Source organism: Heliomarina baculiformis, assembly GCF_019966545.1.
GTDB lineage: Bacteria > Pseudomonadota > Alphaproteobacteria > Rhodobacterales > Rhodobacteraceae > Heliomarina > Heliomarina baculiformis.
Genome location: NZ_JAIMIC010000007.1, coordinates 111,771 through 167,654, shown reverse-complemented (window position 1 = coordinate 167,654; position 55,884 = coordinate 111,771). Strand labels below are relative to the sequence as shown.

The 55,884-nt window shown below is 59.8% G+C and carries 58 protein-coding genes (2 of these 58 running past the window's edge); 24 read left to right on the top strand and 34 right to left on the bottom strand.

Translation table 11 applies throughout. The annotated features are described in order from the left end of the window. Positions 1-19, bottom strand: the 5' end (the start) of a protein-coding gene (locus tag MF268_RS17130) for a ribonuclease D (RefSeq protein WP_238372088.1). 596 nt of this gene lie to the left of the window's left edge; 19 of the gene's 615 nt are visible here — the first part of the coding sequence; it begins with the start codon at positions 17-19; the stop codon falls past the left edge of the window. A gap of 191 nt (positions 20-210) precedes the next feature. On the opposite strand from MF268_RS17130, the gene MF268_RS17125 reads away from it, so the two are divergent. Beyond that, on the top strand, positions 211-627 hold the full coding sequence (locus MF268_RS17125) for a cupin domain-containing protein (protein WP_238372087.1): 417 nt from the start codon (positions 211-213) through the stop codon (positions 625-627). Between the two features lie 51 nt (positions 628-678). Here MF268_RS17125 and MF268_RS17120 read toward each other — a convergent pair whose 3' ends face one another. From MF268_RS17120 to MF268_RS17095, 6 genes are all read right to left on the bottom strand, one after another. Next, on the bottom strand, positions 679-1,719 hold the full coding sequence (locus MF268_RS17120; RefSeq protein WP_238372086.1) for a TRAP transporter substrate-binding protein: 1,041 nt from the start codon (positions 1,717-1,719) through the stop codon (positions 679-681). Positions 1,720-1,784: 65 nt separating this feature from the next. Further along, the gene (locus MF268_RS17115) at positions 1,785-2,975 is read right to left on the bottom strand and encodes a cytochrome P450 (RefSeq protein WP_238372085.1); all 1,191 of its coding nucleotides are present in this window, start codon (positions 2,973-2,975) and stop codon (positions 1,785-1,787) included. Positions 2,976-3,054: 79 nt separating this feature from the next. Next, positions 3,055-3,873: a carbohydrate ABC transporter permease gene (locus MF268_RS17110; protein WP_238372084.1), complete on the bottom strand. Its 819-nt coding sequence runs from the start codon at positions 3,871-3,873 to the stop codon at positions 3,055-3,057. Next, complete coding sequence (locus MF268_RS17105; RefSeq protein WP_238372083.1) at positions 3,870-4,745, bottom strand: carbohydrate ABC transporter permease; 876 nt, start codon at positions 4,743-4,745, stop codon at positions 3,870-3,872. The genes MF268_RS17110 and MF268_RS17105 overlap by 4 nt, the downstream gene beginning before the upstream one ends. Positions 4,746-4,852: 107 nt before the next feature. Beyond that, positions 4,853-6,115, bottom strand: a complete 1,263-nt coding sequence (locus tag MF268_RS17100) for an ABC transporter substrate-binding protein (RefSeq protein WP_238372082.1) — start codon at positions 6,113-6,115, stop codon at positions 4,853-4,855. Between the two features lie 34 nt (positions 6,116-6,149). Further along, positions 6,150-7,220 (bottom strand): ABC transporter ATP-binding protein, encoded by a 1,071-nt coding sequence (locus MF268_RS17095; protein ID WP_238372081.1) that lies wholly within the window; start codon positions 7,218-7,220, stop codon positions 6,150-6,152. Between the two features lie 274 nt (positions 7,221-7,494). Here MF268_RS17095 and MF268_RS17090 point away from each other — a divergent pair, with 274 nt between their 5' ends. The 3 genes from MF268_RS17090 to metH all read left to right on the top strand — a co-directional run bounded on the left by MF268_RS17090 (position 7,495) and on the right by metH (position 12,231). After that, positions 7,495-8,295, top strand: coding sequence for a DeoR/GlpR family DNA-binding transcription regulator (locus tag MF268_RS17090; RefSeq protein ID WP_238372080.1), 801 nt, complete (start codon positions 7,495-7,497; stop codon positions 8,293-8,295). 164 nt (positions 8,296-8,459) lie between these two features. Further along, positions 8,460-9,509 carry a homocysteine S-methyltransferase family protein gene (locus MF268_RS17085; RefSeq protein WP_238372079.1) on the top strand — a complete coding sequence of 350 codons (1,050 nt, stop codon included), beginning with the start codon at positions 8,460-8,462 and terminating at the stop codon, positions 9,507-9,509. Beyond that, positions 9,502-12,231: a methionine synthase gene (gene metH, locus MF268_RS17080; RefSeq protein ID WP_238372078.1), complete on the top strand. Its 2,730-nt coding sequence runs from the start codon at positions 9,502-9,504 to the stop codon at positions 12,229-12,231. The genes MF268_RS17085 and metH overlap by 8 nt, the downstream gene beginning before the upstream one ends. A gap of 61 nt (positions 12,232-12,292) precedes the next feature. Here the strand turns inward: metH and MF268_RS17075 are convergent, their stop codons facing one another. Beyond that, positions 12,293-12,967: a DUF1028 domain-containing protein gene (locus MF268_RS17075; protein ID WP_238372077.1), complete on the bottom strand. Its 675-nt coding sequence runs from the start codon at positions 12,965-12,967 to the stop codon at positions 12,293-12,295. Then, a complete protein-coding gene (locus tag MF268_RS17070) occupies positions 12,964-13,899 on the bottom strand; it encodes an N-carbamoyl-D-amino-acid hydrolase (protein ID WP_238372076.1) in 936 nt (311 codons plus the stop codon). The genes MF268_RS17075 and MF268_RS17070 overlap by 4 nt, the downstream gene beginning before the upstream one ends. Positions 13,900-13,995: 96 nt before the next feature. Here MF268_RS17070 and MF268_RS17065 point away from each other — a divergent pair, with 96 nt between their 5' ends. The 10 genes from MF268_RS17065 (at position 13,996) to MF268_RS17020 (ending at position 24,585) form a co-directional block, all read left to right on the top strand. Continuing rightward, positions 13,996-14,916, top strand: a complete 921-nt coding sequence (locus tag MF268_RS17065) for a LysR substrate-binding domain-containing protein (RefSeq protein WP_238372075.1) — start codon at positions 13,996-13,998, stop codon at positions 14,914-14,916. Positions 14,917-15,039: 123 nt separating this feature from the next. Beyond that, entirely contained in the window at positions 15,040-16,110 is a 1,071-nt protein-coding gene (locus MF268_RS17060) for an ABC transporter ATP-binding protein (RefSeq protein WP_238372074.1), read from the top strand. Positions 16,111-16,183: 73 nt separating this feature from the next. Then, positions 16,184-17,317 carry an ABC transporter substrate-binding protein gene (locus MF268_RS17055; protein ID WP_238372073.1) on the top strand — a complete coding sequence of 378 codons (1,134 nt, stop codon included), beginning with the start codon at positions 16,184-16,186 and terminating at the stop codon, positions 17,315-17,317. 72 nt (positions 17,318-17,389) lie between these two features. After that, the gene (locus tag MF268_RS17050) at positions 17,390-18,232 is read left to right on the top strand and encodes an ABC transporter permease (protein WP_238372072.1); all 843 of its coding nucleotides are present in this window, start codon (positions 17,390-17,392) and stop codon (positions 18,230-18,232) included. Continuing rightward, positions 18,229-19,008, top strand: a complete 780-nt coding sequence (locus MF268_RS17045) for an ABC transporter permease (protein WP_238372071.1) — start codon at positions 18,229-18,231, stop codon at positions 19,006-19,008. The genes MF268_RS17050 and MF268_RS17045 overlap by 4 nt, the downstream gene beginning before the upstream one ends. After that, positions 19,005-20,372 (top strand): amidohydrolase family protein, encoded by a 1,368-nt coding sequence (locus MF268_RS17040; RefSeq protein WP_238372070.1) that lies wholly within the window; start codon positions 19,005-19,007, stop codon positions 20,370-20,372. The genes MF268_RS17045 and MF268_RS17040 overlap by 4 nt, the downstream gene beginning before the upstream one ends. A 26-nt stretch (positions 20,373-20,398) precedes the next feature. Next, on the top strand, positions 20,399-21,160 hold the full coding sequence (locus MF268_RS17035) for a DUF1028 domain-containing protein (RefSeq protein ID WP_238372069.1): 762 nt from the start codon (positions 20,399-20,401) through the stop codon (positions 21,158-21,160). Between the two features lie 2 nt (positions 21,161-21,162). Continuing rightward, positions 21,163-22,461 carry an NAD(P)/FAD-dependent oxidoreductase gene (locus tag MF268_RS17030; protein ID WP_238372068.1) on the top strand — a complete coding sequence of 433 codons (1,299 nt, stop codon included), beginning with the start codon at positions 21,163-21,165 and terminating at the stop codon, positions 22,459-22,461. 16 nt (positions 22,462-22,477) lie between these two features. Further along, positions 22,478-23,935 carry a dihydropyrimidinase gene (gene hydA, locus MF268_RS17025; RefSeq protein WP_238372067.1) on the top strand — a complete coding sequence of 486 codons (1,458 nt, stop codon included), beginning with the start codon at positions 22,478-22,480 and terminating at the stop codon, positions 23,933-23,935. After that, complete coding sequence (locus MF268_RS17020; protein ID WP_238372066.1) at positions 23,932-24,585, top strand: aspartate/glutamate racemase family protein; 654 nt, start codon at positions 23,932-23,934, stop codon at positions 24,583-24,585. The genes hydA and MF268_RS17020 overlap by 4 nt, the downstream gene beginning before the upstream one ends. Here MF268_RS17020 and rnr read toward each other — a convergent pair. Genes rnr through dapE form a run of 3 tightly spaced genes read right to left on the bottom strand, consistent with a single transcriptional unit; the run spans position 24,582 to position 28,636 of the window. Continuing rightward, complete coding sequence (rnr, locus tag MF268_RS17015; RefSeq protein ID WP_238372065.1) at positions 24,582-26,846, bottom strand: ribonuclease R; 2,265 nt, start codon at positions 26,844-26,846, stop codon at positions 24,582-24,584. The genes MF268_RS17020 and rnr overlap by 4 nt on opposite strands. A gap of 38 nt (positions 26,847-26,884) precedes the next feature. After that, the gene (locus MF268_RS17010) at positions 26,885-27,487 is read right to left on the bottom strand and encodes a TIGR04282 family arsenosugar biosynthesis glycosyltransferase (RefSeq protein WP_238372064.1); all 603 of its coding nucleotides are present in this window, start codon (positions 27,485-27,487) and stop codon (positions 26,885-26,887) included. Between the two features lie 3 nt (positions 27,488-27,490). After that, the gene (dapE, locus tag MF268_RS17005) at positions 27,491-28,636 is read right to left on the bottom strand and encodes a succinyl-diaminopimelate desuccinylase (protein ID WP_238372063.1); all 1,146 of its coding nucleotides are present in this window, start codon (positions 28,634-28,636) and stop codon (positions 27,491-27,493) included. A gap of 341 nt (positions 28,637-28,977) precedes the next feature. Between dapE and MF268_RS17000 the strand changes: the two genes are divergently transcribed. After that, positions 28,978-30,039: a Hint domain-containing protein gene (locus MF268_RS17000; RefSeq protein ID WP_238372062.1), complete on the top strand. Its 1,062-nt coding sequence runs from the start codon at positions 28,978-28,980 to the stop codon at positions 30,037-30,039. Positions 30,040-30,151: 112 nt separating this feature from the next. On the opposite strand, the gene MF268_RS16995 is transcribed toward MF268_RS17000, so the two are convergent. Both MF268_RS16995 and MF268_RS16990 read right to left on the bottom strand, forming a co-directional pair. Continuing rightward, positions 30,152-30,403 carry a GlsB/YeaQ/YmgE family stress response membrane protein gene (locus MF268_RS16995; RefSeq protein WP_238372061.1) on the bottom strand — a complete coding sequence of 84 codons (252 nt, stop codon included), beginning with the start codon at positions 30,401-30,403 and terminating at the stop codon, positions 30,152-30,154. A gap of 109 nt (positions 30,404-30,512) precedes the next feature. After that, positions 30,513-30,863 (bottom strand): hypothetical protein, encoded by a 351-nt coding sequence (locus tag MF268_RS16990; protein WP_238372060.1) that lies wholly within the window; start codon positions 30,861-30,863, stop codon positions 30,513-30,515. 174 nt (positions 30,864-31,037) lie between these two features. On the opposite strand from MF268_RS16990, the gene MF268_RS16985 reads away from it, so the two are divergent. Continuing rightward, positions 31,038-32,606 (top strand): choice-of-anchor L domain-containing protein, encoded by a 1,569-nt coding sequence (locus MF268_RS16985; RefSeq protein ID WP_238372059.1) that lies wholly within the window; start codon positions 31,038-31,040, stop codon positions 32,604-32,606. A gap of 57 nt (positions 32,607-32,663) precedes the next feature. Here the strand turns inward: MF268_RS16985 and dapD are convergent, their stop codons facing one another. Both dapD and MF268_RS16975 read right to left on the bottom strand, forming a co-directional pair. Next, positions 32,664-33,491, bottom strand: a complete 828-nt coding sequence (gene dapD / locus MF268_RS16980; RefSeq protein ID WP_238372058.1) for a 2,3,4,5-tetrahydropyridine-2,6-dicarboxylate N-succinyltransferase — start codon at positions 33,489-33,491, stop codon at positions 32,664-32,666. 71 nt (positions 33,492-33,562) lie between these two features. Next, positions 33,563-34,489 carry a threonine/serine dehydratase gene (locus tag MF268_RS16975; protein ID WP_238372057.1) on the bottom strand — a complete coding sequence of 309 codons (927 nt, stop codon included), beginning with the start codon at positions 34,487-34,489 and terminating at the stop codon, positions 33,563-33,565. A 76-nt stretch (positions 34,490-34,565) separates the two neighbouring features. Here MF268_RS16975 and MF268_RS16970 point away from each other — a divergent pair, with 76 nt between their 5' ends. Continuing rightward, positions 34,566-35,408: an LOG family protein gene (locus MF268_RS16970; RefSeq protein WP_238372056.1), complete on the top strand. Its 843-nt coding sequence runs from the start codon at positions 34,566-34,568 to the stop codon at positions 35,406-35,408. 65 nt (positions 35,409-35,473) lie between these two features. Here the strand turns inward: MF268_RS16970 and MF268_RS16965 are convergent, their stop codons facing one another. The 4 genes from MF268_RS16965 to MF268_RS16950 form a co-directional block, all read right to left on the bottom strand. After that, complete coding sequence (locus MF268_RS16965; RefSeq protein ID WP_238372055.1) at positions 35,474-35,671, bottom strand: hypothetical protein; 198 nt, start codon at positions 35,669-35,671, stop codon at positions 35,474-35,476. A gap of 144 nt (positions 35,672-35,815) precedes the next feature. Next, positions 35,816-36,580, bottom strand: a complete 765-nt coding sequence (locus MF268_RS16960) for a DsbA family protein (RefSeq protein ID WP_238372054.1) — start codon at positions 36,578-36,580, stop codon at positions 35,816-35,818. Between the two features lie 3 nt (positions 36,581-36,583). Next, on the bottom strand, positions 36,584-37,759 hold the full coding sequence (gene rlmN / locus MF268_RS16955) for a dual-specificity RNA methyltransferase RlmN (protein ID WP_238372053.1): 1,176 nt from the start codon (positions 37,757-37,759) through the stop codon (positions 36,584-36,586). A gap of 90 nt (positions 37,760-37,849) precedes the next feature. Continuing rightward, on the bottom strand, positions 37,850-38,383 hold the full coding sequence (locus MF268_RS16950; protein ID WP_238372052.1) for an invasion associated locus B family protein: 534 nt from the start codon (positions 38,381-38,383) through the stop codon (positions 37,850-37,852). A 173-nt stretch (positions 38,384-38,556) separates the two neighbouring features. Here MF268_RS16950 and MF268_RS16945 point away from each other — a divergent pair, with 173 nt between their 5' ends. Beyond that, entirely contained in the window at positions 38,557-39,561 is a 1,005-nt protein-coding gene (locus MF268_RS16945; RefSeq protein WP_238372051.1) for an asparaginase, read from the top strand. 13 nt (positions 39,562-39,574) lie between these two features. Here the strand turns inward: MF268_RS16945 and MF268_RS16940 are convergent, their stop codons facing one another. The 4 genes from MF268_RS16940 to serB are packed head-to-tail and all read right to left on the bottom strand — an operon-like array spanning position 39,575 to position 41,650. Beyond that, positions 39,575-39,889, bottom strand: coding sequence for a YciI family protein (locus tag MF268_RS16940; RefSeq protein ID WP_238372050.1), 315 nt, complete (start codon positions 39,887-39,889; stop codon positions 39,575-39,577). 35 nt (positions 39,890-39,924) lie between these two features. Further along, on the bottom strand, positions 39,925-40,395 hold the full coding sequence (locus MF268_RS16935) for an SRPBCC family protein (protein WP_238372049.1): 471 nt from the start codon (positions 40,393-40,395) through the stop codon (positions 39,925-39,927). 2 nt (positions 40,396-40,397) lie between these two features. Beyond that, entirely contained in the window at positions 40,398-40,727 is a 330-nt protein-coding gene (locus MF268_RS16930) for an ArsR/SmtB family transcription factor (RefSeq protein ID WP_238372048.1), read from the bottom strand. 38 nt (positions 40,728-40,765) lie between these two features. Then, positions 40,766-41,650 (bottom strand): phosphoserine phosphatase SerB, encoded by an 885-nt coding sequence (gene serB, locus MF268_RS16925; protein ID WP_238372047.1) that lies wholly within the window; start codon positions 41,648-41,650, stop codon positions 40,766-40,768. Between the two features lie 158 nt (positions 41,651-41,808). Here serB and MF268_RS16920 point away from each other — a divergent pair, with 158 nt between their 5' ends. Both MF268_RS16920 and serA read left to right on the top strand, forming a co-directional pair. Next, on the top strand, positions 41,809-42,963 hold the full coding sequence (locus MF268_RS16920) for a phosphoserine transaminase (RefSeq protein WP_238372046.1): 1,155 nt from the start codon (positions 41,809-41,811) through the stop codon (positions 42,961-42,963). Between the two features lie 69 nt (positions 42,964-43,032). Continuing rightward, entirely contained in the window at positions 43,033-44,628 is a 1,596-nt protein-coding gene (gene serA / locus MF268_RS16915) for a phosphoglycerate dehydrogenase (protein ID WP_238372045.1), read from the top strand. Between the two features lie 53 nt (positions 44,629-44,681). On the opposite strand, the gene MF268_RS16910 is transcribed toward serA, so the two are convergent. After that, entirely contained in the window at positions 44,682-45,065 is a 384-nt protein-coding gene (locus MF268_RS16910) for a cbb3-type cytochrome c oxidase subunit I (RefSeq protein ID WP_238372044.1), read from the bottom strand. Positions 45,066-45,211: 146 nt separating this feature from the next. On the opposite strand from MF268_RS16910, the gene MF268_RS16905 reads away from it, so the two are divergent. After that, the gene (locus MF268_RS16905) at positions 45,212-46,186 is read left to right on the top strand and encodes a LysR family transcriptional regulator (protein WP_238372043.1); all 975 of its coding nucleotides are present in this window, start codon (positions 45,212-45,214) and stop codon (positions 46,184-46,186) included. 76 nt (positions 46,187-46,262) lie between these two features. After that, positions 46,263-46,991, top strand: a complete 729-nt coding sequence (locus tag MF268_RS16900) for a metallophosphoesterase family protein (protein ID WP_238372042.1) — start codon at positions 46,263-46,265, stop codon at positions 46,989-46,991. Between the two features lie 81 nt (positions 46,992-47,072). On the opposite strand, the gene MF268_RS16895 is transcribed toward MF268_RS16900, so the two are convergent. The 5 genes from MF268_RS16895 to MF268_RS16875 all read right to left on the bottom strand — a co-directional run bounded on the left by MF268_RS16895 (position 47,073) and on the right by MF268_RS16875 (position 51,521). Continuing rightward, a complete protein-coding gene (locus tag MF268_RS16895) occupies positions 47,073-48,029 on the bottom strand; it encodes a PLP-dependent cysteine synthase family protein (RefSeq protein WP_238372041.1) in 957 nt (318 codons plus the stop codon). Continuing rightward, entirely contained in the window at positions 48,026-49,063 is a 1,038-nt protein-coding gene (gene tdh / locus MF268_RS16890) for an L-threonine 3-dehydrogenase (protein ID WP_238372040.1), read from the bottom strand. Before tdh ends, MF268_RS16895 begins: the two co-directional genes overlap by 4 nt. After that, entirely contained in the window at positions 49,060-49,674 is a 615-nt protein-coding gene (locus MF268_RS16885; protein ID WP_238372039.1) for a class I SAM-dependent methyltransferase, read from the bottom strand. The genes tdh and MF268_RS16885 overlap by 4 nt, the downstream gene beginning before the upstream one ends. Beyond that, positions 49,674-50,858 carry a glycine C-acetyltransferase gene (locus MF268_RS16880; RefSeq protein WP_238372038.1) on the bottom strand — a complete coding sequence of 395 codons (1,185 nt, stop codon included), beginning with the start codon at positions 50,856-50,858 and terminating at the stop codon, positions 49,674-49,676. The genes MF268_RS16885 and MF268_RS16880 overlap by 1 nt, the downstream gene beginning before the upstream one ends. A gap of 96 nt (positions 50,859-50,954) precedes the next feature. After that, complete coding sequence (locus MF268_RS16875) at positions 50,955-51,521, bottom strand: helix-turn-helix domain-containing protein (RefSeq protein WP_238372037.1); 567 nt, start codon at positions 51,519-51,521, stop codon at positions 50,955-50,957. Positions 51,522-51,639: 118 nt separating this feature from the next. Here MF268_RS16875 and MF268_RS16870 point away from each other — a divergent pair, with 118 nt between their 5' ends. Beyond that, entirely contained in the window at positions 51,640-52,815 is a 1,176-nt protein-coding gene (locus tag MF268_RS16870) for an acetyl-CoA C-acyltransferase family protein (protein WP_238372036.1), read from the top strand. A 30-nt stretch (positions 52,816-52,845) separates the two neighbouring features. Here the strand turns inward: MF268_RS16870 and MF268_RS16865 are convergent, their stop codons facing one another. The 4 genes from MF268_RS16865 to MF268_RS16850 are packed head-to-tail and all read right to left on the bottom strand — an operon-like array spanning position 52,846 to position 55,787. Beyond that, positions 52,846-53,766 (bottom strand): OmpA family protein, encoded by a 921-nt coding sequence (locus tag MF268_RS16865; RefSeq protein WP_238372035.1) that lies wholly within the window; start codon positions 53,764-53,766, stop codon positions 52,846-52,848. Further along, entirely contained in the window at positions 53,763-54,335 is a 573-nt protein-coding gene (locus MF268_RS16860; RefSeq protein ID WP_233145532.1) for a peroxidase-related enzyme, read from the bottom strand. The genes MF268_RS16865 and MF268_RS16860 overlap by 4 nt, the downstream gene beginning before the upstream one ends. Then, entirely contained in the window at positions 54,328-55,062 is a 735-nt protein-coding gene (locus MF268_RS16855; RefSeq protein ID WP_238372034.1) for a GNAT family N-acetyltransferase, read from the bottom strand. The genes MF268_RS16860 and MF268_RS16855 overlap by 8 nt, the downstream gene beginning before the upstream one ends. Beyond that, on the bottom strand, positions 55,059-55,787 hold the full coding sequence (locus tag MF268_RS16850) for a competence/damage-inducible protein A (protein ID WP_238372033.1): 729 nt from the start codon (positions 55,785-55,787) through the stop codon (positions 55,059-55,061). The genes MF268_RS16855 and MF268_RS16850 overlap by 4 nt, the downstream gene beginning before the upstream one ends. Before the next feature lie 48 nt (positions 55,788-55,835). On the opposite strand from MF268_RS16850, the gene sfsA reads away from it, so the two are divergent. Beyond that, positions 55,836-55,884, top strand: partial view of a DNA/RNA nuclease SfsA gene (sfsA, locus tag MF268_RS16845; RefSeq protein WP_238372032.1) — the 5' portion only. The gene runs 656 nt beyond the window's last position; the window shows 49 of its 705 coding nt (coding positions 1-49); its start codon is at positions 55,836-55,838; the stop codon falls past the right edge of the window.

Sequence of the window (55,884 nt, the reverse complement as noted above, 5' to 3'; positions counted from 1 at the left end):
GATAGAGGTGATTTGCCACGCGGGTCGTTCCTTGCAAGTGCCGCTTGAGCGGCTGTCTCCGCCGAGATAGGTCTTTTTCGGCGCAAACTCAACGGGCGCGCGCGGCGAGGGCCGTTCGCTCCGGCGGGAAGACGCGACAGGTGGCATAAATCTGTTTGCGGGTCAGGAAGCTTGTCGTAGCGTTGAACGGCAGCAAAACAGGGGCGTGTGATGGATGATGCTTCGGAAAAGACGGCGCGCAAAGCGGTGATCGCGCTTGGGCGCGATGAAGGGCGGCGCTATGAGATGGGTAAGCTGACGGCGCTGTTCAAAGAGGATGAAGCCGAGACCGGCGCTGGCTATTCAGTCTCGGAGTGGCGGATGGCGCCGGGGCAGGAGGGCGTAGGTGCACATCACCACGACGCCAATGACGAGATATTCTATGTGCTGGAAGGCACGCCCGAGTTGCTGACCGGCGAGGAGTGGCGCAGCTACGACGAGGGGAGCTTTATCCGGATCCCGGCCGGTGTAACCCATGATTTCCGAAATCCTGGCAATGTACCGGCGCGGCTGTTCAACGTTTTCATCCCGGGAGGGTTCGAGCGCAATATGCCCGAGATCGTCGCATGGTTTGCCGAAAACCCCTGATCAGAGGCTGCTACAGGGGCGCGCTTTTGTTTCGCGCCCCTGTAGAGGTTTCTAGCCGCCGTGCTTTTCGATCAGCTCGCGGGCCTTTTCGATCAGCGCTTCGCCGTCGATGTCTTTCGCCGCCATTTCCTCTTTCCAGCGTTCGATCACCGGTTGGGCCTTTTCCTTCCAGCGCGCGATTTCAGTCTCGTCGAGCTGGATGATCTCGGATCCGTTCGACAGCGCGAGTTCACGGCCCGGGTTGTCGCGTTCATACATGACCTGCGCGGCGAATTCGGACAGTTTCTGGCCGGATTCCGCATCGAGGATCGCTTTGAGATCGTCGGGCAATGCGTCGTACTTGGCCTTGTTCATCGCAAGCACGATAGTCGCGGTATAAAGTGCCTCTTTCGAGTTAGTGAATTCAGTGCCGTGACCGATCAGTTCCGACAGCTTGATCGCGGGGGTGACTTCCCACGGGATCACCGTGCCGTCGATGACGCCCTTGGACAGTGCCTCGGGGATGGCGGGGAGCGGCATGCCAACCGGGGTTGCGCCCAGTTCCCGCAGCATGTCGGTGATCACGCGGGTCGGACCGCGCATCTTGAGCCCTTCCATGTCCTCGAGCTTCGTGACGCCGTTGCGCGAATGCACGACGCCGGGACCATGCACCCATGCGCCGAGAATCTTGACGTCTTTGTATTCTTCTCCCTGCAAATCAGTCTCTACAAGGTCCATGAAAGCCTTGGAGGTTGCAATCGGGTCGGTCATCATGAAGGGCAGTTCAAAGACCTCGGTCTTGGGGAAACGGCCCGGCGTATAGCCCACGACGGTCATGATGAGATCGGCTGACCCGTCGATGGCCTGATCCATCAGGCTGGGAGGTGTGCCGCCAAGCGCCATCGCGTCGAAATGGTCGATCTTAATGCGCCCGTCTGAGGCCTCTTCGACCCGTTCGGCCCAAGGTTTCAGGATCAGCTTTGGCACTGTCGCCGGTGCCGGCAGGAACTGATGCAGCTTCAGTGTCACCTCTTGGGCGGTCGTTGCGGCCGGCCAAAGCGTCGACGCCAGAACAGCTGAAAATGCTGCCCCGAGCAGAGTGCGTTTCTTCATGGTTTTCCTCCCGAGAAAAATGCGCGGGTTTGTCCCGGCGCTGTTGGTATTCATTTTATTAGGGTCTAATTCAGGGTCACGGGTAACGACAGCGGCCCGCGGAAACCGAACCCGTAGAACTGGACCGCACCGGGATCGGGCAGGGTCATATCCGGGAAGCGGTCAAACAGCATCGGCAGCATGATATTGGCCAGCATGCGCCGTGCAATATGGGTGCCCTGACAGAAATGCGGCCCGTTGCCAAAGGCCTGATGCGGGACTTTGGAACGGAAAATGTTGTATTCCTCGGGCTTGTCATAGAGCGCCTCGTCATGGCAGGCCGAGGCCTGCGAGGTCATCACCACATCGCCCTTGGGGATATGGTACCCCCGGATCACCGTGTCCTCCATCACAAGACGCGAACTGGCCTGGATCGGGGCGACCCAGCGCACGCCTTCCTCGAATGCCTGCCCCCAGAGGGCGTCTTTCTTGCAGGCTTCCATCTGGTCCGGGTTGGTCATCAGCCCGTAGAGAATAGTCAGCAGGGCATCGCGCGGTTCATTGATGCCCCCGCCGATGGCGATCTTGATATTCGCGAATATCTGGCTGAGCGGAATCGGATCTTCGGCGTTTACCATGACAGACAGGGCCGAAGCGTTCGGTTCGGCCTTGTGACGCGGGATCGTGGCGTGAAACAGCGCGTCCATTTCATCATTCGCGGTATCGCAAAGATCGAAGAGATCCTGCCGGTAGCCAAAGTTGCCCGCCCCGTCGATCAGGGTCTGGCTCCATCGCTCCATGTCGGCATCGCTCGCTTCTTCGATGCCAAGGAGATGTTTCAGGCAGCGGGCGGCATAGGGCGCGGCTAGATGTTTGAAAAGGTCCACAGTTTCGCCGCGCGGCAGGGAGGCGACGAAATCCTCGGCGATCCTGGTATAGATCGGTTCCCAGCAGCCCTTGATGTTCTTGCCCGCAAAGGTCGGCGCCATTGCGTTACGCTCGGTCAGATGTTCCTCGGCATCCTTGCGCATGAGCGTATGGGCGCGAAAGGCACGCTCCATCGGGGTGCTTGGGTCGTCCGAACTGAACAGCGCCGGGTTTTCCTTGACGTATTTGGTGTCTTCGGCGCGCGTCAGCAGGGTGCGGTTGATCGATTTGATCTTGAGCACCGGGTTTTCGGCCCGCAGGCGTTTGAAAATCGAATAGGGATCGAGCGTGAGCTGCTCGATTGTAATCTCGGTATCGACGGGTGCGACAGGCGCGAGAGTCGTTGTCACGGCAGGCTCCTCCCCAGAACTGCGTGATTACAGCCTAGCGAGGGGGGGTTGATCCAGCAACCCTTTCGGTGCGCGTCAGTTACTTGATGCCCGAGGTTATGAAGGCTTGCAGGAATTGGCGCTGAAATATCAGGAAAGCGAGTAATAGTGGGGCAATGGTCATCAAGGTCGCGGCGCTGATCATGGAAATGTCCACGCCGCTTTCCGGCGCCCCAAAGAGCGACAGCCCAATCGTCAGCGGGCGGGTGTCGGTCGAATTGGTGATGATGAGCGGCCAGAGGAAGTTGTTCCAGTGGGTCGCGACAGACACCAGCGCATAGGCAAGGTAGGTGGGCCGTGCGACGGGTACATAGACCTTGAGCAGCACGCCCATCCATGTCGCGCCTTCCACTCGTGCGGCGTCCTCAAGTTCGCGCGGTACGGCTTTGAAAGCCTGACGCAGGAGGAAAATACCGAAGGCGCTGGCCATGTACGGCATGGCCATGCCCAAAGTGGTGTCGAAAAGTCCAATGTTAGAGACGATTGCATAGTTTTCGACGATCAGCACCTCGGGCAGGATAAAGAGTTGCAGGAGCACCATGAGGAAGAGCACCTCGCGCCCGCGAAATTCGAACCGGGCAAAGGCAAAACCGGCGAGGGTGCAGAGGAGGAATTGCCCGGCGAGGACAAGCGTCACGAGAAAGATCGTATTCGCCAGGTAGGTCAGCCACGGCGCCTGCGACCAGACCGCCCGGATATTGTCGAGCGTCCAGGGCGCGGCAAGGTCGAAATCAATCGCATGTGTCGGTTCGTGAAATGCGGCCCAGATCGCGAAAAGCAGCGGAGAGATCCAGGCGAGCGCAAGGAACAGGGCACCAATAGAATCGAGACTAATAAGGGGACTATTGCCAAGTTTCATCTGTAATGCGCCCTTTTGTCGATAAGCCGGAACTGGATCGTGGCGACGATCCCCAGCGCGATCAGCACCAGTACTGTCATCGCGGCAGCGTGCGGCGCGTCGAGATAGGAAAAGGCGAGCTCCCAGATGTAGTAGAGGATCAGCTTGGTCGCGTTGTCAGGCCCTCCCTTGGTCAGGATGAACAGGTGATCGATCAGCCGGACAGAATTGATCAGCGCATTGACCAGTACGAACAGGGTTGTGGGCATCAGCAGCGGCAGGACAACGCGGCGCAGGTAGGTCCAGCGCGAGGTACCCTCGATAATCGCGGCCTCTTTCAACTCGGGCGGGATGGTTTGCAGCGCGGCGAGGTAGAAGATCATGAAGAACCCGGATTCTTTCCAGATCGTCACAAGGATGATCGACCAGAGCGCGGTTTCCGGCTGCCCCAGCCAGTTGACCGAATCGAATCCGAACACACCGATGATGCGGTCGAACAGGCCAATCCCGGGTGTGTAGAAGAACAGCCAGAGGTTCGCGGCGGCGATCATCGGCAGCATGGTCGGCGTGAAATAGGCCGTGCGTACAAAGCTTTTCGCGGGCATCCGAGAATCGGCCCACAGCGCCATCAGCAGGGCGATGGCGATTGATACGGGAATGGTCACGCCAGCATAGATCAGGTTGTTGCCGATGACCTTCCATGTAACCGGATCAGCGAATAGATCGGCGTAATTTCCAAGCTCGTTGAATTTGGCTGGACGGCGGGCGGAGCCGCGAGTGAACAGGCTTGACCAGAGCGTGGCGATGCTGGGGTAGAAGGCAAATGTACTGAGCAGGACAAGCGCCGGAAACAAGAGCATCCACGCGTATAGAGACTGGCTTCTGGGCTTCATCGCGGCTTTCCGTAAATGAGGTCGGACGGCCCGTGAAAGGACCGTCCGCTGTGCAGCAGGTGGCGATGGGGGCGCCACGCGGGGCCGGTTTGGCCCGGCTGCGATCGTTACTGATAGGGCTTCAGCAGACGTTCGGCGGTGGATTGTGCCTCATCAAGCGCGTCCTGCGGCGACTTGGTACCGGTCAGGACAGCCTGGATCGCGTTGTTCAGCGCCTCACGCACCCGGGCGGTTTCAAAAGTGGAGAGCTCTGGAACTGCCACTTCGAGTTGATCGCGGGCGACGAGGGCTGCGGGGAAATCGGCGCTATAGTCCTGCAGCGCCTCGGTCTCATAGGCGGCCGGGCTGATGCCGACGTAACCTGTGGCCATCGACCATTTCGCGGCGCGTTCGGGCGCGGTCATGTACTGTATCAGCTTGAGTGAGGCGGCCTGCTCTTCGGGGGTGGAGTCCTTGAAGAGGTAGAAGTTGCCGCCGCCGGTGGGCGAACCGGCACGCTTGTGTGCGGGCAGCATCGCCACGCCAAAGTCGAAATCGGCCCCGTCGCGCACTGCGGTCAGGTTGCCGGTGGAGTGCCACATCATCGCGGTCTGACCCTGAAGGAAGGCCTGACGCAGCGTGCCCCATTCAATCACACCCTCGGGCATGACGCCTTCTTCCTGGGTGAGCGAGCGCCAGAAATCCAGAGCTTCGACCACGGCGGGATCGTTGAAATACGTCTCTGTACCAGCGGAATTCATCAGCTCCTTGTCGTTCTGAATCGCAAAGCACTGGAACATCCAATAGGGGTAACCGGTCGAGGGGATCATGATGCCCCACTGGTCGTCCTTGGTCAGCGCCTTGGCGTCGGCAACCAGCTCTTCCCAGGTTGCGGGGGGCTGTTCCGGGTCGAGACCGGCCTCGGCAAAGAGTTCCTTGTTGTAGTACATGACGATGGTTGAGCGCTGGAACGGCACGCCGTAGGTCTTGCCGTCGATCTGCCCGTTCCGCATCAGCGCGGGGTAAAAGCTGTTCAGCCATTCCTTGTCTTCATCGCTTTCGACCACATCGTCGAACGCAACAATAAGGTCACGGTCGACAAGGTCGATCGCGTCGATGGAGAACATGACCGAAAGTTGGGGCGCATCGCCGGAATTGATCGCCGAGAGCGCGCGGACGCGGGTGTCGTCATAATTGCCGGCATAAATCGCTTCGACACTGATATCGGGGTTTTCGGCCTCGAACCCTTCGATCAGCCCATCGACCACCTCGGTCAGGGCACCGCCCACAGCGACCGGGTAATACATGGTGAGTTTGGTTTCCGCCCAGCCGGGAAGGGCCGTGGCGGCAAGCGTGCCTGCGGCGGCAAGCGCATTTAGGATCGGTTTCATGAGAGCTCCTTGAGCATTTCCGTTTGTGAAAGGGTTATTCTGCGGGGACGAGCGTCTTGCGATGGAGCGCGAGACGATTGCCTTTCTGGTCAAAGCGGTGTGCGGCTTCGGGTTGCCAGTCGAGATCGAAGGAAGTGCCGGGCGCGGGTTCGACACGCCCGGGGGCGCGTACGATGATGTCATCGCCCTCCGTGGCGCGGACATAGATGTAAGTTTCGGCACCAAGGAATTCGGTAGAGGTTACAGAGACGGTCAAAAGGCCCTTTTTAGGCTCTACCAGATGCAGGTCCTCGGCCCGGATACCGACGCGCGGCGCTTGCTCACCTGACAACGGCGGCATCATCTGGATTGGCGGGGACCCGACGAAGGTGGCCGCGAATTCAGTGGTGGGATTCGCATAGATGTCCGCCGGGCTGGCGGCCTGTTCGATCCGACCGTCGCGCATCAATACAACGGTGTCGGCCATCGACATCGCTTCGGTCTGGTCGTGGGTGACGTAGATGACAGTCATGCCGAGGCGGCGCTGCAGGCGGCGGATGTCCTGACGTACGGAATGGCGTAGTTTAGCGTCGAGATTGGAGAGCGGTTCATCCATCAGACAGAGCGGATGGCCGGCAACGACGGCGCGGGCGAGCGCGACTCGCTGGCGCTGGCCGCCCGACAGTTGCGCAGGTTTGCGGGCCTCGAACCCTCGGAGGTCGGTTAGGTCGAGCGCCTCATTCAGACGGGCTCGACGCTCGCCAGCCGGGACACGGCGCACGCGCAGGCCGAATTCGATGTTATCTTTCACCGACAGATGCGGGAACAGCGCGTAGGACTGGAACACCATGGAGAGGCCGCGTTCGGAAGGCGCGAGCGTGGTCACATCGCGCCCGTCGATCCGGATCGAACCGCTGTCAGGCGTCTCTAACCCGGCCAAAAGGCGCAATGTCGTGGATTTTCCGCAGCCGGAGGGGCCGAGCAATGTGGTGAAAGACCCGCGCGGGATGTCGAGAGACAGGTCATGCACGCCAGCCCCACCGGCGAAATGGCGGTTCAGCCCGTCGATACGGATGAACGGTTCGGCGTGGGACGTGCCCGGTATGGCTGCGGCTGCGTGCGCCATGAAAACCTCTTATGCGTGACGTCCTGTTGGGGACGTAAGCTTGGGTTTAGGGGGCGGATGTGAACTGCGCTTAACAGCCTTGTGACATTCATATGAACACTCATTTCTCTGGTTTTGAACGAGGACCGGTTACCGGTTTTACATCAGAAGTCGGGCAATTGAGCTTTTAGGGCCTAATTGCAGAGAGCTTTCGGGCCAACGGAGTTATGACCTGTCATGGAGATGCAATAAATGCCGCTTAGATCTGCGCCAGCGAATGATAAGTGGCTTTCATATGAACATGACCGATTCCGCGCCCAACCAAAGGCAGAATGAGATCACCGATCTTTTGCGAGGGCAGGACTTTCTGTCGGTCGAAGAGCTGGCGGCGAGGTTCGAGGTAACGACGCAGACCATTCGGCGCGATATCAATCAGCTTTGCGAGATGGGCGCGGCGCGTCGGCTGCACGGAGGAGTTGCCCGGATGGCCGGACATGCCGGGTCGGGCAGCGGCAACATGAGCTTTCGTGACCGCGAAGTGCTGAACCGCGCAGCCAAGATGCAGATCGCCGCGACGGTGGCGAAACATATACCCAACGGGGCTTCGGTGTCTTTCGGGATCGGTACGACTCCACGGATGGTGGCCGAGCATCTGGGTCAGCATCGGAACCTGAAGATCGTCACGAATAATCTGTCGATCGCGCTGACAATGGCGATGCAAGGCGATTTCGAAGTGACCATGGCCGGTGGGCAGTTACGCAACAGCGATCTGGATGTTTGTTCCGTCGCTGCCGAGGAGATGTTTGCGGGCTTTCGTGTCGATATCGCGGTTTTTGGAGTGGGCGGGATTGATCCGGATGGCACGCTGCTCGACTTTTCCGGCGCCGAGGTGCGCATACGCGAGGCGATGCGGACCCATGCAAGGCGGTCGTTTCTTGTACTGGACGCGACAAAGTTCGGCCGCGTGGCGCATGTGCGAGGTGGGCGTATCGAAGAAGCCTCGGCTATCTTTTGCGACGCGCCCTTGCCCGAGGACATGCACGATTTCCTTCCGCAAAGTGGCGCGGAATTCGTGATCTGCCCGCCGGTTTCATAATTCCCGTCTTTTCAGGCGAAACGATTTCCCCCGATTGCAGTTGTCTCTCGTCATGCCTCGTCGAAGTGTAACATGAGGCTACCTCATGATTATCCCGCCAAACATGAATTTGCTCACCGATGCTGTGGGCACTATGTCAGAGTTTCACCATAAACGAGTTTGATATGCACAGCTTTCGCCTGCCGAAAACCGAAACCTATGACGCGCTTATCCGGGCTGCGCAGGAACGGATTCTTGTTCTTGACGGGGCGATGGGGACTCAGATCCAGTCGCTTGGACTGGATGAAGAGGCGTATCGCGGACATGGTGGGCATGCCTGCGCCTATCACACGGATCACCCGCAGAAGGGCAATAACGATCTGCTGATCCTGACGCAGCCACAGGCAGTCGAGGACATTCATTTCGATTTCGCGATGGCAGGGGCTGATATCGTGGAGACCAACACGTTTTCCTCGACGACCATCGCACAGGCCGATTATGCGCTGGAAGACGCGGTCCATGATCTCAATGCAGAAGGCGCGCGGATCGCGCGGCGCGCGGTGGATCGCGCCACGGCCAAGGACGGCAAGCCACGCTGGGTCGCTGGGGCTGTCGGCCCAACCAACCGAACGGCATCGATCAGCCCGGATGTGAACGACCCCGGCTATCGTGCGGTGACTTTCGACGATCTGCGCCAGGCCTACGGTCAGCAAATTCGCGGGCTGATCGCGGGAGGGTCGGACCTGATCCTGATCGAGACAATCTTTGATACGCTGAATGCAAAGGCCGCGATTTTCGCCTGCTTCGAAGCCTTTGCCGAACACGGCAAGCGACTGCCAATCATGATTTCTGGCACGATCACCGATGCTTCGGGTCGGACACTTTCGGGGCAGACGCCCACGGCCTTCTGGCATTCGGTGCGCCATGCGCAGCCCTTTACCGTTGGGCTGAATTGCGCGCTGGGCGCCGATGCCATGCGCCCGCACCTGACGGAACTGGCCGGTGTGGCTGAAACCTTTACCTGCGCCTATCCGAACGCGGGCCTGCCGAACGCCTTTGGTCAATATGACGAAGAGGCCGAGGACACGGCCGGCAAAGTGGAAATCTTTGCAAAAGAGGGGCTGGTGAACGTGGTCGGGGGGTGCTGCGGTACGACGCCGGACCATATCCGCGCCATTGCCGCGCATGTCGCCGGTTATGCGCCGCGCAAGGTCGGGGAGAAAGCTGATGCGTGAACCTTTGCTGCGCCTGTCCGGTCTTGAGCCTTTTGTTCTGACAAAGGAGATCCCTTTCGTGAACGTGGGGGAGCGGACCAATGTCACCGGGTCCGCCCGTTTTCGAAAACTGATCACTAACCGCGATTATGCGGCCGCGCTCGACGTGGCGCGGGATCAGGTTGAGAACGGCGCCCAGATCATCGACATCAACATGGATGAGGGTCTGATCGACAGCAAACAGGCGATGATCGAATTCCTAAATCTGGTCGCTGCAGAGCCTGATATCGCCCGGGTGCCGATCATGATCGACAGCTCCAAGTGGGAAGTGATCGAGGCCGGCCTGCAATGCGTGCAGGGTAAGCCGGTGGTAAATTCGATCTCGCTCAAGGAAGGCGAGGAAGCGTTCCTGCATCATGCGGGGCTGTGTCTGGCCTATGGCGCGGCGGTCGTAGTCATGGCTTTTGACGAAGACGGTCAGGCGGACACGTTCGAACGCAAGACAGAAATCTGCGCGCGGGCCTACAAGGTTCTGACCGAGGAGGTCGGCTTTCCCCCCGAAGACATCATTTTTGACCCGAACGTCTTTGCCGTGGCGACGGGGATTGAAGAGCACGACAATTATGGTGTCGATTTCATCGAGGCCACCCGCTGGATTCGCGAGAATCTGCCGCACTGTCACATCTCGGGCGGGGTTTCGAACCTGTCGTTCAGCTTCCGCGGCAATGAACCCGTCCGTGAAGCGATGCACGCGGTGTTCCTCTATCATGCCATCAAGGCGGGTATGGATATGGGCATCGTGAACGCTGGGCAGCTTGCGGTTTACGACCAGATCGACGCGGATCTTCGCGAGGCCTGCGAGGATGTGGTGCTGAACCGCGAACCGGCCAACGGCGGGAACGCGACGGAGAACCTGCTGGAGATCGCCGAGCGATTCCGCGGCGACAAGCGCGAAGAAAAGAAACGCGATCTCGCATGGCGCGAATGGCCTGTCGAAAAGCGGCTGGAACATGCACTGGTCAATGGAATCACGGAATTCGTCGACGAAGATACCGAGGCCGCACGTTTGGCTGCGGATAAGCCGCTCGAGGTGATCGAAGGACCGCTGATGGCGGGCATGAATGTTGTCGGTGACCTGTTCGGTGAGGGCAAGATGTTTCTGCCGCAGGTGGTCAAGTCGGCGCGCGTGATGAAACAGGCGGTCGCCGTTCTCTTGCCTTATATGGAAGAAGAAAAACGTCTGAATGGCGGCGGGGGCAAAGACACTGCCGGAACCGTCCTGATGGCCACCGTGAAAGGCGACGTGCATGATATCGGCAAGAATATCGTCGGCGTCGTGCTGGCCTGCAACAATTACGAAATCATCGATCTGGGCGTGATGGTTCCGCCGCAGAAGATCCTTGAGGAAGCGAAAGCGCATGATGTGGATGTGATCGGCCTGTCAGGTCTGATCACGCCGTCGCTGGATGAAATGGTGCATATGGCGAACGAGCTTGAGCGCGAAGGGTTCGATATCCCGCTGCTGATCGGCGGGGCGACCACATCAAAAGTGCATACAGCTGTAAAGATCGCGCCGCAGTACACGCGGAATCAGGCGATTTACGTGACCGATGCCAGTCGTGCGGTCGGGGTGGTGTCGTCCCTGCTGAGCAAGACAGCGCGCGAGCCTTATATCCAGGGCATCCGCGAGGAATATTCCGAGGTCGCGGAACGGCACGAACGCGCCGAGCGGGCTAAATCGCGCCTGCCGATTGAAAAGGCCCGTGCCAATGCGATGCAGATCGACTGGACGGAGTACAAGGTGGCGGCACCCTCCTTTATCGGGTCGAAGGTGATCGACGACTGGGATCTGGCCGAAATAGCGCAATATATCGACTGGACGCCGTTCTTTCAGACTTGGGAGCTGAAAGGCGTTTATCCGCGTATTCTCGACGACGAGAAATACGGTGAGGCCGCGCGAGGGCTGCTCAAGGACGCGCAAGCGATGCTGCAAAGGATCATCGGCGAAAGCTGGTTTGGTCCGCGCGCTGTGGTCGGCTTTTGGCCTGCGAACCGGGACGGAGATGACATCCGGCTTTTCAAGGATGCCGAGCGAAAGGAACGGCTCGCCACATTCCACACGCTGCGCCAGCAGACCAGCAAGCGCCGGGACAGCCCAAACCTTGCTCTCGCCGATTTTGTGGCCCCTGAGGGCGTCGAGGACTGGGTTGGCGGGTTTACCGTGACGGCCGGGCCCGAAGAGATCGCAATTGCGAAAGAGTTCGAAAAGAAGGGCGACGATTACTCGGCCATCATGGTCAAGGCGCTGGCGGACCGGTTTGCCGAGGCAATGGCTGAGATGCTGCATCAGCGGGTACGTCGCTACTATTGGGGCTATGCCAATGGCGAGACCTATGCGCCGGAGGAGCTGATTGGCGAGCCCTATGACGGTATCCGTCCCGCGCCGGGCTATCCCGCACAGCCGGATCACACCGAGAAACGGACGCTTTTCGATCTGCTGCAGACCGAAGAGGCAACGGGTGTTGAACTGACCGAGAGCATGGCGATGTGGCCGGGATCTTCGGTTTCGGGTATCTATATCGGCCATCCCGACGCCTATTACTTTGGCGTGGCCAAGGTCGAACGGGATCAGGTCGAGGATTATGCCGCCCGGAAGGGGATGGATATCGAGGAAGTGGAACGCTGGCTGGCACCGATCCTCAACTACCGTCCAAGCGAAGTACGGACGATCGCCGCAGAATAGAGCCTGTTTCAGCGATTATCAGGGGTCAGAGTGCCGGATAGGCGAGGCTTGCCCGGCGAATTCACTCTTTGGAATGTTCGACGGAGCTTGATGACGGTGCCGCGTCCGGATCAAGGGCGCGGAGGCGATAAGCTGGCGCCTTTGGCAGCCAGTCCACGAGCAGGGCCGCGAGATCGGAAATCGGATCGTCCGAAGAGTCGATTCGAAGATCGACATCCTTCAGATCATTGCCGCCCAGAACCACGACAGATGCCGATTGAAGGGGATCGCGCTCGCTTCCGGCATTCTCACCTGCCTTCAGACCGGCGATGAGGCGAAGGGCGAGAGAGCCGGTCGCGGTTTCGAAACCCCGGATCGTTTCGGGAAGGACCTGATCGCTGCCCAGAAAATTACCAAGCGCGAGGCAATCAGTGCCGATTAGCCCGCCGCAATGGTCAAGGCAGCTTTCGCCAGTGAAATGCAGCGGTTTGCCTTGTGCTGGAAAAACGCCGAGTTGCCGCCAGTGGAGAGCGGTTGCGGCGTCTTGCATGGCGAAAAGAGTGGTTTCGGGGTCTTCCGATAGTTTCCATGCTTCGATCCCGATCGCGTGCAGCCGCGGATCGGTGCGAGCCTGCGAGAAGACGACGCAACCATCGGTCACGGCACCAACGCGGGCCCCGACGCAGACAGATGACGTGGTCACGGCAAAGCCGATGTCGCCGGTTTCCGCGCATCTACCCGCGAGAGAGAAAGTCATTTGTCGAGCTCGATGCCGGTTTGCGCGGTGATAGGCCCGTAATGCTCGATGCGGCGGTGTCGGGCGAAATCAAAGACCGAACGGCGGATATAGGCGCCGAGGTCGAGATCACAGTCGTAGGTGATGACTTCGTCATCTTCGGTCGAGGCCCTGGCCACGACCTCGCCGGTGGGAGAGACAATGGCTGAGCCGCCGATCATCGCGAATCCGTCTTCCGAGCCGCATTTCGCGGCGGCCATGACCCATGCGGCGTTCTGATAAGCCGCGGATTCAAGGCTGAGACGGTGGTGGAATTCGCGCAGATGCGCCGGTTCGGGGTGGTGAATATTGCGGGTCGGTGTGTTGTAGCCCAGCATGAACACCTCGGCCCCGCGCAGGGCCATGACACGGAAGGTTTCCGGCCAGCGACGGTCGTTGCAGATGCACATGCCGAAACGGCCCGAGGGTGTCTCGAACACCGGGAAACCCATGTCGCCGACTTCGAAGTATCGTTTCTCGAGATGTTCGAATTCCAGATCGCCGATGGGGTCCTTAGTACCGGGCAGGTGGATCTTGCGGTATTTGCCAAGGATTTGGCCATCGGGCGCGACGAGCACGGAGGTGTTGTAACGATGCGTTCCGCCGCCTTCGGTGATCTTTTCCGCATAGCCGAGATAGAAACCGACGCCTAGCTTTTCGGCCTCTTCGAACAGCGGTTTCATCGCCGGAGAGGGCAGACCTTCTTCGAAGAACACGTCGTATTCATCGGGCGTGTCGTAGATGTAGCGAGGGAAAAAGGTCGTCAGCGCCAGCTCGGGAAAGGTGACCCACCGCGCGCCGCGGGCATGGGCCTGACGCAGCATGTCGATCAGCCGCGCGATGACCTGTGCCTTGGTGTCCGCCAGATGAACTGGTCCCATTTGCGCAACCGCATAGACTTCTTTCCGGCTCATCCGTGTCTCCTCTGCCTGTGTATTTCCGGTGTAGACAGGGGGCATATCAGTGTGAAATAAATTTGTACCCCTATCGAATAATGAAAAGTTATATTCATGATTAACGCCCGCCAGCTTGAGGTTCTTTCTACCGTCATCGAAGTTGGCACGACCGCGCGGGCGGCGGAATTGCTGAATGTGAGCCAACCCGCGATAAGCAACATGATCCGCCATACCGAGGATCTTGTAGGTTTCCCTTTGTTTCAAAGGGAGCACGGGCGGCTGGTGCCGACGCGCGAAGCGCTTCATATCGCGCAGGAGGCACAGCATTTGTTCATGCAGCAAAAGCGTGTTGCTAATATCATCGAAGAATTGCGCGGTGGCACAATCGGGCGCTTGAATATTGTTGCTTCGCCCTCGATCGGCCACGGGATTCTGCCGCTGGTCTTGGCAGAGTTCATGCGGACCCGCCCAAAACTTCAGCTTTCCATTGAATTGGGCAGCGTCGATGAGATCATCCGGCGGCTGGTGAGCGGTCGAGCAGATCTCGCGCTTTCGGTGACGCGGCCGCGCCACTCGGCGCTTTCCGTGCGCGAAGTGGGGGAGGGACGGCTGATGTGTGTTTGCCCGGAGAATCACGAAATGGCGCTGTCGGACCAGATCAAGGTGACCGACCTGAACCACGTACCGCACATTTCTTATGCAGCGAGCACTCCCCTGGGGCAGGCCATTGATACGGTGTTTTCGCAGCAGGGGCTTGAGCGGCGCTACTTCTGCGAGGTGCGGCACACGGCGACGGCGCTTGAAATGGTACGTAACGGGCTGGGCGTTGCGCTGGTAGACAGTTTCGCCCTGATCGGGCCGGATATCAGCGGAATCGCCATAAAGCCAACGCAACCGGTGCTGCATCTCAACATGCACGCTGTGACGTCGAACCTGTTTCCGACCTCGCATCTTTCGGTTCAGTTCCAACAGTTTCTGGCCGAGTTTCTGAAGGATGGCGCGGAGAATATCGCACGGAAGGCCGAGAGCGTATAATCTGAAATTATTTATAGAGGGCGTTTTTTAATTTCATTGTTTTAGCTCTTCATGCTCCCCTGACGTAGCGATACCGGCCCACAGCAAGCGGCCTCTCACTCAAGCGTGGAACATAAGAACAGCATGAGCACTCCTATCCTTTCCATTCGTCAGGGGATCAAACGGTACGGGAGCGTGCATGCGCTTGACGATGTGACGCTGGATGTGGCGGATGGCGAATTCCTCACGCTACTTGGGCCTTCGGGGTCGGGCAAAACTACGCTTCTGAGCGCGATTGCGGGTTTCATCAGGCTTGACGAAGGGTCGATCAGCCTTCGCTCCAAGGACATCACCAAGCAACCGCCGGAAGCGCGCGATTTTGGCATGGTTTTTCAGGGCTATGCTTTGTTTCCGACGATGACCGTGGCTGAAAACGTGGCCTTTCCGCTGAAAGTGCGCAAGAAACCGGCCAAGGAAATTGCCGATCGCGTAGCGGAATGTCTCGACCTTGTTCAGATGGGCGATTTTGCCGACCGGTTGCCGATTCAGCTTTCCGGCGGACAGCAGCAGCGGGTCGCGCTGGCGCGGGCGCTGTCGTTTCATCCGCAGGTCCTGTTGCTGGACGAACCGCTTTCGGCGCTCGACAAGAAGCTGCGCGCCGATCTGCAATGGGAGCTCAAGGCGTTGCACGACCGGCTGGGCGTGACCTTTATCTACGTGACCCACGATCAAGAAGAAGCGCTGTCCATGTCGGACCGGATTGTCATTCTGAAGGACGGCAAGATACAGCAGGAAGGCGCGCCGGGAGATTTGTATAACAAGCCTCGGAACGCCTTTGTGGCTGACTTCCTTGGCAAATCGAATTTCATCGACGTAACGGTGACTGGCCGAGAAGGCGACGTGTTGAGCTGTGCCGCCGATGGGGCCAAGTTCGAGGTCGAAACCGATGCTCCGCTTGAGGTTGGCACCAAGACCAAGGTTGCCCTGCGCCCCGAACGGCTGCGGTTGGCGGAACCGGGCGAAGAGTTCCTGTCGGCCAAGGTCAAACAGGTCAGCTATCTTGGCGAGCGTTGCCAGGTCATCGTGACCCATGACTCGCTAGGTGAACTGCTTTTGTCCTGCGCGACGTGGAAAACCGGCATAACGCCAAAGCCCGATCTGCCTGTCAGTATTGGCTGGGACAAGGACGCCTGTGTGCTGCTGGCACCCGAGTAACGTTTTAACGGCAAGGGCCCGGTGACAAGGGCCTGAAATCAATAAGCATTACGATCCAACAAGGAGAAGTGACATGACTGACACAACCGATTTCGAGGCAAAACGCGACATCGCGGATATTGCCGTCGAACGTTACAAGCAGGGCCGTCTGACCCGCCGTGGCTTCATCGCTGCGATGGGTGCGCTTGGTATTCTGCCCGCGCTGGGCAGCAAGGTTTCTGCGCAGGCGAAAGAGATCGTCGTCGTGAACTGGGGCGGTACCGCCAAGGACGTGCTCGAGGAAGTTCTGGCCGAGACCTATACGGCCGAAACCGGTATTCCGGTCGTCATCGACGGTTCCGGCCCGTCGGCGGGCAAGATCCGCGCCATGGTCGAAAGCGGCGCAGTGGTCTGGGACCTTTGCGACAGTGGCGCAGGTTCGGCGATCATTCTGGAACAGCAGGGCGTCACGCAGCCCATCGACTATTCCATCGTCGACAAGTCGAAAGTTCTGGAAGGGACGGCCTATAACAACGGTGTCGGCAACTACATCTATTCCTACGTTCTTGCGACGAACCCCAAGATGCTGGGCGGAAACGTTCCGCAGAACTGGGCAGATGTCTGGAACACCAAGGATTTCCCCGGTATGCGGACCTTCCGCAAATCGGTGCGTGGTATGCTTGAAAGCGCGACCATGGCGCAGGGTATCGCGCCGGAAGAGGTCTATGCCGTGCTGGACACGGAGGACGGCATTGCCGCTGCCATCGCCAAGTTCCGCGAGTTGCGTGAAAACATTATCGTCTGGGGCTCGGGCAGCGACAGCCAGAACCTGTTCCTGCAGGAAGAAGTTGCCATCGGCAACATCTGGTCGACCCGCGCGCACCTGCTGAAAGACCAGATGGATGAAGGCAGCTTTCAGGTCACATTCAATGGCGGCGTGATGGCACCGGGCATCTGGGTGGTTCCGAAAGACAACCCGGCCGGCACCGAAGAAGTGATGAAATTCATCGCCCACGCCCAGAAGCCCGAACTTCAGGTGAAATGGCTGGAACTGCTCGGCTCTGGTCCGATCAATCCTGCGGCTGCGTCGATGGTGCCTGCCGAGCTGGAAAAGTGGAACCCGACCAGCCCCGAAAACCTCGCAACGCAGATCCTCTACAACGATGAATGGTATGCCAAGCACCAGATCGCTGCGGAAGAGATGTATGTGGACGCTCTGATTAACTGATCCCTCCCCTGCGGGGCTGTCGTGCGATGCCGATGGCCCCGTTTTTTCCGAATTTCGACTGCCGGAGCTTGCATGGGTCGTCTCAACGAAAAAGTCAGCTACTGGATGCTGGTGGCGCCTGCCCTGACGATCATGATCGTCTTTTACATCCTGCCGGTTCTGGGCATCTGGGAGATCGCCTTTACCGAGCCGACGACCGGAGTCGACAATTTTGTCAAAATGGCCGAATCCAGCGCGGTCAAAACCAGTTTCGTGCTGACTTTCCGGGTCGCCGCGATCACCACCGTCGGTTGCCTGCTGCTGGGCTATATCGTGGCCTATTCTATCAGCAACTTTGCCAACAAGTTCACGCCGCTTATGCTGGCGCTTGTCATCCTGCCGTTCTGGGTATCGGTTCTGATCCGGTCGTTCAGCTGGATCGTTCTGCTGGGCCGTTCAGGCCTTGTGAATGACACACTGCGCGATGCCGGGATCATCGAGTCTCCGCTGCGGCTCATGCATAATGAATTCGGCGTTCTGATCGCGATGATCCACGTCATGCTGCCCTTTGCGATCCTACCGATGATGACAAATATGCGCGGCATTTCCGACGCGTATGTCAAGGCGGCGCGCGGGCTTGGAGCCAGTGAATGGACGGCGTTCTGGAACGTCTACTTTCCGCAGACTATTCCCGGTGTGATGTCCGGCGCGCTGCTTGTGTTCGTGCTGTCTCTGGGGTTCTACGTGACGCCTGCGCTGCTTGGTGGCGGGCGTGTTCTGATGATCTCGGAATACATCACCTACCAGATCCAGGAGTTCCTGAACTGGGGTCTTGGCTCGGCCCTGTCCGTCGGCTTGCTGATAGCGACCGCCCTTGTTCTTTTGATTGCATCCCGCTTTATCAATCTGCGGTCTGCCCTGCTGGAGCGTAAATGATGCCGGTATCCGCGTTTCGCATCTTTTTTCAGACCGGCGCCTGGCTGATCCTTGCCTTTTTGGTGCTGCCGCTGCTGGTCGTCATTCCGGTGTCCCTGACCGACACAAGCTATATCGGCCTGCCGAAAGAGCATCTGTCGATGCAGCACTACGTCAATTATTTCAGCGATACCGAATGGTTGCACGCAACGTGGTCGAGCATCTGGATCGGTCTGGTCGTGGCGACCTGTGCTGCCGTGTTGGGCACCGCCTTTGCCATCGGTTGCTGGTTCCTTTCGGATCGTGCCTCGGCCATTGCGCGGTGGGTTTTGATCACGCCGATACTGGTGCCGCCGGTGGTGCAGTCGCTTGGGTTCTATCGGTTCTGGGTGCATCTTGGGCTGATCGACACGAGCTTTGGCGTCATCCTTGCGCACACGCTTTTGGCGCTGCCCTATGTGTCGATCTCGGTCTTTGCAGCGCTGGTCAACCTTGATCGGAATATTCCGCGAGCGGCGCGGAGTCTTGGTGCCTCGGTCTGGCAAACAGTAATGGCGGTGGTCGTGCCTGCGGCCAAGCCGGGTATTCTGACCGGGTTCATCTTTGCTTTCATCGTCAGCTTTGACGAGATTGTCGGTGTGCTGTTCATCACCGTGCGCCGGGTGACGACGCTGCCCAAGAAGATCTGGGAAGGCATTCAGGACAATATCGACCCGACCATCGCGGCGGTTGCAACCCTGCTGGTTTTGCTGACCCTGTTGATAACGGCGATCACGGCGCTGCGGCGGACGTCATGAGCAAGTATCTCTTCAAGAATCCCCGCTATATAAGCCATGAAAGCGGGATGCCCGAAGTGCGCGCGGGGCATATAGCGGTCGAAGGCAAAAAGATCGTCGCGATCCCCGAGGCGCTGAACGGCAGCGATTTCGAGTCTTTCGAGGTGGTAGATGCCTCGGACAAGCTGGTGTCGCCGGGCCTGATCAATTCGCATACCCATTCGGTTCTGCTGGTGCTCAAAGGTACGGTCGAGGATATCGAGGGCAACCTGGTCTACCAATACATGGTGCCGGCCTCTTACCTGCTGGAACCGCAGGAACGGGCGGCCATTGCGAAGTTGGCGTGCGCCGAGGCGATCCGGTCGGGGACCACGACCATGGTTGATCCGTTGCGTCACGTTGCCGATTACGCCCCGACGATGATCGACTCGGGCGTACGGCTCTGGCTGGCGGAAAGCTGCGCCGATGCGGTGACGACCGAGGTTGGCGCGGGCACTTATCGCTTTGATCGCGAGTTCGGCGAAACATTCCTGACCCGGACCCGTGCCTTGATCGACGAGTTCCACGGGGCCGAGGACGACCGGGTGCGCGTCATGATAGCAGCCCACGGGCCGGACAATTGCAGTCCTTGGATGCTGGGTGAGTTGAAGAAACTCGCACGCGAACACGGGCTGCGCCGCACGGTGCATCTTAGCCAGATCATCAGCGAAAAGGAGCAGGTCGAGAAACTGCATGGCTGCACCTCGACCGAGTATCTGGATCAGAACGATTTTCTCGGCGACGATCTGATCGCGGTGCATTGGACTTTCTGCAATGACTCCGATGTGGCGCGACTGGCCGAGACGGGCACGTGGCTCGGACATTGTCCGGCGTCGATGTCGGCCAAAGGGCCGCACCCGCTGCCGATGCGGTCGATCCTCGACCATGGTGTCAAAATCGTGCTGGGCACGGACAACATGACCGAGGATATGTTTCACGCGATGAAGATGGCGATGACGCTGCACCGTGGGGCCTATGGGCGTTCGGTTACGCCGTCGCCGCAGACGGTTTTCAACTACGCAACGGTCAACGCCGCCAAGGCGCTGGATCACCCGCAAATCGGCTCTATTGCGGTGGGGATGAAGGCGGATCTTGCGCTATTCAATCTGATGACCCCGGCGATGATGCCGCGCCTCTCGGCGGTGTCTAACCTGCTTCATTACGGACACCCGGGTGTCGTGACGGACACGATGGTCGATGGCCGGTTCTTGATGCGCGACGGGCAGTTGACCACCATCGATGAACGCACCGCAATCGTCGAAGCGCAGGCGGCGACGGACGCGATGTGGGAAAGATTCAGCGCCGAGGATCGTGGTGTGCCGCTGCCCGCCACCGACCCCGCGTAGAACAGCAAGAAAAGAGGAGATCTGCTGTGACATTTTCAATGGTTGGCCGCTGTGCGCGGACCGGTGCCTTTGGCGGCGTCATCACGACGTCGGATCTGGCGGTAGGCGGTCGTTGTCTGCGGCTTGCCCACGGCAAGGGGGCGATGCTGTCGCAGCACCGCACCGACAGCCGTCTTGGCGATCTGGGTATCTCGTTGTTGAAAGCCGGAGAGTCGGCTGATGCGACGGTGTCCAAGGTCAGCGTATCGTCAGAAAATATCGAATGGCGGCAGATCGGCGCGCTGGATGCCAAGGGGCAGGCGGCGGTGTATCACGGTCGCCGGATGTATTCGATCTATACCCATAGCATCGACAAGGACTGCCTTGCGCTTGGCAATATCCTTGCCAATGACAAGGTGACCGATGCGATGGCGGAGGCCTTTGTGCGCAGCCCGGAGCTGCCGCTGGGCGAACGTCTGATGCGCGGTCTCGAAGCCGGGCGTGATGCGGGTGGCGAGGTTCTTGGGCCGTTGCGGTCGGCCGCGCTGCGCGTGTCGGGCGAATTGGGGATGGATACGCTCGACCTGCGGGTGGACATGTCGGAAAAGACCGCCGTCGAGGATTTGCGTGCGCTGTTTGATGCCTATGAGGGTCGGGCAGACGATCTGCGGCGCGTGGCACTTGAGCCCGATACCATTCCGGTGATGCGCAGCCTGTTCGAAGCAAGTATAGAGCAGATTGCCGAACTGGGGCTGGAAGCACGGTTTCCCACGGCGCGGCATCGGGATAGTTGGGCATTGAGGGACTGAAAATGACGGATCAGCGTATTTACTGGGACGAGGAAGTGCCGGAACCAACGCTGGTCCATCCTGCAAAACTGCCACGCCATGCTGACGTGGTGGTGATCGGGGCGGGTTACACAGGACTGTCGACCGCTTTTCACCTTGCGCAATCCGGCCGCAGGGTTGTCGTGCTTGAAGCGGGTCGTATCGGCGCGGGCTGTTCGTCGCGCAATGGTGGCATGGTCGGCCCAAGTTTTCACAAGCTGGGCACCTCGGGGCTGATTGCGAAATACGGTGATGAGAAGACACTCGGGATCATGCGCGAAGGTATCCTTGCGCTCGATTACTTCGAGGCATTCGTCAAAGAGAACAAGCTGGCCTGCGACTACCAGCCGGTCGGGCGTTTCCGCGGGGCGCGGACAGCGGCGGATTATGAATCGACGGCGCGGGAGTGCGACTGGCTGGGCAAGAACCTTGGTCTGCCGACCGAGATGGTGCCGCAAAGCGATCAGCGCGCCCAGATCGGGACCGATTTCTACCGTGGCGGCGTGATCTATCACCGTGACGGCGGTATCCACCCGCGCAAACTGGTGCTGGAACTGGCGCGGGTCGCGCAAGAGGCCGGGGCGACGATCCTCCCCGAATGCGCCGTTTCCGGTTGGGACAACGACGCGACCGGGCTGAACGTGAAGTGCGCCCGGGGCGTGATCCACGCGACCGAAATTGTCGTGGCGACAAACGCCTATGCCGACAAGCGTACACAGGTCATGTCGAGCCGCATGGTGCCGATCGAAACAGCTGCGGTGGCGACCGAAGAACTGAGCGCCGACGTCATGGCCGAGCTGACGCCGCTGAACCGGATGCATGGTGAATCGGGGCGCGTGTTCATGTGGTATCGTCCGACCCCGGATCGAAAACGATTCATTTTCGGAGGTCGTATGGGGGTGCCCGGCGCGTCTGAGGCGTCGCGCATGGCGGCATTTCGCAAGGCGATGCTGCGCGTGTTTCCGCAGCTCGCCTCGGTCAGCTTCAGCCATTTCTGGGCCGGGTATGTCGCCTATACGACCGATCACAGCCCCCATATCGGCCATCATGACGGGGTCTGGGTCGCGGGCGGGTATTGTGGATCGGGCGTGACTCGCAGTCTCTATTTCGGGATGAAACTGGCGCGCAAGATCCTGCGCCAGCCCGATCGCGACACGGCCTTTGACGATCTGCCGTTCGAAGCCGTGCCGTTCCGCCGTCTTGCCCCGCATGGGGCGCTCGCGATGACCCAGTGGTACGCCTATCAGGATGCCCGCGAGTTGCGGCAGCGCGATAAAGTCTAAGAAAAGGAGCCGGGCCATGGAATTCGATACGGTGATCCACGGGGGGACGCTTGTCACCGCAAGCGAAACCAGCAAGGGCGATATCGGGATTCGGGACGGCCGGATCGTTGCCCTGGCCGAATCCTTGCCGGGGGGCGAGCGCCGGATCGACGCAGGCGGGCGGCTGGTCATGCCCGGCGGGATCGAGGCGCATGCCCATATCGCGCAGGAAAGCTCCTCGGGGATCATGGGGGCCGATGACTATTTATCAGGCTCTATTTCAGCGGCTTTTGGGGGAAACTCTTCTTTCATCCCCTTCGCCGCCCAGCATCGCGGGCAATCGATTGACGATGTGATTGCTACCTACGACCAGCGTGCGGCGCGGTCGGTGATCGACTACAGTTACCATCTGATAGTGACCGACCCGAGTGCCGAGGTGCTCGAGGATCAGCTGCCGAGGGCTTTCAAGCGGGGGATCACCTCGTTCAAGGTCTTCATGACCTATGACATGATGAATATCGGTGACGGCGGGATGCTGGACATCCTGACCGTGGCGCGGGCGCATGGCGCTATCACCATGGTTCATGCCGAAAACAACGACATGATCAATTGGATGAACAAACGGTTGGTCGCCGCCGATCTGACAGAACCGAAGTACCACGCGATTTCGCGTCCGGAACTGGCCGAGGAAGAGGCGATCAACCGCGCGGTTTCGCTTGCCAAGTTGGTCGATGCGCCGCTGTTCATCGTGCATGTGTCAACCGCCGGCGGCGCGGCCATCGTGCAGCGCGAAAAGCTGGCGGGAACGCGGCTGTTTGCCGAGACCTGTCCGCAATATCTGGCCCTAACAAGGGAAAAACTGGATCAGCCGGGGATGGATGGGGCGAAGTTTGTCTGCTCGCCGCCGCTGCGAGATGCCGAAACGCAAGAGGCCCTGTGGCGCCATGTCCAAAGCGGGACGTTTGAATCCGTAAGTTCGGATCACGCGCCGTACAGGTTCGACGATACGGGCAAGTTCATGAACGGGCGCGATATCCCTTATCCCAAAATCGCGAATGGCATGCCGGGGATTGCCGCGCGTCTGCCCTATCTGTTCTCGGAAGGCGTGGTGAAAGGGCGTATCTCGCTGAACGAATTCGTGGCGCTGTCATCGACGAATGCGGCCAAGACCTTTGGGGTGACCAAAAAAGGTGGACTGGCACCGGGCATGGACGCGGATATCGCGATCTGGAACCCTGAGGTTACGCGTAAGGCGACGCTTGCCGATCAGCACGACAACATGGATTACACGCCCTTCGAAGGTATGGAATTGACCGGCGTGCCCGAGATCGTTCTGAACCGGGGCGCCGTCATCGTTGAACATGGCGAGTTGAAAGGCCAAGAGGGGCAGGGCCGGTTCGTACCGCGTGCACCCGTGGATCTCGGCAAGGGGCGCGGATACCTTGCAAAGGAACTGGATCCGGCGCGTAACTTTGGTGCGAGGATTGCACCGTGAGCGCGGGTCCGATCCTTGTTATCAACCCCAACTCCTCGATTGCTGTCACAGAAGCGATTTCTACAGCAATAGAGCCACTTTCGCTGCGGCAAGGCCCGGTTTTCGGGACGGTGAGAATCGAAAAAGGTCCCTCAACGATTGCAACGGCGGAACATGCGGCCAAGGCGGGTTTGGACGTGGCGGAAGTGATCCGGTCGCGGCCGGATGCGAGCGCATTCGTGATCGCCTGTTTTTCAGACCCGGGGCTCGACCTCTGCCGGACATTGGTGCCGCAACCTGTGATCGGGATACAGGAGGCGGGCATTCTGACCGCGATGGCGCGGGCGGATTTGTTTGGCATTGTCGCGCTTGGACCGGCGTCGATCGCGCGCCACCGGTTGCGCATTCGCCAGATGGGTGTCGAGGCGAGGATGGTGGCGGAATTGCCGCTGAACAATGCCTCGGCAGAAGATGCCGGTCATTCGGACGATGTCTATGATCAGACCCTGAAAATCGGCTTCCGCCTCAGGGAAATGGGTGCGGGGGCGATGGTTCTGGGCTGTGCTGGTTTCTCACCGCGCCGCGCCGCGTTGGAAAAGGAACTCGGGATCGCGGTGATCGATCCCGTTCAGGCAGCCGTGGCAATGGCGCTGGGCGCGGTGATGACCTAGCGGCTGCTGCGGCGCTTGCGGCTGACCTTTTTCCGGGTCTTGTCTGCCTTGCGCTTGTAGGACGATGCCTTGCGCCGTGTTGCGGTACGTCCTGCCGGCGAGGGTGCGCGGGGAAGGCTGCTTCCATCCAGCGACAAAAGCTCCAGTTCAAGCCCGCCCGTTACGGGCGTTGCCTGCGACAGCTTCACCGTAACGCGCTGGCCGATCCCGATGATCATGCCGGTATCCGACCCCATCAGGGTGTTCGCCTCGGCATCGTAGTGGAAATACTCACGGCCCAGCGAACGTATCGGGATCAGCCCGTCGGCCCCGGTTTCGTCCAGTTTCACAAAGACGCCGAAACGCGCGATGCCGCTGATGCGCCCTTCGAATTCGTCACCGACCCGCTCGCTGAGATAGGCGGCAAGATAGCGGTCGGTGGTATCGCGTTCGGCCAGCATCGAACGACGCTCGGTATCCGAGATATGCTGTGCGGTCTGGTCCAGCCGTTCTGTCTCTTCGAGCGACAGACCGTCCTTGCCCCAGCCATGTGCGGAGATCAGCGCGCGGTGTACGATGAGGTCTGCGTAACGGCGGATCGGCGAGGTGAAATGCGCGTAATGCTGCAGCGCAAGGCCGAAATGCCCGAAATTCTGCGGGCTGTAATATGCTTGGGTCATCGAGCGTAGGGTGGAGATATTGATCAGCTCGGCGTCGTCGCGTCCCGAGGCTTGATTGAGCAGCTGGTTCAGGTGCCGGGGTTGAAGGACCTGTCCCTTGGCCAGCGTATATCCGGCAGCGCTGGCCGTGTCGCGCAGGCTTTCCAGCTTGTCCGGTGAGGGTTCTTCATGCACGCGGAACAGCAGCGGCGATTTCTTGGCGATCAGGGTTTCGGCGGCGCAGACATTGGCAAGCACCATGAATTCCTCGATCAGCCGGTGCGCGTCGAGGCGATCCCGGAACTTGACCGAGCTGACCTTGCCATCATCGCTTAGTTCAATCTTGCGTTCCGGCAGGTCGAGTTCCAGCGGCTGACGTTTTTCTCGCGCGCGTGTCAGGGCGTCATAGGCAGCATACAGCGGCTCTATAACAGTCTCTAACAAGGGTCCGGCCTTGTCGTTCGGGCGGCCATCCATTGCGGCCTGAACCTCTTCATAGTTCAGGGATGCGGCCGAGCGCATCAGCCCGCGGAAAAACTTGTGGCCGATCTTATGGCCGTCCTTATCGATCTGCATCCTGACAGCGACGACCGCGCGCGGGACACCTTCGTGTAAAGAGCAGAGATCGCCCGATAGCCGGTCTGGCAGCATCGGCACGACACGGTCGGGGAAATAGCTGGAATTGCCGCGCTTGCGGGCCTCGATATCGAGCGGAGAGCCGGGCCGCACATAGGCGGCGACATCGGCGATGGCGACCCAGATGACATGGCCCTCGGGATTCTTCGGGTCCTCATCGGGTTCGGCAAAACACGCATCGTCGTGGTCGCGCGCATCCCACGGATCAATCGTGACGAGAGGTATGTCACGCAGATCTTCGCGCCCTGACAGCCCAACGGGCTTGGCGCGATCCGCTTCATCGATCACCGCATCGGGGAAATGATCGGGGATCCCGTGCTGGTGGATCGCGATGAGCGAAACCGCTTTCGGCGCGGTCGGGTCGCCAATCCGGTTGATTACCCGCGCGCGGGGAAGCCCCATGCGGCCCTTTGGTCCGGCCTGCTCGGCCTCGACCAGTTCGCCCTCTTTCGCGCCGTGGCGATTATCTTCGCTGACGGTCCATTCGGAGCTGCCGGATTTATCGATGGGAACGATCCGTCCGCCTTCGCTCCCCTTGCGGAAGATACCGAGGATACGTTTCGGGTTTGTACCGATGCGCCGGATCAGGCGCGCTTCGTAGTTGTGATCCTCGGCGTGAACCACGGTCAGCTTGGCAAGAATCCTGTCGCCAGCACCCAGAGCCGGGTCCGACGCTCGGAGAAGCATAAGAACGACGGGTTCGACGCCTTCGCCATGCCATTCCAGCGGACGGGCAAAAAGATCACCGTTTTCGTCCGGCTCTTTGATCTGCAGCACGCTCACGGGGGGTAGGCGGTCTGGGTCGCGATAGCTGCGTTTTCGCTTTTCCAGATGACCTTCTGCTTCAAGCTCTTTCAGCTGACGTTTGAGGTCGATCCGCGCGGCACCCTTGATGCCAAATGCCTTGGCAATGTCGCGTTTGGAATTGAGGGTCGGGTTGGCAGCGATCCAGTCAAGGATTTCAGCCTTGGTAGGGATATGGCTCATGATTTCGCGTTTATCACGGGCAGTGGACAACGTCATCGTCAAAAGCGACGTGGCGCAGGCGTGGCTGCAAGATCCTTTGCCGTGTCGACATCGCGCAACGTATCGGCAAAAGCGATCCGGTGATCGGGCAGGGCGGACATACTGTCGGACAGCGCGTGGGGCGACGACCAGCGGATGCAGTTGAACATGTCAGGTCGCGCGCGTGATCCGCGCTGCATTCCCACCAACCAATAGCCGCCATCGATGGCCGGACCGAATACGGCTGTATGTGAGCCTAACAAGGCGAAAGCATTCGAAATGTGCCGCGGACGGATTTCGGGGATGTCGCCACCGATGACACAGACCCGGTTTTGCGGAAATCGCATCATGGCGCGGGACATTCGGTGGCCGAGATCGCCACCGCCCTGAGGAATGCGCGGGAAGTGGTCGGGCCAAACCCGGCTCGCCAGCCCTTCGCGGTCTGGGCTGACAGCCAGAACAACCTCCCACCGAGGGTCCTCTACACGGCGGAGCAGGTCAGCAACCTGATGCCGGAACCACCATTTCGCCTTTATAGAGCCTATTTCGATTGCCAGACGAGTCTTTACCCGTCCGGGGCGCGGTTCTTTCAGCATGACGATCAGGGTGCGCCCCGGTCGCATGGCTCACGCGAAGTAGTCGGACAGAATCCGGGAATAGATCCGCTTGAGTTGATGAATCTGCTCGACCGGTACGTTTTCATCGACCTGATGCATGGTCTTACCAACCAGTCCGAATTCCACCACGGGGCAGTGATCCTTGACGAAACGCGCGTCCGAGGTGCCGCCTGTTGTCGACAGCACAGGCGTCACGCCGGTTTCAGCCTGAACGGCAGCGGAAACCAGTTCGGACAGATCGCCGGGCGGGGTCAGAAAGCTCTCGCCGGAGACTTTGATTTCCACGGCGATTTCAACGTCGAATTCGGTGGCGACTTTCGCCGCCTCGTCCCTAAGCCAGGTGCTCAAGCTCTCACCGCTATGGGTGTCATTGAAACGGATATTTACCGTCCCCTTGCATTCGGCGGGGATCACGTTGGTGGCTGGGTTACCGGTATCGATGGTGACAATGGCAAGCGTGGAAGGGTCGAAATGGTCGGTCCCCTTATCCAGTTCATGGCTGGCGAGCCGGTCCATCAGCCGTGCGATTGCCGGCAACGGGTTCTTGGCGCGATGCGGATAGGCCGAGTGGCCCTGCACGCCGCGCACTGTGAACCATACGCTCATCGATCCGCGCCGGCCGATCTTGATCATATCGCCCAAGTTTTCGGGGCAGGTGGGTTCGCCGACAAGGCAGACGTTCATCTTTTCACCGGCTTCATCCATGTAGTCGAGGAGGGCGGTGGTGCCATCAAGCGCATCGCCTTCCTCATCGCCGGTGATCGCGAGGATCACAGAACCCTCGGGCGGCGTATTCTGCACGAAATCGACGGCTGCCGCGGCAAAGGCGGCAACGCCGGATTTCATGTCCGTCGCGCCCCGGCCATATAAGATGCCGTCAAGCTCCTCGGCGCCGAAAGGGGCGTGCGTCCAGGCGGATTCGTCGCCGACCGGCACCACGTCGGTATGCCCATTGAAGCCGAATGTCCGGGCATGTCCCTTGTCGCCCCATCGCGCGAACAGGTTGTTGATCCCTCCCCGATTGACCCGTGTGCAGGTGAAGCCCGCACCGCTTAGCAGAGAGTCCAGCACGTCCAGCGCACCGCCATCTTCCGGCGTAACAGAGGGGCACCGGATAAGATCGGCTGTAAGTTTGGCGGCGTCGGTATCGGACATGAGACGTTTTCCTTGGTCGTGATTTTGAGGGCGTGGGAAGCCCCGTTTGCCTGACAGTTGGGACGAAATAATCGCAAAGCCAAGCCCCGGATGTGGAAAACTTCTTAACAGATGCATCTGAACGGTGCTAACATGCTGAAAGATAACAAATGACCCCAGAGGCGGGGCACCCGAGCAGAAAGCGGTAAAAGCCGCCAGACAGATGATATTCGCGATTCAGGCTCGTGAATAAGCTTTTGTTTACCGGGATGTCCTGTCCAACCGGGCGAGAAACAAGAGCAGATCATGATCTATACCGCGACAGAATTCAGAAGTGTCCCGGCATGGCGGGGAGGCTTTCAATGAGTTGGTTTGCCATCTGTGAAAGCGATGAAAACTGGATCGCACCCGAGGCGCTGGAACAGGCCGAGAGCCTTCTGACGCGTGGCTCGATCCTATTCGAAACCCGCTATCCCCAATCCAACAATGCCCGCCCGCTGGTTTTGTTCGACGCTGATGATGACTGGCCGTTCGAGCTTGCGATCCATGCCCTGCCCGGCGGCGCCATCAGTTTTTCGTTGGATCAGGGTGGAGAGGTTCTGCACAAGGTCTTCAACTGTCCCGAGATCGGGCGCGGCGATATTCTGCGTCTCACTTATACTTGGGACGGACCGCTGCGTCAGGGACGCCTTGCGTTTGAAAAGCCCGACCATGGCCAGACGGCGGTGGTGCCGTTTGACAGCCCGAGCCCCATTCCGCTCTGGCATATGCACCGGCTGATGCAGGGTGGAGAGGGACGCTATCTGTCGCCGGAAGTCATCTTCATGGCGGCTTCGAGCGAAATAGAGCCGGTCGGGCCGCTGCCGACGCTGATGGCAGATACGCCTGTTGCGACGCCATACGGGTATCGTCCCGTGCAGGATCTCAAGCGCGGTGATCTGGTGATCAGCGGTTCCGGCGACAGCGTGCCGGTTCTTCACAACCTGACGCGGATTATGCCTGCTCGGGGCAGTTTTGCACCGATCAGGCTTTGTGCGCCCTACTTCGGGCTTGGTCAGGATATCGATGTTTCCCCGATGCAGAGGCTGGTGCTTTCAGGGGCCGAGGTCGAATACCTTTTCGGACATGAATCGGTGCTGGTGCAGGCCGGTCACCTTGCGGGCGGGCCCGCAGTTCAGAGACCGGCGCTGCCGCGATTTGTTTCTTATGCGCAACCGATCCTGCCGCAGCAGGAAACACTGAATGTTGCCGGAACCATCGCCGAAAGTCTTTATGTCGGTCGGTTGCGCCGGAAGCCCCTGAATTTGGCCGCAAGCGCCTTGGCTACGTTTGACCGGAGCACATTGCCCGAGCATCCGCCGTCTTCGCGTCCGGTTTTGAAATCGCTCGACGCGATCACTTTGGCTGCCTATCGCGCAGCCTGAGCCTCTATCGCGCGGCCTGCGAATGTAAAATGGGCGCCGCATAAATGCGACGCCCGATACTGACTAACTAACGTTACTCTAGATACTGGTTATTACAAAATTTCTGAGTTGATCAGGCGCGTTTGATGGCCCGATATCCTCCGATCAACAGACACGCTCCGATCACGCCGATGACAAGCTGGCCGATCCAACCACCCAATGTGCCACCGACCACAGCGACAAGGATAAAGTTCAGAACAAGCGCCCCGACGATCCCGAGAATGATGTTGGTGAGCAGGCCATGATCGGCCTTCATGATCTTTTCAGCGATCCAGCCAGCAAGTGCGCCGACTATAATCGCCGCGAACCATCCGATACCTTCCATCTTGCGCGTCCTTGTGTTCCCTTTTCTGGGCACTCAACGATGCAGAGCAAGAATAGGTTCCAAGGTTTTATACAAAAATCGAAAGATATTTCCTAATACGCGCTTACGGTTAATCCTTGGCGTTTTCTTCGCCAAAAAAGGGTGTCATCTGAGCGATGATGACAGAGTTTTCGTCCAATGCACGTTGCATGAGCGCGCGTTCTTCGTCGTCGATTTCGTGACCGGCGGCCTCGCGTTCGGCAAGCGTTCCATACCCCGTCACATCGAGGGGTGCGGTATCGGCCTGCTTTAGAATCGCGACAGTTTCGCGCACTGCTTCGGCTTCGTCGATGCCGGAGGCAAAACATATGAGCGCGGCGCCGGTCGAGCCTTCGGGCAGGCCGTCACCGGCCTTGCGGCCAATTTGCACCAAAAGCGTATAGACGCTCTGTCTCGACTTTTTTTTGGGTGAATCGCTCATGCGCCCGCCTTATCCCCTTGGTCCAGAAGCGGTCAATAGGCTGACGTTTACTATATGTTAGGCCCGGTTAAGCAAATTCCGCTAAATTTACATAATCATGCCGGAATCGTCTCGTAGTTCCACATGATCAACCTGCGGTGTAAGGCGGGACGGATCAGAAATGAGGTATAGTTAATGGCAAAGGCTTCCGAACTTCCCATCGATACATCTGCGTCAGCGATGGACATGGCCGATGCCATGTTCGGCTCGGGGATCAATATTCTATCCGCCAACTACACCGGCGCTACGCATGCCTCGGGGATCTATTCGAATGGTGATACCGTTGCAGCGGAACTGACGCCTTCGGATACGGGTGTCATCCTGTCAACCGGTAAGGCCACGGATATCACTAACAGCAAAGGTGACGTGAATACGTCGGACCGGACCACGACTGAAAACAAGACCGCGGGCGACAGCGACCTGAACGATGTGTCGGGTGTCAAAACCTATGACGCCGCCGTATTCGAGGCGAGTTTCGTGCCTGCGGGTGAAACACTGACCATGCAGGTGGTGTTTTCTTCCGAAGAATATCTCGAATATGTCGGGACGGGGTTCAACGATGCCATGGGCATCTGGGTCAACGGCGTGCAGGCGGAACTGACCGTTGGCAATGGCGACATCACCATCAACAATATCAACGATGATAGTAACGAAAACCTCTATATCGACAACTCGGACAAGGATGATTCCTACAATACCGAGATGGACGGATTCACCGTTACGCTGACGCTTAAGGCGCCGGTCACGCCGGGTGAGGTGAATACGATCAAGATTGCCATCGCCGATGGTGGTGATGCGAAATATGACAGTAACCTGCTGATCGCCGGGGATTCGATCCAGACCGCGCTGGTCGCGGGCGACGATACGATCGAGGTGAACGGCGAAAGCGAAACCTTCGATCTGTTGGCGAATGACCAGACCAGCGCCGACGGTAAGCTGATTATCACGCATATCAACAACCAGCCGGTTGTTGCTGGGGATATCGTCACCCTGCCGAGCGGCGAGCAGATTCAGCTCAATGCCGACGGGACCGTCACGATCTTCACGGATGAGGACTCGGAAACCAATACCTTTACCTACCAGGTGCAGGACGGCAGCGGGAATACCGATACAGCTTTTGTCGAGATGACCACGGTGCCTTGTCTGGTACAGGGAACATTAATCGACACGCCGGACGGTCAGGTTCCGGTCGAGGATTTGCGCGTCGGCGATCTGGTGATGACCCGCGACGACGGACCTCAGCCCGTGCGCTGGGCCGGTCGGTCGACCCGTTTCGGTACGGGCCGCGACGTACCGGTCGTCTTTTGTGCCGGAGCGTTGGGCGATCATGACGAAGTCGAGATGTCGCAGAACCACCGCGTGCTGATCAAATCCGGCCGCGCGCAGCTTTTGTTCGGAGAGGATGAGATTCTGGTCAAGGCCAAGGATCTGGTGAACGACGTTTCGATCCGGATGGGGACGGCGGGCAAGCCGGTCACCTATGTTCACCTGTTGTTTGACAAGCACCAGATCATTCGCGGCAACGGGCTGGAAAGCGAAAGTTATCATCCCGGCCGCGAAACGATGGACAGCTTCGACGCGGAAACCCGGGAAGAGATCCTGCGCCTGATGCCGGAAATCTCGGATGAAGCGGGGGCGGGATATGGCCGTGCCGCCCGTCGTTCTCTGAAAAGTTACGAAAGCCGCGCGCTGCTCGACGCCTGAGATCGGACTGTCCGTTCTGAATAGCGCCCGCCTCCGCAAGGAGGCGGGCGTTTTGCATCAGTCGCGCAGAAGCTCGTTGATACCGGTCTTGGAGCGTGTCTTTTCGTCGACACGCTTGACGATCACCGCGCAATAGAGATTGACGTTGTTCTTCGACGGCATGGTGCCGGCCACGACAACAGAGTACGGCGGAACTTCGCCATAGAATACGTCGCCGGTTTCACGGTCGACGATCTTGGTGGACTGGCCAAGGAAGACCCCCATGCCAAGCACCGAACCTTCGCGGACGATCACGCCTTCGACTACTTCGGAGCGCGCACCGATAAAGCAGTTGTCTTCAATGATGGTCGGCCCGGCCTGCATCGGCTCAAGCACGCCGCCGATACCGACACCGCCCGACAGGTGTACGCCCTTGCCGATCTGCGCGCAGGACCCAACGGTGGCCCATGTATCGACCATGGTGCCTTCATCGACGTAAGCGCCGAGGTTCACAAAGGATGGCATAAGAACGACGCCGGGGGCGATATAGGCCGATTTGCGTACGACGCAGTTCGGAACGGCGCGGAAACCTGCGGCTTTCCACTGGTTGTCGCCCCAGCCTTTGAACTTGCTGTCGACCTTGTCCCACCAGCCGCCGCCCTGTGGGCCACCGTCCTGCAGTTCCATGTCCTTGATGCGAAAGCCCAGCAGAACGGCTTTCTTCGCCCACTGGTTCACGTGCCAGTCGCCATTGTCATGACGTTCTGCGACGCGCAGCTTGCCCGAGTCCAGCGCGTTCAGCGTTTCCTCGATCGCGTCCCTTGTTTCGCCGGTGGTGGCAGAGGTGATCTGGTCGCGGTTTTCCCACGCGGATTCGATGGCGGTTTCAAGCTGGGCGTTGGACATCGGGTTTTTCCTAAACAGTGGATTTGGTGCCCTATAGCGGGCGTACCGGTTTCAGACAATCTCAGATGGGATCATCCCGCAAATGGATCGGGCGCGATATTGGCGCCGCAGATCAATACGGCAACGCGTTCGCCGGGTTCCGGGGTGTAGGCGCCACTCATGAGGGCGGCGAGCGCCGTGGCGCCGGCGGGTTCGACCAGTTGCCGCGCTTCGTGCCAAAGGGCCTGCTGGGCGTCGGTGATAGCTTCGTCCTCGACCAGAACCGACTGCACACCGGTCGAACGGGCAAGATCGAAACAGATCGACCCTATGCGACGCGCCCCAAGGGCATTCGCTGCCACGCCCGATACCTCGACATCTACCGGCTCCCCCGCCGCCAGCGCGGCGTTCAAAGCGCAAGAGGTCGAAGGTTCGACGGCCACAACCTTGCGTGCCCCCTGAAGCCATCCCATCGCTCCGGCAATCAGTCCGCCGCCGCCCACGGCGATCAGGATCGTATCGGCCTGTAATCCCTGTTCTTCCCACTCGCGCATGCATGTGCCTTGCCCGGCAACGGTGGCGGGGGCGTCATAGGCGTGAATCTGCATCGCGCCGGTCTTCGCCTCGTGTTCGCGCGCAAGATCCAGAGCATTGGCATATTCGCCGGGAACCACGCTTAGTTCTGCGCCGGTCGCCCTGATCAGGTTGATTTTCGACGGGCCGGCCATTTCCGGCACGAAAATATGGGCAGGGTGGCCCAGCGACTTGGCCGCATAGGCTGCCGCTGCCCCGTGATTGCCGCCGCTCGCCGCGACGACGCCGGCGGTCGGCACGTCCATCGAGAGCAGCGTATTGAAAGCGCCCCGCGCCTTGAACGTGCCGGTATGCTGCATCTGCTCTAGCTTGACGTCGATCGGATACGGCAGGCCAAAGCCGTCAAGCGTTGCAACCGGGGTCCTGATGACATGGTCTTCGATCCGCGCGGCGGCGGCAGATATTTCTGTTTTCCAATCGGTCATCGGCGGCCTCTCTCTGGTCTTGTTGCGGCGAACCCTATAGGGCTGAAATACAGGCGCAACCAAGGAATTGACCGGCATGAACGACGAACACCGCAGCCCCTTTCGCGATGCGCAGATCGACCGAAGGACCGCGCGCGAGGTGCCCGATACGCCCCAGACCCGCGCACCTGCCTATCGGCTGGCCTTTGCGGATGACGACTTTCTGTGCCGGGACGAGTTGAGGCCGGTTCGGTTGCAACTTGAGCTGTTGAAGCCGCAGATGCTGCTGGACGAAAACGGGATTGAATCCACGGTTGTTCTTTTCGGCGGGGCGCGCATTCCCGAGCCTGCTGAAAAGTCCTCCGCGCGAACCGAGACGCTTGCCGATCTGTCGCGTTTCTATGAAGAGGCGCGTCTTTTCGCCCAGAAGATGACGGAAAAATCGCTGGCTTCAGGCGGGCATACCTGCGTAATCGCCACAGGTGGCGGGCCGGGTGTTATGAAGGCGGGCAATCAGGGCGCGGCCGAGGCTGGCGGAAAATCGATCGGTCTGAACATCGTTCTCCCGCATGAGCAGGCGCCCAACGAATATGTCACGCCGGACCTTTGCTTTAACTTCCACTATTTCGCGATCCGCAAGATGCATTTCCTGATGCGAGCCGAAGCGGTCTGCGTTTTCCCCGGCGGGTTCGGCACGCTCGACGAAATGTTCGAGGCGCTGACGCTGATCCAGACGGGCCGCATGAAGCGGGTGCCGTTCCTGCTGTTCGGCCGGGAATTCTGGGAGAAAATCATCAACTGGCAGGCACTGGCTGACGCGGGCACTATATCCGATGCCGATCTCGATCTTTTCCAGTTCGTGGAAAGCGCCGACGAAGCGGTGGACATCATCGAAAACTGGGAACCAGCACCGGCGCGCGATCATATCCCGGGCCGCTAGGCTTATTCCGCGTCCAAAGCGACTGCGGGCCTGATCGGTCAGGCCTGCACTGCGCTGATTGAAGCTCAGTGCAGGTCGGTCGGGAGCGTGCCAAGATCGGAGCCGTTACGAAGTTGAACGACAAAGCTGCGGCCGTTGTCTTCCTTGATGCCGTAACCAAATCCGGCAAGCCGGAATTTCCACTCACGGGCGGAAAGGCATTTTTTGCGCTCTTCGGTGATGAATTCCAGCAGGGGCGCATCCAGCGTGTTCTCAATAATCATTTTCCCAATCCTTTGGTTCTGTACCGGAGTCAGGATATGAAAAGGTTCCGGGCCGAATTGGTCCGGCAGCGGGGTCATTTTGCGGCGAGGCGCGTGGCTTTGAGGCATTGTTGCGGCGATGGCAACAAATTAGCCTCAATTGTACTAAGGCGAACCGTTCTGGCCGCAGGAATCGCTAAATTCGCCTGAATTGTACTCTAATTCGATCAAATCTAGAAATGATTGTTTCGAAGCTCGGCCGATCAGCACGCTGCGCCCTACCACGACAGAGGGTGTGCCGATCATCCCGAAGACGGCCCGCGCGGCATGCGCTGTCTCCAGTTTGAGGTCCGTTTGCTTTGCCTGCATGTCCCGCCGAAGCTTCTCGACGTCCAAATCAAAACGTTCGGCAAGCTCGTTAAGGGCGACTGGCCCGGGGCGCAGCGGTTTGTGCATGAGATGCTGGTGAACCGGCAGGTACTGCCCCTGATTCCCGGCGGCGATGGCTACCCGCGCGGCATATTCCGACCGCGGCCCGAGCAGCGGCAGGTCCCACCAGACAGGCGTAACTGGCGAGGCACCTTCGGACAATTCGATCACAAGATCACTCATCTCGGGGCAGTAGGGGCAATAGTAATCCGTGAAAACCGCCAGCGGCAGTTTTTCCGAGCTCCGGGCGCCGTCAAAAATCGAACACGGATTGATTCGCAGGTCAGCGCGCAGACTGCGCTGCGCGTCCGATACCCTATCGACCGCAAGCAGGGCGATATCGGTCGCGCCACTTACCGAGCCTCTGTTGACGATGCGAAAGCCATCGAGCCCCGGGATCGGGTCGAATTGGAACCGCTCATTGAAGGCCTGGTAAAGCCGTGGCACGCCCCAGACCCAGGCGGCAATGCCACCAAGCAGCAAGAGGTTCCGTCGCTTCAAGGGCTACAGGCCCGCGTCGGCCTCGATCTGGCGGCGCGACTTGCGTTCGCGTTCGGTCGCAGATTTCAGCTGGCCACAGGCGGCCATGATATCCTCGCCACGCGGGGTGCGGATCGGCGAGGCGTACCCGGCCTTGTAAATGATATCCGCAAAGGCACGGATCCGGTTGTTCGAGGACCGCTTGTAGGGCGCGCCGGGCCATTCGTTGAACGGGATCAGGTTGATCTTGGCGGGGATTCCCTCAATCAGCTTGATCAGGCGGCGCGCGTCGTCATCCGTGTCGTTCACCCCGTTCAGCATCACGTATTCAAAGGTGATGCGTTCGGAGTTGCTGACCTTGGGGTAGCTCTTGAGCGCGGCAAGCAGTTCCTCGATGTTCCAGCGTTTGTTGATCGGCACCAGCATGTTGCGGGTTTCGTTCGTCGTGGCGTGGAAGGATACGGCCAACTGACAGCCGATTTCCTGCGCGGTACGGGCGATTTCCGGCACCACGCCGGATGTCGACAGGGTGATACGGCGGCGCGATAACTGGATACCTTCAGCATCCATCGCGATCTTCATCGCGTCACGCACGTTTTCGAAGTTGTAGAGCGGTTCGCCCATGCCCATCAGTACGATGTTCGACAAGAGCCGCGTCTCATCCTTGGGCGCGCCTTGCTTAGGCCATTCCCCCAGATCGTCGCGCGCCATCATCACCTGTCCGATGATCTCACCCGCTGTAAGGTTGCGGACGAGCTTTTGCGTACCGGTATGGCAGAAGGAACATGTCAGGGTGCAGCCGACCTGTGACGAGATGCAAAGCGTGCCGCGTCCCTCTTCGGGGATGTAGACGACTTCGACCTCGTGACCGCCAGCGATTCGCACGAGGTATTTCCGCGTACCGTCTTCGCTGACCTGTTTGGAGACCACCTCGGGAATTTCGATCACGAAATTCTCTGCCAGCTTGGCGCGGTAATCCTTGGCAAGGTTAGTCATCTCGGCGAAATCGCGCACGCCCCACTGGTAGATCCATTGCCAGATCTGGCCGACGCGCATCTTGGCCTGCTTTTCCGGCGTGCCAATTGCGATCAACGCATCGCGCATGGCATCGCGGGTAAGGCCGACAAGGTTCACAGTTCCCTCCGGCATCTTGCGGGGGATCGTGACAACATCCTGAGTGATCGGCGCCGTAGCGGTCATGGGGTCGGCCTTCATTTCGGGTACAGACCGCCCCTATATAGCATTTGCCGCAGGTTTCAAAACAAACCTGCGCGCGAATGTCTCAGTCGTTCACTTGGAGCAGCGTTTATCGGCGTCTTCCGCGGCGGCAGTAAACCCGAGGAGCGAGAATGTGTCCTTGGTCTGGGTTCCCCGCGAAGACCGCGCAGTCAGCACGGCATCGGTGCCGCGCTTCATCGCGGTGATGATCTGCTTGTCTTCGTCCGCGCTCGCCGGCCATGCCCATTCGCCCTCGGTGAATAGCTCGAACTCGTTGCCTGAAATGTTGAGGTTCACGGTCGAGCCCTCGGCAAACGGATAGCCGCCGGTAAAGGTTACCTGACCCTTCACATTGGCGTCAGGGCGGTAGAAGACCATGAGGAGGATATCGCTACGCTTGACTGCGACAACGCGGCCGTCGCGGGTGTTGACGGTTTCCTTGGGTGCCGACACGCTCCAGCACTCACGAGGCTGGCTTTCCTCGAAGACGCTCCAGTCGGTTTCCGTGGCGACGCGGTTAGTGCTCTGTTCCTGTGCGAATGTTGCGTTTGCGGCCATTGCCGCGATGCTCAAGCCTGCAATTGCGCAGACGAGTTTCGATCCCATTGTCCAGCCTCCGACTGTCCTTCACCTCAATACACTTCGTCGGTACGCTCCTGCTCTTGACGAGCCATCTTGGTTGCGTATCCGGTCGCCGGGCGACATACACACCATTAGCGCAATATTCGCCACTGACGAAAGGGCGATTGGCGGGAAATCGCCAAGAATTGAGGTGTCTCATGGATAGATCGGTCCCTTTGGTTGAAATCTGGCGTGGTGAGCTTCTGGAAAGCCTGCATCGCGGCCATGCGGTCGTCTGTGATAGACGCGGCGATATCGTTGCGTCATGGGGCGATCCCGAGACCGTGATCTATCCGCGGTCGTCGGCGAAAATGATTCAGGGGCTGCCGCTCTTGAGTTCCGGCGCGGCGGATCGCTATGGCTTGAAAACCGAGCAACTGGCCCTGGCCTGCGCGTCTCACAATGGTGCCGCGATCCACACCGACAGGGTATCTGCATGGCTCGGTCAGCTTGGACTGGGCGAAAGCGATTTTCGCTGCGGACCGCAGGAACCGGCCGATATTCCCGCGCGCAACGGTCTGATCCTTGCCGGAGAGGAACCCTGCCAGATCCACAACAACTGTTCGGGCAAACATTGTGGTTTCCTCACGTTGGCACAGTACATGGGCGCAGGTCCGGAATACGTCGAGATCGATCACCCGGTGCAGCAGGCCGCGCTTGCGGCGTTCGAGGAAACCACAGGCGAATCCAGCCCCGGTTATGGCATCGATGGGTGCTCGGCTCCGAATTTCGCGACGTCGTTGCATGGCCTGGCGCGCAGCATGGCGTGGTTTGCAACGGCATCGACCCGCAGCGATCAGCAAAGCCAGGGTGCGGTAAGACTGGTCGAGGCGATGATGAAACACCCTGACCTCGTTGCGGGTGAGGGGCGTGCCTGCACATCGCTGATGCGGGCGATGGGGGGCAAGGTAGCCATCAAGACCGGCGCCGAGGCCGTGTTCATCGCGATCCTGCCGGAACAGCAGCTTGGTGTGGCGCTCAAGATCACCGACGGGGCGACGCGCGCCAGCGAATGTGCCATTGCGGCCATTCTCGTCGGACTTGGTGTGCTCGAGGCGGATCATCCGGCGACACGCAGCTATCTTAATGCGCCGATCCTGAACCGGCGCGGCATTGACACGGGGGTAGTCCGCGCGACAGAGGCTCTGACGCGCGGATTCTGAGACCGGCAGGTGGCTACATCTGGATGATTTCGGCGATTTCGACCGAACCGCTACCGTCCATCACCATCGGATTCGACTTTGCGATGGCGCAAGCGGCGTCGATGTCGGCGGCATCCACGATGGTGTAGCCTGAAAGCGGGTTAGGCCCGCCATCGTCGCGGATTTCATTGTCGGTGACCGTTCTGGACGTACCGACGGGGTTGCCCGGGTCGAGCAGCGCCTTTTGGTTGTCGGTCATCCACTTTTCCCATGCAGCCATGGTGGATTTGATTTCTTCTTCGGATTCCGGGCGTTTCCCGCCGTGATAGGCAAACATAAACTTGGGCATTGAATTGTCCTTTCCTGTTGAAATTTGGGCTCAGTCTAAATTTCGGGGTCCTGCTCCAGCAGTCGGTCGAGTTTCGGCAATGTCGCCAGCCAGCCGCGGCTGTGGCTCTGGGCCGTTTCCATATCAGGCAGGTCACGGTGCACGATCCTGAGACGCGAACCCGTCTCTGTCGCGCTGACCGTGAACATGACATGGCTTTCCGTTCCGCGCTGGTCTTCGCCGTCGTGCCAGCCCCATGTGAAACCGACCGAACCTTTGCCGCCGGCATCGGGAGGCAGAACGTGGGTGACCTGACCGCTCAGCTTGTAACGGTCGCCGCTTTCGCGCCCATACATGGTACAGGTCCAGGGGCCGGTGCGGGTAAAGTCCATCTGGCAATCGTCCATTCTCAGCCCGTCCGGGCCAAACCACTGCATCAGTTGCGAAGGATTGGTGACAGCGCGCCAGACCCTGTCGACGCTGACGGGGTAATCTCGGACAAGTTCGAGATCCTGAAGGTCTTTCATGACTATGTGTCCTCTTCGGGATCAAGCGCGAGAAGGTCATCGAGCCGGTCGAGACTTTGTTGCCAGAAGGCACTGTGGTCTATCGTCCAGTTTGCGATCCGGCGCATCGATTCGGGCCGCACCGAGTAGTACCGGTGAGTGCCCTCGCTCCGCTGTTCGACAAGCCCGGCCTCGCGCAGGACTTTGAGGTGCCGGGAAACAGCGGGTGCGGAAATGTCAAAGCCGTCGACAAGTGTGCCGGCGGGCAGTTCACCCTGATCCATGAGGCGCTCCACCATGCTCAGGCGGGTCGCATCCGACAGGGCGGCAAAGGTTTTTGTCAGGTCTGTCATGACCCAATTATTAGCTATATAGTTAATTAACGCAAGCGTTATATATTTGGCTTGGCAAATTCCGACCGTGCGTAGCCTTGGATAAACAAAAGCGCGCTCAGATCGCCGTGGTTGATCCGAACGTCACATTCGGCGGCGACAACCGGCTTAGCGTGCAGCGCGACACCGGTTCCTGCCCGGTTCAGCATGCCCAGATCATTGGCCCCGTCACCCACGGCCAGCACATCGGCTTCAGCGATGCCTAATCGAGCGGTGATATCCTCCAAAGCGTCGACCTTGGCCTGCCGTCCGAGAATCGGCTGCCCTACAGTCCCGGCCAGGGCGCCGTTTTCGACGATCAAGGTATTGGCGCGGTTTTCGTCGAAGCCCAGCCTTTTCGCGACCGAGGCGGTGAAGGCGGTAAAGCCACCGGACACCAGCGCCGCATAGGCTCCGTTCGCGCGCATTGTCGCGACAAGTTCTGGCCCCCCCGGCATCAGCGTGATCCGCTGAGCAAGGACATCCGCGATGATCCCTTCCTGCAGCCCTTTCATCAGGCTGACCCGTTCGGTCAGCGCCCCTTCGAAATCGAGTTCGCCATTCATCGCGCGGGCGGTGATCTCCTTCACCCGATCCCCGACACCCGCGACATCCGCAAGCTCGTCGATGCATTCCTGCTGGATCATCGTGCTGTCCATATCGGCCAGCAGCATCTTTTTACGACGCCCTTCGGCAGGTTGCGCGACAAGATCGACGCCCATGCCCTGAAGCTCCTGCCACACGTCCCAGAGGTTCGCCGGTTTCTCCGTGACCTGAAATTCTGCCGCTTCATCAGGGGCCAGCCATTGCGCATCGCCGCCGCCCCACGCGTTGCGCAGCGAATCCACCAGAGCGGGATCCAAAGAAGGGGCGGCAGGATTGGTCAAAAGCGTGACGGCATACATGTGGCGGTTTCCTATCGGCAACAGAGAAGTCGCTTTTCGGCGATTTAGCGGCGCTTTATCCGCATTTTCCGACTTGTGCCAGCAAAGATACCGCTCTACATGCGGCGGTGGGACACCCCTCCCCAACGAGGGGCGCTTATCTGGAAGGGTAGCTGAAAATGGCTATTGCACAACCGGCAACGCGGCCGGCTAATCCGCGTTTTTCTTCTGGCCCCTGTGCCAAAATCCCCACATTCGAGCTGAATAAACTGGCCGACGCCGCGCTGGGCCGGTCGCACCGTGCCGCCGTTGGCAAGGACAAGCTGAAAGCCGCGATCGAAGAGACGCGTGACCTGCTTGGCGTACCGGCTGACTACAAGATCGGTATCGTACCGGCGTCGGACACCGGCGCTTTCGAGATGGCCATGTGGAGCCTGCTGGGCGAGCGCCCCTGTGAGATGCTCGCATGGGAAAGCTTTGGCGCCGGCTGGGTCACCGATGTCGTGAAGCAGCTGAAGCTCGATGCCGAGGTCAAGACCGCCGAATATGGCGCGATCGTTGATCTGAGCACCGTCGATTTCAACAAGGACGTCTGTTTCACCTGGAACGGCACCACCTCGGGTGTGCGTGTTCCCAACGGCGATGTGATTCCCGCCGACCGTGACGGTCTGACCCTTTGTGATGCGACATCGGCCGCTTTTGCGATGGATCTGCCCTGGGACAAGCTCGACGTGACGACATTCTCCTGGCAGAAAGTGCTGGGTGGCGAAGCGGCGCATGGCATGTTGATCCTCAGCCCCCGTGCGGTCGAACGTCTTGAAAGCTATACGCCCGCATGGCCGCTGCCCAAGATCTTTCGCCTGACCAAGGGCGGAAAGCTGATCGAAGGAATCTTCAAGGGCGAAACCATCAATACGCCGTCCATGCTCGCGGTCGAGGATTACCTCGTAGCGCTTGACTGGGCGCGTTCGGTAGGTGGGCTCAAGGGCATGATCGCCCGCGCCGATGCCAATACCGCCGCGATCACCGGTTTCGTCGAAACCCATGACTGGATCGACTTCCTCGCGACCGATCCGGCCACGCGTTCGAATACCTCGGTCTGCCTGAAGTTCACCGATGACCGGATCGCCGATGGCGCGGCTTTTGCCAAGGCCGTGGCCAAGCGTCTTGCGGATGTGAACATCGCGCTCGACATCGGAGCTTATCGCGATGCGCCCGCCGGTCTGCGAATCTGGTGCGGCTCGACCGTCGAAACCTCGGATATCGAGGCGATGCTGCCTTGGCTCGAATGGGCCTTTGACGCCGAAATCGAAGCGCAAAAGGCCGCCGCCTAAGCCGCCGGACCGCTCATCCTGCCACGGCAGGGTGAGCTCCCACTCCCCAATTTTCAAAGGACCAGACCCATGGCCCCCCGTGTACTCATCTCTGACAAACTTTCTGCGGCAGCCGTTCAGATCTTCAAGGATCGCGGCATCGACGTGGACTTCCAGCCCGATCTGGGCAAGGACAAGGACAAGCTGGCCGAAGTGATCGGCCAGTACGACGGACTTGCGATCCGTTCCGCGACCAAGGTGACTGAAAAAATCCTTGAGAACGCCAGTAATCTCAAGGTGATCGGTCGCGCCGGTATCGGTACCGACAACATCGATAAGGACGCCGCCTCCAAGAAAGGCGTGATCGTCATGAATACGCCCTACGGCAACATGATCACCACGGCGGAACATGCCATCGCGATGATGTTCGCCGTGGCGCGCCAGATCCCCGAGGCCAGCGCCTCGACCCACGCGGGCAAATGGGAAAAGTCTAAATTCATGGGGGTCGAACTGACCGGCAAGACGCTTGGCGTTATCGGCGCCGGCAATATCGGCGGTATCGTCTGCGCCCGTGCGCTTGGGCTGCGGATGAAAGTTGTTGCCTACGACCCATTCCTTGGCGAAGAAAAGGCCAAGCAGCTTGGCGTCGAAAAGGTCGAGCTGGACGAGCTGCTGGCACGCGCCGATTTCATTACCCTGCACGTGCCGCTGACCGATCAGACCCGCAACATCCTCTCCAAGGAAAACCTTGAAAAGACCAAAAAAGGCGTCCGGATCATCAACTGCGCCCGTGGCGGTCTGGTGGATGAAGCGGCTCTTGCCGAACTGCTGAAGTCCGGCCATGTCGCCGGTGCAGCCTTTGACGTGTTCAGCGAAGAACCCGCCAAGGAGAACCCGCTGTTCAACCTGCCGAACGTGGTCTGCACTCCGCACCTTGGCGCAGCGACCACGGAAGCACAGGAAAATGTCGCGCTTCAGGTAGCCGAGCAGATGTCGAACTACCTGCTTGAAGGCGCCGTTGAAAACGCACTGAACATGCCGTCGATGACCGCCGAGGAAGCCAAGGTCATGGGGCCGTGGGTCACGCTTGCGGGCCATCTGGGCAACTTCATCGGCCAGCTGACCGACGAACCGATCAAGGCCATCAATATCCTCTATGACGGTTCGGTTTCCAAGATGAACCTTGCCGCGCTGAACTGCGGCGTGGTGGCTGGCATCATGAAAAAAGCCAATCCGGACGTTAACATGGTTTCGGCACCTGTCGTTGCCAAGGAACGTGGCATCAAGATCAGCACGACCAATCAGGACAAGTCCGGCGCATTCGACGGCTACATGAAGGTTACCGTCGTCACCGAAAAACGTGAACGTTCGATCGCGGGCACCGTGTTCTCGGATGGCAAGCCGCGCTTCATCCAGATCAAAGGCATCAACATCGACGCTGAAATCGGTTCGCACATGCTCTACACGACGAACAAGGACGTGCCCGGCATCATTGGTACGCTTGGTCTTACGATGGGCGAAGGCGGCGTAAACATTGCCAACTTTACTCTGGGCCGTTCGGCTGAGAAGGGCGAAGCGATTGCCCTGCTCTACGTAGACGCCCCGGTTCCGGGCGAGGTGCTGAAAAAGCTCGAAGAGACCGGGAAATTCCAGCAGGTCAAACCGCTGGCGTTCGACGTCGCCTGAAGTCGTCAGAGCTCAGTAACGGAAATGGCCCCGCTGATTCCGGGGCCATTTTTTTACGCGGTTACGGCAATGGCATTGCGGTTGCGTATCACAACCGCAGCGAACACCAGCATATTCAGAACGGACAGGATCGAGCCGAGCTTGGCCAGTGTTTCGCCGTGGCCCTGGATGGCCATCGCGATACCCGGCACGATGAGAACAAGCCCACTAACGGCAAGCGCGAAATGCACTTGCGGAAGCATCCCTTCGGCCGCGTCCGGCACGAGATGGTAGTAGAAGGCGAAAATCGAAAAGCTGACCCATCCCAGAAGGTTCAGATGCGCATGGGCTGGCGACAAGAGATGGTCATGCGTCGCGCTCATCTGAATGCCCCAAACCATCCCGATCAGGACCGAGGCGACGCCAAGAATAAAGAACCAGAATGAAATCGACTTCATAAATATTTCCTTACATTGAACATGGACCCTGCAAAGCGGCATCCATGATGTTCTTAAAAAGCCTTGCGCCTTAGTGCGTTACGGCAAGGAGAAGGTAGATCCGATATTAGGTGAGATCCGCTGAGGCTGTGAAATCGATATTTTATATGATATTTATTGATATCATGAATTTATATGCGTTCGACCTTAACCTGCTGCGCGTCCTTGATGCGCTTTTGCTCGAAGGATCCACCGTCAGGGCGGGGGAACGCATCGGGCTGAGCCAGCCAGCCGTTTCTTCGGCACTTGGGCGTCTGAGAGCGGCCTTGGATGATCCGCTTTTTGTTCGTCACGGGCAGCGGCTCGAGCCGACGGCCTACGCGCTTTCTCTCGCCCGGCCCCTGCGTGACACGCTGGACAAAATCGAGACGATGATTGCCGGTCCTGAAAGCTTCGATCCTGCCACGGCCAGCGAGACCTTCAAGATTTCCGGCAGCGACTTCTTTGCCGAAATGCTGATGCCTGCGCTGGGCGAACGCCTGTCCCGCGTCGGTCCCGACATCCGGGTTCAGCTTGTCGATCTGGTGCCCGACAATTTCGTTGGCAAGCTGGAAAGCCACGAAGTGGACATGGCGCTGATCCCGGCGCTGGACCATCCCGGCTGGGTCGACTGGGAACCGATGTTCCGGTCTTGCTTTGTCTTGATCGCGCGGCAAGATCACCCGGTCCTGCGCGCGCATGGTGTGCAACCGGGCGACAAGGTGCCGATGGATCTTTTCTGCGACCTCGGCCATATCCTGTTTTCGCCCGAGGGGAACCTGAAAGCGATGGGGGACGCAGCGCTAGCCAAAGTCGGCCGGGAGAGGCGCGTGGTCATGACGATGCCGGTATTCTACGGAGTCTGCCGGGCCGTGTCCGCCAGCGATCATGTGGCGCTGATGCCGGCGCAGATGGCCTACAAGCTGCGGGATACCCTCGGGATCGACGCCTATATTCCGCCCATGCCGATACCGGCGGCGCAGATCGGGATGATTTGGCACAAACGGGCGACAAACGCGCCCGCGCATCGCTGGATGCGGGCACAGATCGCAGATCTGCTGAAACCGCTGGATGATGCCGAGGCTTTCGAGGCCAGAGGCTGATCCCGGCCCGCCCGTGGTGGACCTTGCCCGCCTGCTGTGAAACAGTTCGCGAAAGATAAAAGAGACAGGTGTTTGGGTGAACGATCCACTTTACGCGATTGGCGATATCCACGGGCAGATCGAGCTGCTGGAACAGGCTCTGGAATGGGTCAACGCAGACGGCGGGCCTAATGCGCGCATCGTTTTTCTTGGCGATCTCGTCGATCGGGGCCCGGATTCCAAGGGCGTGATCGACAGGTTGATGGCCGGGCAGGCGGACGGGCTGTCATGGCAGGTGCTGATGGGCAATCATGACCGCATGTTCGCCCGGTTCCTGAGCGACGGCGCCGTGCATGATCCAAGGATCAAATCCGGTATCGGCTGGCTAAATTCGCGCCTTGGCGGACCCGCGACCCTTTTGTCCTACGGGGTCAAGGGTGCCGAGCGTCGCCCGCGTGAGGCGCTGGTTGAAGAGGCGCGTGAATTGGTGCCGGAAACCCATCTCGGTTTCCTGAATGGCCTGCCCAAGTACATCGAGCGTGAGGGGAAGCTTTTCGTTCATGCGGGGCTTCGTCCCGGCGTCGCGCTGAGCGACCAAGACCCCGATGATCTGCTCTGGATCCGCGACGGGTTTCTCGAAGAAAAAACGCCGTATCCCTGGTTGGTCGTGCATGGTCATACGGCGCTGGACATGCCGTTTCATTATGGCAACCGGGTAAATCTCGACGGCGGCGGCGGCTACGGGCGGACGATTTATCCAGCAGTTTTTGAAGGTGAGGATTGCTGGCTGCTGGACGAACAGGGGCGGCTGCCGCTGGTGGCCTGAGGCAAACCGGCTGCGGGGCTCTGCCCCAACCGCGCGGGCGCGCGGATTCCCCGGGATATTTTTTAACCCAAAGAAGCAGAATCAGTCCCAGAGATCGGTAGAGAGGTATTTCAACCCGCTGTCGCAGATGATGACGCCGATTGTGCCGCCTTTTTCCGGGCCTCTGAGCAGGTCGAGCGCGGCGGCGACATTGGCTCCGGCGGAGAAACCAGCGAAGATGCCGAGACTTTGTGCGAGGGTTCTGGCGGTATCGCGTGCGGTTGAGCCACTGACAGTGAGGTAACCATCGACGGGGGTGTCAATGAGTTGCTGCAATTCGTGCATGGCGTAACCGCCGCCCTGAATCGGGTGGGCGGGATGACTGATTTTTCCGCCGGAAAGTGCGGCCGCCCCTTCTGGTTCGCAGAGATAGCCGCGCAGGTTCGGGTTCAGGTCTTTAAGCGCTGTGATGGTGCCGGCGTAGGTGCCCCCGGACCCGGCGAAATCGACAAAGGCGGTCAGCGTTTCGTCTGAGTCGCGCCAGAGCTCTGGTCCCGTGGTCTGGCGGTGCGCTTCGGCGTTGCCGGGGTGATTGAACTGATCGGCGCGGAAGGCCGAGCGGGCCTCGGTCACCTCTTGGGCTCGGGTTTCGACAAGGGCGAGATCCTCGCCCGAGACCTGCCCCGGCTGGCTGCCGGGGGCCTGATCGACGAGGATGACCTCGGCCCCGAGGGCTTTCATCATCCGCGCCCGTTCGGGAGAGTTGCCCCGGCTCATCATGGCGATGAACGGGTGGCCCAGCTGGCCGCAGACGATTGCCAGACCAGTTCCCATGTTGCCGGAGGTGAGTTCCACCACGGTCTGGCCGGGGCGGAGGCTCCCGTCGGCGCGGGCGGCGCGGATGATGCCCAGTGCCGCACGGTCCTTTTTGGACAAGCCGGGGTTCAGGTAGTCGAGCTTGGCAAGGATCCGTCCCTCGACCCGCTTTTCAGTGGTCAGCCGGTCGAGCCAGAGGGAGGGCGTGTTGCCGATGAGATCGAGGATAGAGCTTGCCGTCATGTCCAGTCGAGCACCACCTTGCCGCTTTGTCCGGATTTCATCGCGGCAAAGCCCTCTTCGAAGTCATCGACCTTGAAGTGATGGGTGATGACGCCGGACACATCGAGCCCGTTCTGGAGCATCGCGATCATCTTGTACCATGTCTCGAATATTTCGCGGCCATAGACGCCCTTGATCGTGATCGCCTTGAAAACGATGCGCGACCAGTCGACGGGGGATTTTCCCGGCGGGATGCCCAGCATCGCGATGCGACCGCCCATGGTCATCGCCTCGACCATCTGGTCCAGCGCGGTCTGGTTGCCGGACATTTCCAGCCCCACGTCAAAGCCCTGTTTCATCTTGAGATCCGAGATCGTTTTGGCAAGGTCTTGCTCGGCGACATTGACGGGGGTGACATCGGCGACCTTGGCGGCAAGTTCCAGCCGCGCGGGGTTAACATCTGTGATCACCACGTGGCGCGCACCCACGTGCCGCGCGACCGCTGCTGCCATGATGCCGATGGGGCCTGCGCCGGTAATCAGCACGTCCTCGCCCACGAGATCGAAGGAAAGCGCGGTGTGGACGGCGTTGCCCAAGGGATCGAGAATCGCGCCGATGTCATCCGGGATATCGTCGGGCAGAGGCACCACGTTGAAGGCAGGCAGGCGCAGGTATTGGGCGAAGGCGCCCTGTTCGTTGACGCCAATGCCGCGCGTGGCAGGGTCGAGGTGAAACTTGCCCGCCCGGCTCTGGCGCGAAGATTTCCCGATCAGGTGGCCTTCGCCAGAGCAGCGCTGGCCGATTTCGAGACCTTCGACATTACGCCCGATCTCGACGATTTCGCCAGCGAACTCGTGGCCGGTGATCAGCGGGACAGGCACGGTGTTCTGCGCCCATTCATCCCAGTTCCAGATGTGGATGTCCGTGCCGCAGATGCCGGTGGCGTTGATGCGGATCAGCACGTCTTCGGGGCCAATTTCCGGCACTGGGGCATGGGTCATCCAGAGACCCTCGCGGGCGTGAAGTTTCGACAGGGCTTTCATTTCGTTCTTCATGAGATGTCTCTTTGTTCCAGTGCGAGCCAGGTCCAGGTCACATCGGCCTGCCGGTTATTTTCCTGCCGCGAATCGGTTTCGATGCGTTGGATCAGCTCAAAGCCTGCGCGCTGGGCACGCTCGAGTTCCTGCTCCGTTGAAAGCGGCTCGACAGGTTGACCTTTTGGCAGCGGCCCGTGTCGTAGCGAAATCAGGACACGTCCGCCCGCGCAGGTGAGTTCGGCCAGTCGCTTCATGGCCGCTTCCCGTGAGGTCTCATCGAGATGATGCCAGACCGCGTTTACGAAGATGAGGTCGAATGTACGGTTATCAAGCGTCGTTAGACCGGGCAGGGTGTCCGACACCCATTCCACCCGGTCGCCATGCCGGGAAATGCCGGCCTTACGTAAACCCTGCGTCGGTTCGACGGCGGTTACGCTGTGTCCCCGCGCTGCCAGCCAAGCCGCGTCTCGACCGGTCCCCGCACCGATATCGGCGATGCGGGCAGGCGCGTCGGGGAGCAGCCGGGCGAGCGGCGCAAAAACCACATCGGCATCGACGGATTCATAGCGCTCGGCAAGCTGTTCGGCATTCTCTGCGTAGATCCGAAGGGCTTCGTTCCCGGTGTCCATCAAATCACCCCGGTCGCCTTCCCGGCAGCGGCAAAGGCATCAAGCGCACGGTCGAGTTCTTCGCGGGTGAGGGCCGCGTTCATCTGGGTTCTGATCCGGGCCTGACCGCGCGGCACCACGGGGAAGAAAAAGCCCGAGACATAGACTCCTTCTTCAAACAGCCGGTTCGCCATGTCCTGCGCCAGTTGCGCTTCTCCAAGCATCACCGGGATGATCGGGTGTTCGCCGGGCAAAAGGTCGAACCCGAGATCGGTCAGCCCCTCGCGCCAGTATTTAGCGTTTTCGAACAGCCGGGCGCGCAGATCGTCGCCCTCTTGAACGAGACGCAGCGCCTCAAGCCCGGCCGCGACGATGGCAGGGGGCAGCGAATTCGAGAACAGGTAAGGCCGCGCACGCTGGCGCAGCAGGTCGATGACCGGTTGCGGACCGGCGATATATCCGCCGATAGCCCCGCCCAGCGCCTTGCCCAGCGTGCCGGTCAGGATATCGACACTGACGCCCGCATGGGCCGGGGTGCCTTCTCCTTTCGGCCCCATGAACCCGGTGGCATGGCAATCGTCGACCATTACGATGGCATCGTATTTATCAGCCAGCGCGCGGATCTCGCCAAGTTTGGCAAGGTAGCCGTCCATCGAGAAAACGCCGTCGGTGGCGATCATGATATGACGCGCACCATCGGCTTTCGCGGCCTTGAGCTGGGCTTCAAGATCGCCCATGTCGGAATTGGCATAGCGGTATCTTTTCGCTTTGCAGAGCCTGATACCGTCGATGATCGAGGCATGGTTCAGTGCGTCAGAGATCACCGCGTCCTCGGCGCCAAGCAGGGGTTCGAACAAGCCGCCATTGGCATCGAAGCAGGCCGCGAAAAGGATCGAATCCTCCATGCCGAGGAATTTTGTCAGCGCCTGTTCAAGCTCGCGGTGGATATCCTGCGTGCCACAGATGAACCGGACCGAGGCCATGCCGAACCCCTTGGGCTCCATCGCAGCGCGGGCCGCCGCGATGAGGTCCGGATGATCGGCCAGCCCAAGGTAGTTATTGGCGCAAAGGTTGATGACATTGCGCCCGTTCACCGTGATCTCGCCGCCCTGGGGTGAGGTGATCAGGCGTTCGCGCTTGGTCAGCCCCTCGGCCTCGATCTCGTCAAGCGTCTTCGAAATATGGGACAGAAATTCGCTGGGCATCGGGCAGGTCTCCTTTGTCCGACCCTTACCATGGCCAAAGTGATTCCTGAAAGAAGGATTTCCGGTTTAGCGGAAAAATTCCTGTAAGACGGATTTTTAGGCGTTCTTTACGATCAGTAGTGCCCTTGCCGGTGATCCGGCGGATTGGATGCTATGGGGGACATCTGCTGCGTAGCGGGCCGTATCGCCCTGTGACAGGGTCGATTCTGCATTGCCCGAGGTCACGAGAACTTCGCCGCTAATCACTGTAAGTTGTTCGGTGGCGCCGCGGGTGTGTGGCTGGCTTCTGAGGGCGCCGCCCTCGGTAAAGATCAGCTCATACACTTCGTGATGGCCGGCCTCTTCGGGTGGAGAGAGGATACGAATCCGGCAGCCCTCTCCCATGTTTTCGATGGTCGGGGCCTCTTCGGCGCGGATGACGTCGATCCGGTCATGGGCCTTTTCCGAGTCAAGCAGACCGGCGAAGTCCACCTGAAGGGCGCGGGTCAGATTCCAGAGCGTCGATATGGTCGGGCTGCTTTCGCCACGTTCGATCTGGCTCACCATTGAACGGGAAACGCCGGACAGGTTCGCCACGGCCTCAAGCGACAGGCCCTTGGCGCGCCGCGCTTCTTTAAGCCGTGCTGGCAGGCGGTTCAGGATATCGTTGGTGTTTTCCGTCATGACGGATTGATGAAAGCGAAAGTGACGCGTTGTCAATTCAACAATGCCCGGATTGCGCTGGAATGCCAAAACTTCTGCGCGCATATTCCCCGCGAGGATTTTGAAAGGGAGTAAAGCTATGACTGATGTCGTTATTCTGGACGGTGCCCGCACCGCGATCGGGACCTTCGGAGGCGCCCTGTCCAGCGTGGCCCCGATTGATCTGGCCACCGTTGTTACCGAAGCCGCGCTTGAACGCTCGGGCGTCGAGGGCGGGCAGATCGGCCATGTCGTCTTTGGCCACGTGATCAACACCGAACCGCGCGACATGTACCTGAGCCGCGTTGCCGCGATGCAGGCCGGTATCCCTGAAACCAGCCCGGCGATGAACGTCAACCGTCTGTGTGGTTCCGGCGCGCAGGCGATTGTGTCGGCCATTCAGAACCTGATGCTGGGCGATGCGGACTTCGCTCTCGCCGGTGGGGCCGAGGCGATGTCGCGTAGCCCCTATATCGTGCCCTCGGCTCGCTGGGGTCAGAAGATGGGTGATGTGAAATCGCTCGACATGATGCTGGGTGCGCTCAACTGCCCGTTTGGCACCGGCCACATGGGCGTCACGGCGGAAAACGTCGCATCGGAACACCAGATCACGCGTGAAGATCAGGATGCCTTCGCGCTGACCTCGCAGACCCGCGCGGCCAAGGCAATCGAGGCGGGCTATTTCGAAAGCCAGATCGCGCCGGTCGAGGTGATGGTCAAGCGCGAGAAAGTGCCTTTCAACGTTGATGAACACCCCAAAAAGACCAGCGCCGAAGCGCTTGCCGGGCTGCGCCCCGCCTTTCAAAAGGACGGTACCGTCACGGCGGGCAACGCAAGCGGCATCAATGACGGCGCCGGGGCCATCGTCCTCGCCAGCGCGTCCGCTGCCGAAAAGGCTGGTCTGAAACCACGCGCCCGCGTGCTGGGCTATGCGCATTCCGGTGTGCGTCCCGAAGTCATGGGCGTCGGTCCGATCCCGGCCGTGCAGAACCTGCTCAAGAAAACCGGGCTGAGCGTCGAGGACTTCGATGTGATCGAAAGCAACGAGGCCTTTGCCGCGCAGGCCATCGCGGTGAACCGAGAACTGGGTCTGGATATCGACAAGGTGAACCCCAATGGTGGTGCAATCGCGCTGGGCCACCCGGTGGGCGCGACCGGTGCCCTGATCACGATCAAGGCGCTTTACGAGCTTGAACGGATTGGCGGATCGAAAGCGATCATTACCATGTGCATCGGCGGCGGGCAGGGCATCGCCCTTGCCATCGAACGGATCTGATATCGGACGCGGGGGCTGCGGCCCCCGTTTTCATTCCAGCGACAGCAGCACGGCCTCGACGCGTCTGTTATCCTCGCGGCCTTGCGGGTCGAGATTGCTGGCCGCCGGGGCAAGATAGCCCACCCCATCGGCCTCAAGCCGACCCGGGTCGATATCATAGGCTTCGATCAGCCTGTCCCGCACCGCCTGCGCACGTCGGCGGGACAGGTCGATATTCCCGGCCAGACCGCCAACCGAATCCGTATGCCCGACAAGCGCGATCCGCACGCCCGGATTCTCGGTCAGATAGGCGGCAAGATTGACCAGTGAGTCATAGGGCCCCGGACCAAGCGCAACAGCGCCGGTTTCAAACTCAAGGTCGCGCAGCACGATATGGCCGTCACGCTCGAATTGGTTCACCGTCTGCCGGGGCTGACCTGCCTCCGGCGTTGGTTCGATTTCGGCCACGGGTTCGGTTGGAACCTCTTCGACCTCATCTGGTGAGACTTCGATAATCTGGATGTAGGCGGATGCCCGGCTCTTGCTGACCAAGACGCTCAGGGCTTCGCCGTTTGTCTTCTGCGCGGCCACGTAGCGGAAGTTCCTGATGTCGACATACATGTCCGGGGCCGGGGTGATCTCGGTCCGGAAACGGAAATCAAAGCCGCCACATTCGATATCCTTGCAGGCGTACAGCACCTCGTACCCGGCCTGCTCAAGCTGAGTCCGGATCGGTTCAAGCACCTGAAGCGTCGTCAGGTCGGAACTGTTGATGCGCCAGGTGCGGCGCGCGACCTCTCCGGTGAAGGTCTCGGTCGGCAGGATGCCGTCACGATAGTCGCCCACCGGCATCGCGTAGTCATCAAGTGGGATCACACGCTCGGACAACGTGCGCGCGCCGACCGGCAGGGACAGCTCGATCGCCGCGACCGGCGTTGCCGCCAGTATCAATGCGGCGATCAAGCGGATCATCTTGCCTGCGCGTGATAGGCGTCGTTCGGGCGCATGTCCGTGGCACTTGCCACGCGGTTAGACATGTTGAAAAAGCCGGTGACATTGGCGATGTCCCAGATATCGCGGTCGCTAAAGCCGACTTCTCGCAGGGCCTGCCGGTCGTCTTCCTCGACTTTGTGGCTTGAGATCGTAACCTTTTCCGCGAATTCCAGCATCGCCCGCTGGCGTGCGTCCAGATCGGCCACCCGGAAATTCATCACCAGCATCTCGCCAAGCACCGGATCGCCGGACAGCTGGCGCACGGCGGCACCATGGGCGGTCAGGCAGTAAAAGCACTTGTTGATCGAAGACACCACGACCGCAATCATCTCGCGTTCAAGCTTGGAAAGCCCGCTGTCGGCCAGCATCAGGTCATTATACATGCCGGTAAAGGCGTTGAGCTTGTCGATGTCGAACGCGTTCGCCTTGAGCACATTGGGCACCATGCCAAGCTTTTCCATGCAGATGTCGAAATATTTCTGCGTTGCTTCAGGCAGCGGATCGACCATCGGCAGATCCAAGGCGGTCGGCTTGTCTTTTTCAGTCACGTGTCACTCTCCCTGTAGTGCTGTGTCGGTAATGATAGTGCCCTGTCACGGTCATGCCCAGCGAACGGTACAAACCATTGGCCGGGCCATTGGCATCCGTACACATCACCGACAGGGTGTGGGCACCGTTGTCGCGCGCCCAGAATGCCGCCGCGCGCATGAACCATCGGCCCATGCCAAGGCGGCGCTGTCCCGGGCAAACCTCGACCGCGTGGACCATCGCGACACCATCATGGATCGCGACAAAGGCGACGCCGCCCGGCTTGTCGTTGAGCCGCCCAAGAAGGCTGACCCTTGGGCTCTTGGTGCGTTTCATGACCTCGATGCGTTCCGGGCCAATGCCCCCGGCCGCCCAGATTTCCCGCATGATCGCGAGCGGCTCCCAGACCTGAAGAACCGTCACGCGCGGGATCGCCACATCGCAGAGCGTCTCTGGCGTACAGGCATAGATCGTGACCGGATCGAGAATGGCATAGCCGCGCGCCGCCAGCATCCCGTCCAGATGTTCCTGACCTTCGCGGATCTGGAAGATCAGCTTTTGATCCATCGCCAGCATCGCTTCTTCGGCGCGGTCTATATCGGCCTCGGTTACCGGCCCATCTGCGGTTGTCGCCGACACCCGGCTGCCGCCGCCCCGACCTTCGCGAAAGGTCCAAGGGTCCTCTTTTCGATAAGTGGCCGCTGGCCATGTGCCGTCGATGACGGCGTACCAATCGGGCGGTGTCATGCCAGCGCCTCCAGCGCGCGCACCAAAGCCGTTCTCGCGGCGGTTACCCGCGCCGGATCGCTGCCGCGCAACACGACATTCGCGCCATAACGGCCGTTTTCCTGAAACGGGTAACAGCCGATGGACAGGTCGTTGTAGGTGGCCGAAATCGAGGTGAGCGTTTCCGCGATATCGCCTTCGCCCTTGTCGACACGCAGGGATTCAGAGATCAGCGGCGCACCGCCGGTCAGACCGGGCAGAACGCTGGCCACCATCGCCTCGAAAACCGAGGGCACACCCGCCATTACATGCACGTTGCCGATGGTAAAGCCCGGCGCAACCGACACCGGATTCTCGATCAGCGCTGCTCCATCCGGGATGCGCGCCATCCGCAGCCGGGGCGCGTTCAGCTCACGCCCGGTGCGTTCATAATGCGCGGCAAGCAGGGCGCGGGCGTCGTCGCGGATGCCGATCGGCGTGTCGAAGGCCTCTGCAATGCAATCGGCGGTGATGTCATCATGGGTCGGCCCGATGCCGCCGCTGGTAAAGACGTGATCGAACCCCGCCGAGAGCGCTTTGACCGCCGCGACGATGGCAGGCGCGTCGTCGCTGACCACCCGGACTTCTTTCAGGTCGATCCCGCGTGCCGTCAATTGGTTGGCCAGATGGTACATATTCGCGTCGCGAGTCCGCCCCGACAGGATTTCGTCCCCGATCACAAGCATGGCGGCAGTCGGATTGGGCATGGGCGGAACTCCTTGAACGGTTGTTGATCTGGGTATAGGCCGCGTCTCATGCGCTTTCAAACCCCTCTTGTTCCGGCCCGGCTGATCCGGCGATACA

Bases quoted from the DNA above. Each gene is read 5' to 3' on its own strand.
- dapD (WP_238372058.1), bottom strand. From the start codon at position 33,491: ATGTCCAACGCCCAGCTTGAAACCGCCATCGAATCCGCGTGGGAAAAC.
- MF268_RS17040 (WP_238372070.1), top strand. From the start codon at position 19,005: ATGAGCAAGTATCTCTTCAAGAATCCCCGCTATATAAGCCATGAAAGC.
- MF268_RS16905 (WP_238372043.1), top strand. From the start codon at position 45,212: ATGATATTTATTGATATCATGAATTTATATGCGTTCGACCTTAACCTG.
- MF268_RS16965 (WP_238372055.1), bottom strand. From the start codon at position 35,671: ATGATTATTGAGAACACGCTGGATGCGCCCCTGCTGGAATTCATCACC.
- MF268_RS16870 (WP_238372036.1), top strand. From the start codon at position 51,640: ATGACTGATGTCGTTATTCTGGACGGTGCCCGCACCGCGATCGGGACC.
- rlmN (WP_238372053.1), bottom strand. From the start codon at position 37,759: ATGACCGCTACGGCGCCGATCACTCAGGATGTTGTCACGATCCCCCGC.
- MF268_RS17120 (WP_238372086.1), bottom strand. From the start codon at position 1,719: ATGAAGAAACGCACTCTGCTCGGGGCAGCATTTTCAGCTGTTCTGGCG.
- MF268_RS16945 (WP_238372051.1), top strand. From the start codon at position 38,557: ATGGATAGATCGGTCCCTTTGGTTGAAATCTGGCGTGGTGAGCTTCTG.
- MF268_RS16885 (WP_238372039.1), bottom strand. From the start codon at position 49,674: ATGGACACCGGGAACGAAGCCCTTCGGATCTACGCAGAGAATGCCGAA.
- MF268_RS16950 (WP_238372052.1), bottom strand. From the start codon at position 38,383: ATGGGATCGAAACTCGTCTGCGCAATTGCAGGCTTGAGCATCGCGGCA.
- MF268_RS16855 (WP_238372034.1), bottom strand. From the start codon at position 55,062: ATGACACCGCCCGATTGGTACGCCGTCATCGACGGCACATGGCCAGCG.
- MF268_RS16910 (WP_238372044.1), bottom strand. From the start codon at position 45,065: ATGAAGTCGATTTCATTCTGGTTCTTTATTCTTGGCGTCGCCTCGGTC.
- metH (WP_238372078.1), top strand. From the start codon at position 9,502: ATGCGTGAACCTTTGCTGCGCCTGTCCGGTCTTGAGCCTTTTGTTCTG.
- serB (WP_238372047.1), bottom strand. From the start codon at position 41,650: ATGTATGCCGTCACGCTTTTGACCAATCCTGCCGCCCCTTCTTTGGAT.
- MF268_RS17095 (WP_238372081.1), bottom strand. From the start codon at position 7,220: ATGGCGCACGCAGCCGCAGCCATACCGGGCACGTCCCACGCCGAACCG.
- MF268_RS17085 (WP_238372079.1), top strand. From the start codon at position 8,460: ATGCACAGCTTTCGCCTGCCGAAAACCGAAACCTATGACGCGCTTATC.
- MF268_RS17055 (WP_238372073.1), top strand. From the start codon at position 16,184: ATGACTGACACAACCGATTTCGAGGCAAAACGCGACATCGCGGATATT.
- MF268_RS17100 (WP_238372082.1), bottom strand. From the start codon at position 6,115: ATGAAACCGATCCTAAATGCGCTTGCCGCCGCAGGCACGCTTGCCGCC.
- MF268_RS17075 (WP_238372077.1), bottom strand. From the start codon at position 12,967: ATGACTTTCTCTCTCGCGGGTAGATGCGCGGAAACCGGCGACATCGGC.
- dapE (WP_238372063.1), bottom strand. From the start codon at position 28,636: ATGTCCGATACCGACGCCGCCAAACTTACAGCCGATCTTATCCGGTGC.
- MF268_RS17065 (WP_238372075.1), top strand. From the start codon at position 13,996: ATGATTAACGCCCGCCAGCTTGAGGTTCTTTCTACCGTCATCGAAGTT.
- MF268_RS17010 (WP_238372064.1), bottom strand. From the start codon at position 27,487: ATGCGACCGGGGCGCACCCTGATCGTCATGCTGAAAGAACCGCGCCCC.
- MF268_RS17060 (WP_238372074.1), top strand. From the start codon at position 15,040: ATGAGCACTCCTATCCTTTCCATTCGTCAGGGGATCAAACGGTACGGG.
- MF268_RS17125 (WP_238372087.1), top strand. From the start codon at position 211: ATGGATGATGCTTCGGAAAAGACGGCGCGCAAAGCGGTGATCGCGCTT.
- MF268_RS17045 (WP_238372071.1), top strand. From the start codon at position 18,229: ATGATGCCGGTATCCGCGTTTCGCATCTTTTTTCAGACCGGCGCCTGG.
- MF268_RS16920 (WP_238372046.1), top strand. From the start codon at position 41,809: ATGGCTATTGCACAACCGGCAACGCGGCCGGCTAATCCGCGTTTTTCT.
- hydA (WP_238372067.1), top strand. From the start codon at position 22,478: ATGGAATTCGATACGGTGATCCACGGGGGGACGCTTGTCACCGCAAGC.
- MF268_RS17070 (WP_238372076.1), bottom strand. From the start codon at position 13,899: ATGAGCCGGAAAGAAGTCTATGCGGTTGCGCAAATGGGACCAGTTCAT.
- tdh (WP_238372040.1), bottom strand. From the start codon at position 49,063: ATGAAGAACGAAATGAAAGCCCTGTCGAAACTTCACGCCCGCGAGGGT.
- MF268_RS16940 (WP_238372050.1), bottom strand. From the start codon at position 39,889: ATGCCCAAGTTTATGTTTGCCTATCACGGCGGGAAACGCCCGGAATCC.
- MF268_RS16990 (WP_238372060.1), bottom strand. From the start codon at position 30,863: ATGAGCGATTCACCCAAAAAAAAGTCGAGACAGAGCGTCTATACGCTT.
- MF268_RS16970 (WP_238372056.1), top strand. From the start codon at position 34,566: ATGAACGACGAACACCGCAGCCCCTTTCGCGATGCGCAGATCGACCGA.
- MF268_RS17110 (WP_238372084.1), bottom strand. From the start codon at position 3,873: ATGAAACTTGGCAATAGTCCCCTTATTAGTCTCGATTCTATTGGTGCC.
- MF268_RS17090 (WP_238372080.1), top strand. From the start codon at position 7,495: ATGAACATGACCGATTCCGCGCCCAACCAAAGGCAGAATGAGATCACC.
- MF268_RS16995 (WP_238372061.1), bottom strand. From the start codon at position 30,403: ATGGAAGGTATCGGATGGTTCGCGGCGATTATAGTCGGCGCACTTGCT.
- MF268_RS16850 (WP_238372033.1), bottom strand. From the start codon at position 55,787: ATGCCCAATCCGACTGCCGCCATGCTTGTGATCGGGGACGAAATCCTG.
- rnr (WP_238372065.1), bottom strand. From the start codon at position 26,846: ATGAGCCATATCCCTACCAAGGCTGAAATCCTTGACTGGATCGCTGCC.
- MF268_RS17030 (WP_238372068.1), top strand. From the start codon at position 21,163: ATGACGGATCAGCGTATTTACTGGGACGAGGAAGTGCCGGAACCAACG.
- MF268_RS16875 (WP_238372037.1), bottom strand. From the start codon at position 51,521: ATGACGGAAAACACCAACGATATCCTGAACCGCCTGCCAGCACGGCTT.
- MF268_RS16930 (WP_238372048.1), bottom strand. From the start codon at position 40,727: ATGACAGACCTGACAAAAACCTTTGCCGCCCTGTCGGATGCGACCCGC.
- MF268_RS17105 (WP_238372083.1), bottom strand. From the start codon at position 4,745: ATGAAGCCCAGAAGCCAGTCTCTATACGCGTGGATGCTCTTGTTTCCG.
- MF268_RS16935 (WP_238372049.1), bottom strand. From the start codon at position 40,395: ATGAAAGACCTTCAGGATCTCGAACTTGTCCGAGATTACCCCGTCAGC.
- MF268_RS16895 (WP_238372041.1), bottom strand. From the start codon at position 48,029: ATGACGGCAAGCTCTATCCTCGATCTCATCGGCAACACGCCCTCCCTC.
- MF268_RS16880 (WP_238372038.1), bottom strand. From the start codon at position 50,858: ATGCCCAGCGAATTTCTGTCCCATATTTCGAAGACGCTTGACGAGATC.
- MF268_RS16985 (WP_238372059.1), top strand. From the start codon at position 31,038: ATGGCAAAGGCTTCCGAACTTCCCATCGATACATCTGCGTCAGCGATG.
- MF268_RS17000 (WP_238372062.1), top strand. From the start codon at position 28,978: ATGAGTTGGTTTGCCATCTGTGAAAGCGATGAAAACTGGATCGCACCC.
- MF268_RS17050 (WP_238372072.1), top strand. From the start codon at position 17,390: ATGGGTCGTCTCAACGAAAAAGTCAGCTACTGGATGCTGGTGGCGCCT.
- serA (WP_238372045.1), top strand. From the start codon at position 43,033: ATGGCCCCCCGTGTACTCATCTCTGACAAACTTTCTGCGGCAGCCGTT.
- MF268_RS16975 (WP_238372057.1), bottom strand. From the start codon at position 34,489: ATGACCGATTGGAAAACAGAAATATCTGCCGCCGCCGCGCGGATCGAA.
- MF268_RS16865 (WP_238372035.1), bottom strand. From the start codon at position 53,766: ATGATCCGCTTGATCGCCGCATTGATACTGGCGGCAACGCCGGTCGCG.